Origin of the sequence: Streptomyces sp. NBC_01012 (genome assembly GCF_045162755.1) — a bacterium.
GTDB lineage: Bacteria > Actinomycetota > Actinomycetes > Streptomycetales > Streptomycetaceae > Streptomyces.
Map to the genome: position 1 here is coordinate 2517847 of NZ_CP108688.1, position 57671 is coordinate 2575517.

Sequence of the window (57671 nt, forward strand, 5' to 3'; positions counted from 1 at the left end):
GCATCCGGGTAACTTCCGGCTGCTGCCCCCGGTGGACGGCATGACCGCCGATGACCCGGACGGCCCCGACGACGAGACGCCCTGGCGTCTGGGGGTGCTGGACTTCGGCACGGTGGACCGGCTTCCCGGCGGTCTGCCGGGGATCATCGGTGACGCGCTGCGGATGACGCTCGACGGGGACGCCGAGGCCGTGTACGCGATGTTGCGCGAGGCGGGCTTCGTCAAGGAGTCCATCGAGCTCGATCCGGACGCCGTGCTCGGCTATCTGCTGCCCATCATCGAGCCGGCGCAGGTGGACGAGTTCACCTTCACCCGCTCCTGGCTGCGCAGCCAGGCGGCCCGGATCGCTGATCCGCGCTCCCCGGCGCATCAGATGGGGAAGCAGCTGAATCTGCCGCCGTCCTATCTGCTGATACACCGCGTGACGCTGAGCACGATCGGGGTGCTCTGCCAGCTGGGCGCGACCGTCCGTCTGCGTGACGAACTGGAGTCCTGGCTACCGGGTTTCCTCCTGGAGGAGGAGTGCGAACCGGCCGAGGACGGCGAGCGGGACGGTGCGCAGGACAGCGCGGAGGAGGCCGCGGCGGTCGAGGTGTAGGAGCGCCGCAGACCTACCGGTCACCACCAGCCTGCCGGTCACCACCAGGCGGAGTCGAGTCTGCTCTCGATCGCTCTGATGTGGGTGCGCGCGCAGTCCTCGCAGAAGTACTGGCGGCTGCCGTTCTCCACGGAGCAGAGCCACGTAGGAGGTGGCGGGTCCGATGTCGCGGTGGTGCCGCAGCGGGCACACACCAGACGATCGGCGACCGGTTTCGCGGGGTGATGAGTCTCCTCGTCCACCTCGCGACGATAACGCCGCCCGGAGCCCGGCGCGCGGCGCGCACGCACTGCGGGGCCGGCCTGCCCGGCCGGCCCCGCTGGTTGGGGAGGTCGGCTGCCCGATGGGCCGAGCGGTGGCCCGGCAGCCGTGGTGCTGCGTACTGACTACTGGTGCTGCGTACTGCGGGTGCTGCGGGTGCTGCGTACAGCGGGTGCCGTGCCTGGGCTGTCAGTGCATGACGGCCATGGCGAGCGCCCGGCGGGCGCGCATCGAGGCGCGCTCCGCACGGCGCTGCATCCGCCTGGCGGCCACCAGACGGCCGGCCTGACGAGCGTCGTCGGCCTCCCTCAGGCGGTCGTGCATATGAGCACGGGCCAAGGCTTCTGGGATGAGTTGCATCTCGCGGGTCCTGTTCTGACGCGAGTCGTTCGCGCCGATGATGGTGACGTCCGGGGTGGCGGAGCCGACAGGCTCCCTCGTGGTGGTGGTCATGGGTGCCTGATTCCGGGGGTCATGGGTCTGGGGACGGTCGATGGTTCCGATGCGCTTCGTTCGTGTGGGGGACATGACCCCCAGGGCGGCGGTCACGCCGCGACGACCGGGTGCTTACGGGGACGGCCACGCGGCCTCTTGCGGGCGACCACGACGCCCTGCACGAAGAGCTCGCCACCCCAGACGCCCCACGGCTCACGCCTCTCCTTCGCGCCGGCGAGGCAGGCCTCGATCAGCGGACAGGTCCGGCAGAGGGACTTGGCGTATTCGACGTCGGCCGGGGACTCGGCGAAGAAGACCTCCGGGTCGTAGGAACGGCACGGGACGGGTACGCCGAGGTTTTCGATGGCGTCGTCGAGCGCGGTGAGCGCGGTGAGGGGGATCAAGGTGGAGTCCTCCGTGAGGCCGGGCGGGGAGATCGTGTCGGAAGGCGGTACGGACGGGGCGTGCGTCTCGAGTTGCACGGTGGTGTTGTCCTCGTCTGGTCGTGCCGGCCTGTTGGCCGGTCGGCGGCTGGTACCAGGTCCTGCTGTCCCGAGGCTCCTTCGTCTCGTCTCATCCGTTCGGACAAAACAAAAGGGCCGCGGATCCCGAGTGGGGTTCCGCGGCCCTGAAGGCGCCGGCCTGATATGGATCAGGCTGGATCACTCCAGGGTTCAGGCCCACGGAAGGCCCACATCGTGTGGTGGTGCTGCGTCGTCTGCTTCTGGGCTCCGGCACCGGCTGCGGCTGCCGCAAAGGCATAGGCCGAGGCCCGTCCCTTCGCTACTGCTGCTGCTTCCGGCGCCTCGGTCGGTCGCTCATTGCGCTCTCGCACGGGCAGGCTCGCCGCAGACAGCGGGCTGATCGCGGAGATGCCGGACACACCGGTGCCAGGAAGCGAGAGCTCCGGGGAGCGGGTCAGGCCGAGCGAGCAGGTGGAGACGACCGACGGATCGGTCATTTTGATGGTGTTGATGATGCTGATCACGACAATCGCCTCCTCTCGGCGTCTCAAGGGACCGGCCGGGGCCGATCCTGCGGTATTCGGATAAGTACAGCACGGAGTCAGGGCTTCAGAGAAGTCGCTGTTCCCGTGGTTAAGAACCTATGGTGATGACTGCTGCGGGCGCAAACTATTTTTTCGACGAGTTTTTCTCACACCTCGCCGTCGCCGCCCTCCAGCTCCTCACCCACCGTCCGGCCTGCGCAGATGGCCAGCACATCGGCCCCGAACCTGGTCAGCTTCCGGTTGCCGACACCGGGGATGACGACCAGCTCACCCTCGCTGCCCGGCGCGGCCTCGGCGATCGCCATCAGGGTCTTGTCGGTGAAGACGCAGTACGCGGGCTGGCTGATCTCCTTCGCCCGGTCGGCGCGCCACTCCCGCAGCCGCTCGTACAGCCCCTCGTCCATGTCCGAGGGACAGTCCTCGCAGCGCATCAGCTTCATCTCGCCTGCCTCGGTGAGCGTCCTGCCGCAGACCCTGCACCGCACCGGGCCTCTACGGCCCGCCCTGACAGGCCTCTCCGCCCCCGCACCGCCCACGCCCGCACGGGAGCCCCGGTCGATGCCGCCGGCCCCTCCGGTACCGCCCCGCGTGCCGAGCGCGGCCGAACCGGGCCGCAGCCCGTTCAGGAAGCGGGTGGCCCGGCGGTTTCCACGGCCGCCCGGCGACCTGGACAGCGCCCAGGACAGCGAGAGATGAAAACGGGCCCGGGTGACACCGACGTAGAGCAGCCGGCGCTCCTCCTCGACCTGCTCGTCCGTCTTGGCGTAGGCGATCGGCATCATGCCCTCGGTCAGCCCCACGAGGAACGCGGCATCCCACTCCAGGCCCTTCGCCGAGTGCAGCGACGCCAGGGTGACGCCCTGGACCGTCGGCGCGTGCTGGGCGGCGGCCCGCTCGTCGAGCTCGGCCACGAGGGCCGAGAGCGTCGCGCCCGGCCTGGCCTGTTCGAAGTCCTCGGCCAGCCGCACCAGCGCGGCGAGCGACTCCCAGCGGTCCCGCACCGCCCCCGAGCCGGCCGGCGGCTTGGAGTTCCAGCCCTTCGTGGAGAGCACAGCCCGCACCTCGGAGGGCAGGTCGTCGGCGCCGTCGAGCAGTGGGTCGTTGCCCCCGGCGCGGGCGGCACCGCGCAGGGCGACGCCCGCCTCCCGCACCTCGGGCCGGTCGAAGAAGCGCTCCGCGCCACGCAGCTGGTAGGGCACGCCCGCGTCCGCGAGTGCCTGCTCATAGACCTCGGACTGGGAGTTGACGCGGTACAGCACGGCGATCTCACCGGCCGGGACTCCCGCGGCGATCAGGTCGCGGATCCGCCGTGCGGTGCCCTCGGCCTCCGCCGGCTCGTCCGGGTACTCCGTGTAGAGGGGTTCGGGGCCCTTGTCCCGCTGCGATACCAGCTCGAGCCGGTGTTCGGACGCCTTGCCCCTGGCCTGGCTCAGCAGGCCGTTGGCCAGATGGACGACCTGAGGTGTGGAGCGGTAGTCACGGACCAGCTTGACCACCGTCGCGTCGGGATGGCGGGTACGGAAATTCAGCAGATGGTCCGGGGTGGCACCGGTGAAGGAGTAGATCGTCTGACCGGCGTCGCCGACGACACAGAGATCGTCCCGGTCGCCCAGCCACAGATCGAGCAGCCGCTGCTGGAGCGGGCTGACGTCCTGGTACTCGTCGACGACGAAGTGCTGGTACTGGCCGCGCACATGCTCCGCGATGTCGCGGCGGTCCTGGAGGATGCCGACGGTCAGCAGCAGCACGTCCTCGAAGTCGATCACCGACCGGTCACGCTTCAGCTGCTCGTACATCGCGTAGATCTGGGAGAGCTCGGCCGGATCGCGCGGGACGTCCCGCTGGGTCTTGGCGACCGCGGCCGGGTAGTCGGCGGGCACGGTCTGGGTGACCTTGGCCCACTCGATCTCGCTGGTGGTGTCCCGCAGCTCGTTGCGGTCGAGCCGGATCCCGCAGCGGGCCGCGGCCTCGGCGACCAGCTGGACCTTGCGCTCCACCAGCCGCGGAAGCTCGCCCCCGACCGCTCTGGGCCAGAAGTACTGCAACTGGCGCAGGGCCGCCGAGTGGAAGGTCCTGGCCTGCACACCGGTCGCACCGAGCTGACGGAGCCTGCCCCGCATCTCCCCGGCCGCCCGGTTGGTGAAGGTGACGGCGAGCACGGTCGTCGGCTGGAGGATGCCGGCACGCACCCCGTAGGCGATGCGGTGCGTGATCGCCCGCGTCTTGCCCGTGCCCGCTCCGGCCAGCACGCACACGGGTCCGCCGAGGGCCAGCGCGACCTCGCGCTGCTCCGGGTCGAGCCCGTCCAGCACGGCGTCCGCGGAGTCGGGGACCTGTGGGAAGAGGGTGGAATGCGTTGCTGCTGTCACCCTGCCATGCTGCCAGGTCGCGAGGGGCCACCGAGGCGGTTGTCCACAGGGGGTGGCGTTCGTCGTACCGGTGAGGGGGCCGGGAATGGCGGTCAGGTCTCGTACGTTCCCTCCATGCGGGACGTGCGCGTGCGTGCGGCCCCGACAGTCAGCGAGACGGACAAGACATGAGGAGCGCCGACGACATGCCGGGCACTGTGACGATGTACAGCACCACGTGGTGCGGCTACTGCCGCCGGCTCAAGGGGCAGATGGACCGCGAGGGCATCGCGTACACCGAGGTCAACATCGAGCACGACGCGGACTCGGCGGCCTTCGTGGAGAAGGCGAACGGGGGGAACCAGACGGTGCCGACCGTGCTTTTCCCCGACGGTTCGACGCTGACCAACCCCTCGCTGGCCCAGGTCAAGCAGAAGATCGGCGCCTGACACCGAGGCACCGGACACCGAGGCGCCGGACACGCGGGCATACGCCGACGAGGCGGCGCCTGACACCAGGGCGGACGACAGCGGCCCCGGAGCAGAGAGTTGCTCCGGGGCCGTCGTGCGTGCGCACGGCGTCGTGCGCACGATGCCGCGGGCCCGTCAGCCGATGGTGCCGGGCTTCGGGAGCGGCTTGCCGTACCAGAGCTCGATCAGGCGTGCCGCGATCGAGACGCCGAACGGGGGCAGCACCTCACCCGAGTCGAAGGCCGCCGTGAGCTCCTCGCGGGAGAACCAGCGGGCCTCCTCGATCTCCTCACCGTCCACATTGATCTCGGACGACGTGGCACGCGCCATGAAGCCGAGCATCAGGCTGGAGGGGAACGGCCAGGGCTGGCTGGCGATGTACTCGACCTCGCCGATGACGACCCCGGCCTCCTCGAACACCTCGCGGGCCACGGACTGCTCGATCGACTCCCCCGGCTCGACGAAGCCGGCGAGGGTCGAGAAGCGGCCCTCGGGCCAGTGCACCTGGCGGCCGAGCAGGGCGCGGTCCTGATCGTCCGTGACCAGCATGATGACCGCGGGGTCGGTGCGGGGGTAGTGCTCGGCGCCGCAGGCCTGGCAGCGGCGGATGTGTCCGGCCGCCGCGATGACGGTGCGCTCGCCGCAGCGTGAGCAGAAGCGGTGCAGCCGCTGCCAGTTCTCCAGAGCCACCGCGTGGACCATCAGCCCGGCGTCGCGCGGGCCGAGCAGCATCCCGGCCTCACGCAGCCCGGCGGGCCGTGCGGACTGGTCCATGCGGCCGGGCAGCGAGTCCTTCTGGAGCGCGAAGTAGCGTACGCCGTCCTCGTCGGTGCCCAGGAAGTAGCGGTGGGTCTCGGTGACGGGCGCCTCGAAGGCGGGCGTCATGACGAGCTCGGTGCCGCCGTCGGGGGTGTCGTCGATGAGCGCCTGCCCCCCGGAGACGACGAAGACCCTGGTCGTCGGGTGGCTCCAGGCCGCGGCGAGCCAGGCCTCGTCGAGCCGGTGGTGCGCGGCGCGGTCGATGCCGCTGGGCGCGGTGAGACCGATCGGGCGGTCTGCGGTGGCGTTGTCGAAGGTGCTCACAGGTGCTTCCTACTCCCCCGGGGGTGGATCGGGCGTTCAGAGATTCAGCGATTCAGCGATTCGGTGCGGCGTCGGCCAGCTCGCCCCACAGATGGGCGGTGGTCTCCGCGCCTTTGACAAGGAGGTCGAGCTCGACCTTCTCGTCGGGACCGTGCCAGCCGTCGGACGGTACGGAGATGCCCAGGAAGAGGACGGGTGCGCCGAGCACGTCCCGCAGGTCGGCGGCGGGGCCCGAGCCCCCTTCGCGGGTGAAGAGGATCTTCGTCCCGAAGGCCGTTCCCATGGCGCGGGCCACCGCCTGGAGGGCGGGGTGGTCCAGCGGGGTCAGACAGGGGCTGGTGGCGGGCGCGAAGGTGATCCGGTGGCGGACACCGGCGGGGATCCTGGCCTCGGCCCAGGTGCGGACCGCTTCCTGGATCCGCTCGGGCTCCTGGCCGTCGACCAGCCGGAAGCTCAGCTTCACCAGGGCGGACGAGGGGATGACCGTCTTGCTGCCCGCGCCCTGGTAACCGCCGCCGATGCCGTTGACCTCGGCCGTGGGGCGGGCCCAGACCCGCTCCAGGGTGGAGTAGCCGGCCTCGCCCGATGCGGCGTGCGAGGCCGCCGTCCGCAGCCAGGTGTCCTCGTCGAAGGGCAGCTCGGCGAAGAGGGCGCGTTCGGCCGCGGTGAGTTCGGTGACTCCGTCGTAGAAGCCGGGGACCGCGACCCTGCCCTCCGTGTCGTGGAGAGCGGCGACGAGACGGGCGATGGCGGTCGCCGGGTTCGGCACCGCGCCACCGAAGGAGCCGGAGTGGATCTCCTGGTCGGGACCCCACAGCTCGATCTCGCACTCCGCGAGGCCGCGCATGCCGGTGCAGACGGTGGGGGTGTTCTCGTCCCACATGCCGGTGTCGGAGACGATCACGACATCTGCCGCGATGCGTGCGGCCCGCTCCTCGGCCAGCGCGCGGAAGTGCGGCGAACCGGACTCCTCCTCGCCCTCGATCAGGAGCTTGAGGTGTACGGCGGGGGTCGTGCGGCCGGTCACGGCGAGGTGGGCGCGGACACCGAGTGTGTGGAAGAGCACCTGGCCCTTGTCGTCGGCGGCGCCCCGTCCGTACATCCTGCCGTCGCGGATCACCGGGTCGAACGGGTCGGTGCTCCAGCCGTCCTCGACGGCCGCGGGCTGCACGTCGTGGTGGCCGTAGACCAGGACGACGGGCGCGTCGGGGTCGTCGGACGGCCATTCGGCGAAGACCGCCGGGGCGCCGGGTGTCTCCCAGATCTCGGTGACCGGGAATCCGGTCCCGGCAAGCTTGGCCGACAGCCACTCGGCGCTGCGCCGCACGTCCCCGTCGTGCTCCGGCTGCGCGGACACCGACGGGATGCGCAGCCACTCGGCGAGGTCGCCGAGGAAGGCCGCGCGGTGCTGCTCGGTGTACGTACGGACGGCGCTGTCCGGGGTGTCGCTCATGCTTATGAGCCTATCGGCCCCGAGGAGGTGGCTCGTCCAGCAGGAGCCTCTCCAGCTCCTCCCGGCCGGGCAGCCCGGTGGGGCGGGACGTCTCCCCGGTCCGTATGTAGAGGAAGGTCGCGATGACCGCCTCCGGCGGCAGGCCGTGGAGTTCCGCCCAGGCCAGGCGGTAGACGGCGAGCTGGAGCGGGTCGGCGGTGCCGTGCCGGCCGGTCTTCCAGTCGACGATCTCGTACGTGTCACCCGTGCGGTAGACCGCGTCGATCCGGCCGCGGATCACCCGGCCGCCGAGCGTGATCTGGAAGGGGGTCTCGACGCGGTACGGAGTGCGCCGGGCGTACGCCGTGCGTTCGAAGGCCTCCTTGAGCTCCGCGAGGTCACGCTCGTCGGCGATCTCCGCGTCGCTCCCGTGGCCCCCGGGGAGCTCGTCCGGGCCGAGCATGGGCAGCGGCAGCTCCTCGAAGCGGGACTCCACCCAGGCGTGGAAGCGGGTGCCCCGGCGCGCGGAGGGCTGCGGGGGGCGGGGCATGGGGCGCGCGAGCTCCCGCGCGAAGCCGTCGGGGTCGTCGGCCAGGTGCAGGAGCTGGGTCGCGGAGAGCGTCGCGGGTACGACGACGTCGCGCACGGCCGCACGGGCGCGGCGCAGCTCACCGGCCAGGGCGTCGAGATCACGGTCCCAGGAGGCGAGGGCGCGGGACTCCTCCGGCGTGAGACCGGCGTCCGCAGGGCCCCGGGCTGCGGGTACGTGCGCTGCGGGCACCTCCGGCGGTACGTCGCCGGGGCCCGGTCCGCCCTCGGGGAACGGGCCGGGGTCACCGCCGGGGAACGGGTCGTCGTAGGGGGCTTCCGCCTCGTCGTACGGCGCCTCCTCGTCGTACGGTGCCTCCTCGTCGCCGTACACCTCGTCGTACGGCGGCGCCTCGTCCGCGTACGCCACGTCGTACAGCGGCGCCTCCTCGTCGTGCGCATCGGGTACGGGTGTGGCCGCCAGCGTCTCCAGGTGTGCCAGCACCGTGTCCCGGGCGGCGCGGCGGCGGGCCATGGCGGTGTCGTCCAGCGGGAGCGGCCAGGCCTGGTCGGCGTCCTGTTCCTGGAGCTCCGGATTCTCCTCGTCCTCGCCGGGCTCGTCCGCCCAGACCTCGATCTCGCCGTACCCCTCCGCGCAGTGCTCGTACAGCGCGTCCAGGAAGGCGGACGGGCCGCGGGGCTTCTTCTGGGACGGGCCCCACCAGTGGCCGGAGCCGAGCAGCAGGGTGCGGGGGCGGGTGAAGGTGACGTAGCCGAGGCGGAGTTCCTCGGTGTGCTGATGCCCCTTCATCTCCTCCTTGAAGGCCTTCAGGCCCTTGGCGTCGAAGGACCCGAGCGCGGGCAGCGTGGCCGCGTCACCGCGCAGGGCGTGCGGGAGGACCTGGGACTGCGAGGTCCACGCCTCCCGGGAGCGGGTGCTGGGGAACTGGCCGCCGACGAGGCCGGGTACTGCGACGACGTCCCACTCCAGGCCCTTGGACTTGTGGGCGGTGAGGACCTTCACAGTGTTCTCGCCGCCCGGCAGGGCATTGTCCAGACCCTTCTCGTACTGCGCCGCGGTGCGCAGGAAGCCGAGGAAGGCAAGCAGGCTCGCCTCCCCGTCGACCGTGGCGAAGCCGGCAGCGACGTCCAGGAAGTTGGCGAGGGTCTCGCGGCGGCGTGCGGCCAGGGCGTGCGGCGATGCGGAGAGTTCCACTTCGAGGCCGGTCGTCGCGAGGACGCGGTGCAGTACGTCCATGAGGGGGTCGGCCAGCGAGCGGCGGAGCTCACGGAGTTCGGTGGCGAGGCGGGCGAAGCGGACGCGGGCCTCGGCGGAGAAGGGCAGCTGGTCGTCCTCGGCCCCGCCGGACTCCAGGAAGGTGTCGAGGGCGTCGGCGAGCGAGATCACCTCGGCCGGGTCGGTGCCCTCGACCGCGTCGGCCAGACGCTGGTCGGGGTCGGCGTCGTCGCCCGGGACGGAACGGTGGACGAGGAGGCGGGCGCGGCGTCCCAGGAGCGCGAGGTCCCTGGGCCCGATGCGCCAGCGCGGCCCGGTGAGCAGCCGGACCAGCGATGCGTTGGCCCCGGGGTCCTGGAGGACCTCGCAGACGGCGACGAGGTCGGCGACCTCGGGGAGGTGCAGCAGCCCGGACAGGCCGACGACCTCGACCGGGATGTCCCGGGCGACGAGGGCGGCCTGGATCCGGGGGAAGTCGCCGGTGGTGCGGCACAGGACGGCGATCTCGCCCGGCGGGGTCCCGGTCCGTACGAGGTGGGCCAGCGAGTCGCCGAGCCAGTCGATCTCCTCGGCATGGGTGCGCAGGAGGGCGCAGCGGACCGTGCCGTCCCGCTCGGCTCCTGGTGCGGGGCGCAGCGCCTCCACTCCCTCGTGCATGGCACGCAGCGGTTCGGCGAGGCCGTTGGCGAGGTGGAGGAGACGCCCGCCGCTGCGGCGGTTCTCGCTGAGGGAGTAGCGGGTGGCAGGGGTCCCGTCGGCCTGCGGGAAATGCTGCGGGAAGTCGTCGAGGTTGGCCACGGACGCACCGCGCCAGCCGTAGATCGCCTGGCAGGGGTCGCCCACGGCGGTGACGGCATGGCCCGCCGCGCCGTGGTCGCCTCCCCCGGCTCCCCCGCCTCCCTCGGCTCCCCCGCCTCCGCCTCCGCCTCCGCCTCCGAACAGTGCGGCCAGGAGCAGACGCTGGGCCACGGAGGTGTCCTGGTACTCGTCGAGCAGGACGACACGGAACTCGTCGCGGAGGATGGCGCCGACCTCGGGCCTGGTGAGGGCCAGCTCGGCGGAGAGTGCGATCTGGTCGCCGAAGTCGAGGAGGTCCCGGCTGCGCTTGGCCGCGCGGTAGCGCACGGTCAGTTCGAGGAGTTCGCGGCGGGCCTCGGACGTCTCGGGGATCTTGCGCAGCTCGGCGTTGGTGAGCCGGGCCGTCTCCAGGTCCTTCAGGAGAGCGGTGTCGTGCCCGGCGAGCTCCTCGGGGCGTACGAGGTGTTCGGCGAGCTCGGCGTCCAGGGCCAGCAGATCGCTGACGAGGGTGGGGAAGGACCGGGTCAGCGCGGGGTAGGGGCCGGGGGCCTCGCGCAGTACCCGGGCGGCGAGCTGGTAGCGGGTGGCGTCGGCGAGGAGCCGGGTGGTGGGTTCGAGGCCGATCCGCAGGCCGTGGTCGGTCAGGAGCCGGCCGGCGAACGCGTGGTAGGTCGAGATGCCGGGTTCGCCCGGGGGATTGTCGGGGTCGATGACGTCCGGGTCGGTGACCCCGGCTGCGATCAGGGCCCTGCGGACCCGCTCGGCGAGCTCACCGGCCGCCTTGTTCGTGAAGGTCAGGCCGAGGACCTGCTCCGGGGCGACCTGCCCGGTCCCGACCAGCCAGACGACCCGGGCGGCCATCACCGTGGTCTTCCCCGAGCCCGCTCCGGCCACGATCACCTGCGGGACGGGCGGCGCGGTGATGCAGGCCGTCTGCTCCGGGGTGAAGGGGATCCCCAGGAGCTCCTTGAGCTGCTCGGGGTCGGTGATACGGGGGGACACTCCACAGAGGCTAACCGGCCGCACCGACAACGCCGTCCCGCACGGAATCCACCAGGAAGATCATTCGATGATCTGCCGGCCCTCGGGCTGCGCGCTGCACGACGCCTTGAAGGCGCAGTGGGTGCAGTGCGCTCCGGTCGTGGGGGTGAAGCGTTCGTCCAGGACCCGGCCGGCCGCCGTGGCCAACAGGTCGGAGACCCACGCACCGGAAAGGGCTTCCTGCGCCTGCACCTTGGGGAGGGTGTCGCCGCCCTCCTGCTTCGGGGCGGGCTGCCGCAGCTGTACGAGCTCGGCTCCGCCGGCTTCGGGCCGGCGGCCGTCGAAGGCCTCGTCGACGGCGCCTTCCCTGACCGCCAGCTGGTAGACGGCGAGCTGGGGGTGGGAGGCCACCTCGGCCTTGGTCGGCGCTCCCTTGCCCGTCTTGAAGTCGACGACGTACGCCCGCCCCTCGGTGTCCTGCTCGACCCGGTCCATGGAGCCCCTGATGCGTACGGCGTACTCGCCCGCCTCAAGGGTGACGTCGAAGTCGTGTTCGGTGGCGGTGGGGGTGCGGCCCGCGCGGTCCATGACGTGCCAGCGCAGGAAGCGTTCCAGGGCGGCGCGCGCCTGGTCCTTCTCCTGCCGCGACTTCCAGGGGGCGTCGAAGACCAGACCGTCCCACACGGAGTCCAGGCGCTCCATCAGGACGTCCAGGTCGGCCGCGGTGCGTCCGGACGCGACCTCGTCGGCGAGCACGTGGACCACGTTGCCGAAGCCCTGGGCCGCCGTCGCCGGGGCGTCCGCCCTGACCTCGCGTCCCAGGAACCACTGGAGAGCGCAGGTGTTGGCGAGCTGGTCGAGCGCGCTCCCGGAGAGCGCGACGGGGTGGTCACGGTCGCGCAGCGGGATCTCGGAGCGGGTCGGTTCGTCGAGCCCCCACCAGCGGTACGGGTGGGCGGCCGGCACGAGCGGCCGGCCCTCCTCGTCGGTGAGCGCGGCGAGCCGGGCGAGCCGGTGCGCGGCGGCGTCGCGCAGGGCGTCCGACGCGGCCGGGTCGACGGTCGTGGCCCGGAGCTCGGCGACGAGCGAGGCCACCGCGAGCGGGCGGCGGGGGCGTCCGGTGACGTCCCTGGGTTCCCTCCCGAGCTCGGTGAGGAAGCGGGAGGGCTGGTCGCCGTCGTCGGCGGGCGCCTTGACGGCGGTGACGATCAGGCGTTCACGTGCCCGGGTCACGGCCACGTAGAACAGACGGCGTTCCTCGGCCAGGAGCGCCCCGGGGGTGAGCGGTTCGGCCAGACCGTCGCGCCCGATCCGGTCCGCCTCCAGGAGCGATCCCCGACGGCGCAGGTCGGGCCAGAGACCCTCCTGCACCTCGGCGACGACCACCAGGCGCCATTCCAGGCCCTTGGAGCGGTGCGCGGTCATCAGGCGTACGGCGTCGGGGCGTACGGCGCGGCGGGACAGGGTGTCGGCGGCGATGTCCTGGGCGTCGACCTCCTCCAGGAAGTTGAGCGCGCCCCGCCCTCCGGTGCGCTCCTCGGCGCGTGCCGCGGTGTCGAAGAGGGCGCATACGGCGTCGAGGTCCCGGTCGGCGTTGCGTCCGCCGGGACCGCCGCGCAGTGCCGCCCGCTCCAGACGGCCGGGCCAGGGGGTGCCGTTCCACAGGGTCCACAGGGCCTCCTCGGCGGTGCCTCCGCCCTCCAGGAGTTCACGGGCCGTGCGCAGGAGCGCGCCGAGCCGCTGCGCTCCGCGGGCGTACGCCGGGTCGTGGGTGGCCAGACGCTCGGGTTCGGCGAGCGCCTGGGCCAGCAGTTCCCCGGACGGCGGGGGCAGGCGGTTCCCCGCGGCCCGCTCGTCGTCGCGCAGGGCCCGGCCGAGACGGCGCAGATCGGCGGCGTCCATGGAGCCGAGGGGTGAGGAGAGGAGGGCGAGTGCGGTCTCGGTGTCGAGTCCGCCCGCCTCGAGCGCCGCGCCGGCGACGGTGCGCAGGGCGGTCAGGAGCGGGGCGACCGCCGGCTCGTGGCGCAGGGGGAGATCGTCGCCGTCCACCTCAAGGGGTACTCCGGCTGAGGTGAGCGCCCGGCGCACGGCGGGGATCGAGCGTCCGCCGGCGCGCACGAGGACCGCCATGTCCCGCCAGGGCACGCCCTCTTCGAGATGTGCGCGCCGGAGCAGGTCGGCGATGTTCTCCAGCTCGGTGGAGGGCGTCGGGTAGGTGTACGCCTCGACACGGCCGCCCTCGCGCACGGCGGACAGCTCGCGGTGGGCGCGGACCTTGGCCGAGGGCAGCCGGGGGAGCGGCATCCGCCGGGTGAGCAGCCGGGTGGCCGCGAGCAGCCGCGCGCCTGAGCGGCGTGAGGTGGTGAGGACCCCGACGGGGGCGGGCGCGCCGTCGGCACGGCGGAAGGTGTCCGGGAAGTCGAGGATGCCGTTCACATCGGCACCACGGAAGGCGTAGATGGACTGGTCGGGGTCGCCGAAGGCGATCAGCGTCCGGCCGCCCCCCGCACCGGAGGCCACGCCCGCGCCGACGCCAGGACTCCCGCCCGCGCCGGCGCCAGGGCCCCCGCCCGTGCCAGGGCCCCCGCTGGTGCCAGGACCCCCACCCATGCCAGGGCCCGCGCCCCGGTTCCCGGCCAGCGCGTGCAGCAGCCGCACCTGGGCGGGGTCCGTGTCCTGGTATTCGTCGACGAGCACCACGTCGTAGCTCCCGGCCAGCGACGCCGCCACCTCGGGGCGCTCGGCGAGCAGGACCGCCCGGTGGACGAGCTCGGCGTAGTCGAGGACCCCCTGTGCGTCGAGCACGTCCAGGTACTCGGCGAGGAACTGGGCGGCGGCGCTCCAGTCGGGGCGTCCTGTGCGGCGGGCGAAGGCGGCCAGCGCGTCCGGGCCGAGGCCCAGCTCACGGCTGCGGGCCAGCACCGCGCGCACCTCGTCGGCGAAGCCCCTGGTCGTCAGGCACGCCCGCAGCTCGTCCGGCCAGCGGACATGGGCGAGACCGTCCCGTTCGAGGCCGAGCTGACCGGCGAGGAGTTCCCGGACGGTGACGTCCTGCTCGGGCCCGGAGAGCAGACGCAGCGGATCGGCGAAGAGGTCGGCGTCCTGGTGGGCGCGGACCAGGGCGTAGCAGTACGAGTGGAAGGTGGTGGCCTGCGGGCCCCGGAGGCCACCGAGCCGCGCCGCCATCCGGTCACGCAGTTCGACCGCCGCCTTGCGGCTGAAGGTGAGGACGAGGATGCGGGCGGGATCGGTGCCGCGCGCCACCCGCCGGGCGACCGTCTCGACCAGCGTCGTGGTCTTGCCCGTGCCGGGTCCGGCCAGGACCAGCAGCGGGCCGTCACCGTGGTCAACCACCGCGCGCTGCGGTGCGTCCAGGAGAGGGGGGTCCACGGAACCGGGTGGCGTGCGCACCAGGCGGTACGCGCCCGGGGCCCGCCGCCGTGCCTGACGGTGCGGGCTGTTCCGGGTGGTGGAGGAGGAGCTCACGTGGATCGCCGGTCCTGGGGGGTGTACTCGGTCTGCGCCGGTCGTGACGGAAACGGATGAGGGAGCGGAGCGTGCCGCGTGTGGACGACGCTACGCCAGCGGCGGGGCGTACATCCGGCTGTCGGCCGCGTCGCTCGTCACACGGTGCCGGCGGCCCTGCGGTGCGCCCCCGCACCTGCCGGGCGGCCGTCCCGGCCGGGCGCGACGGCGGAAGGTGTCAAAGGTGCCGAAGGTGTCAGCTGTGAGCTTCGTCGCCCTGGCCACCGGTCGTGCCGTCCCATCTGGCGCGCTTCATGTCGAGACGCGGGACGTGCCCCTCCGCCTCGCGTGGGGCCGCTCTCAGCGGTGTGCCCTCCTCGCGGTAGTGGCCGAGAGCCCGCAGCTCATGGCCGGGCAGCAGCGTCCCGTCGGCGCGCACGACACGCCACCAGGGCACCGCGGAGCCGTACAGCGCCATCGCCCGGCCGACCTGTCTCGGCCCGCCGTCACCGAGCCACTCCGCGACATCGCCGTACGTCATGACGCGGCCGGGCGGGATCAGGTCCGCCACATCAAGGACCCGCTCGGCGTAGAGGGGCAGCTCGGCGGTCACGGGGCCGTCCCCGGTCCCGCCACCGCTCGTCCGGTCTTCGCTCATCCGCCCCATCCTGCCGTACGCCACCGACAACAGGGCCCGCGCGCCGTCCTCCCGGTCACACAACGTGCACACGGGAACGAAGCGGGAATGTTGCGCATCGCGCCCCCGCAATGCACCCTGATGCCCCCCTCTGTCTGCAGGCCGTGCCACCATCATGCGGGCGGTGACCGGTGATACGAGAAGACGAAGATTCGTCTGAGGCTAAGGAGCAGGGCGTGCAGCCACCGAAGGCGGCGGGCTCCTCCGACGCCGAGCCGCGCCCGGACGCGCCAGGTCCCGATGAGGCATCAGGGCCTCCGGACGAGCACCTGGCGGGCTCGACACTCGCGTCGGCCGACACCGCCCTGACGGACCGGGTGTCCGGCGACGAGCCCCTGCTGCCCGCCCGGGTCCACCGCCCGTCGGATCTGCTGCGGCTCCTCATCGGGGTCCTCGCGATCGTTCTGCTGTTCTCCATCGCCGCGTTCGCCCAGGGGACCACCACGGGCCTCGAGGACGACATCTCCAAGGGCACCGACCAGGCGCCCGACCTGCTGATCAAGCTCGCGGGTCTGGTGTCCAGCATCGCCGTGCTCCTCGTGCCGGTCGCCTTCGCGATCGAGCGTCTGGTGAAGCGCGACGGGCTGCGGATCGCGGACGGGGTGCTCGCCGCCGTGCTGGCGCACGGGGTGACGCTGGCCGCCGACCTCTGGGTCGCCAAGTCCGCGTCCGGGACGATCCGGGACGCCCTGACACAGCCCCAGCCCGGGGACGCGCTCACCGACCCCGTGCACGGATATCTCGCTCCCGTCATCGCCTACATGACGGCGGTCGGGATGGCCCGCAGACCCCGCTGGCGGGTCGTCCTGTGGGTGGTGCTGCTCCTGGACGCCTTCGCGATGCTGGTCGGCGGCTACACCACCCCGTTCTCGATCGTCCTCACCGTGCTGATCGGCTGGACGGTGGCGTACGGCACGCTGTACGCGGTCGGATCGCCCAACGTCCGCCCGACGGGCCAGCACCTGATGGCCGGTCTGCGGCACGTCGGCTTCCGCCCGGTCGCCGCGATGCGCACCGAGGACGCTCCCGACAACATCGACCAGAACGACCGGGGCCGGCGCTATCTGGTCACCCTGGAGGACGGGCCACCGCTGGACGTCACGGTCGTCGACAGGGAGCAGCAGGCCCAGGGGTTCTTCTACCGGGTGTGGCGCAGGCTCACCCTGCGCAGCATCACCCAGCGCCGCTCCATCCTCTCCCTGCGCCAGGCCCTGGAGCAGGAGGCGCTCCTCGCGTACGCCGCGATCGCCGCCGGGGCCAACGCGCCCAAGCTGATCGCCACGTCCGAGCTCGGCCCCGACGCCGTGATGCTCGTGTACGAGCACATCGGCGGGCGCTCTCTGGACGCGATGGAGGACGAGGAGATCACCGACGACCTGGTGCAGGGCGCCTGGCGTCAGGTGCAGGCGCTCCAGTCGCGGCGGATCGCGCACCGCAGGCTCACCGGGGACGCCATCCTGGTGGACGGCCGGGGCACGGTGTTCGTCACCGATCTGCGGGGCGGCGAGATCGCCGCCGGTGACCTGATCCTGCGTATGGACGTCGCCCAGCTGCTCACCACCACCGGTCTGCGGGTGGGCGCCGAGCGCGCCGTCGCCGGGGCGCTCGCGGTGCTCGGGCCCGACGCGGTCGCCGACTGTCTGCCGCTGCTCCAGCCGATCGCGCTGAGCCGCTCCACCCGGGCGACGCTGCGCAGGCTCGCCCGGGAGCGTTCGCAGCGCGAGCGTGAGGCGGTGCTGGAGGCGACCCACGCGTCGAAGCAGAGCAAGGCGGAGGCGCAGGGCTCGACGACCGGCGACCGCAAGGCCGTCCGCAAGTCGCTGCGCACGGAGAAGCAGGCCGAGAAGCGGGCGATGGACGATGCCCTGGAAGAGGCCCGCGAGGAGGACATGCTGGCCCAGATCCGCCGCCAGGTGCTGCTGATCAGGCCGCAGGCGCCGGTGGAACCGGTCCGTCTCGAGCGCATCAAGCCGCGTACGCTCCTCAGCTTCATCGCGGGTTCGATCGCCGCCTACTTCGTGATCTCGCAGATCACCCAGGCCGACTTCGGCACGGTCGTGGAGGAGGCCGAGTGGGGCTGGGTGGCGGCGGCGCTGGGCTTCTCGGCCCTGAGCTACGTCGCCGCCGCGATGAGCCTGCTCGGCTTCGTGCCCGAGCGGGTGTCCTTCGGGAAGACCGTGCTGGCGCAGGTCGCCGGGTCGTTCGTGAAGATCGTGGCACCGGCCGCGGTCGGCGGTGTGGCCCTGAACACGCGCTTCCTGCAACGCGCCGGAGTGCGCCCCGGGCTCGCCGTCGCGAGTGTGGGCGCCTCCCAGCTGTTCGGCCTCGGCGCCCACATCCTGCTGCTCGCCCTCTTCGGATACCTGACCGGCACGGAGAAGACCCCGGACTCGCTCACCCCGTCGAGGACGGTCATCGCGGGCCTGCTCACGGTCGCCGTGCTGGTGCTGGTGGTGACGGCGATCCCGTTCCTGCGGAAGTTCGTCGTCACCAGGGTCAGGTCGCTGTTCGCCGGTGTCGTCCCCCGCATGCTGGACGTGGTGCAGCGCCCGCAGAAGCTGGTCACCGGCATCGGCGGCATGCTGCTGCTGACCGGCCTCTTCGTGCTGTGCCTCGACGCGTCGATCCGCGCGTTCAGCGGCCCCGATGTCCCCCAGCTCTCCTACGCCAGCATCGCGGTGGTCTTCCTCGCGGGTAACGCCCTCGGGTCCGCGGCCCCCACCCCCGGCGGCATGGGCGCGGTCGAGGGCGCGCTGACGCTGGGTCTGATCGCGGTGGGTCTGCCGAAGGAGGTCGCGGCACCGGCCGTGCTGCTCTACCGCGTGATGACCCTGTGGCTGCCGGTGCTCCCCGGCTGGATCTGCTTCAACCAGCTGACCCGTAAGGGTGAGCTCTAGAAACACGCACGCGCGGGGGCGCGCCACTCGCATGGACCGCGCCCCGCGCGATCCCCCGTGCCCCGCCGCACGATGGGTTCATGAGGACCTCCCCCGCTCTGCGTGCCGCTGCCCTCGTCGCCACCGCCACCGTGCTGCTGCCCCTGGCCGCCTGTTCGGATGACGGTGACGACGGAGGTACGGAGAAGGCGAGGCCGTCGACCGCGTCGACGGCGTCCCCCACGGCGACGGCCGAAGAGCTGTCATCGCAGAAGCTCGACTGGAAACCCTGTCCGGCGCCGAGCCGCGCGCAGGGCAGCGGCACGTCCCCGTCCCCGCTGCCGGGCGGGACGAAGTGGGAGTGCTCCTTCATGGACGTCCCCCTCGACTACGGGGACCCGGAGGGCGACACCATCGAGCTGGCCCTCATCCGCGCCGCGGCCAAGGACAAGGACCGGCGCATCGGTTCGCTGATTTTCAACTTCGGTGGTCCCGGCGGCTCGGGTGTCGCCGCGCTGCCGTCCTTCGGCCCCGACTACGACGGGCTCCGCACGCGCTACGACCTGGTCAGCTTCGACCCGCGCGGGGTCGGCCGCAGCGAGGGCGTCGAGTGCTCGGACGACAGCACGCTGGACAAGCGTTACGAGCTGGACGGCACCCCGGACGACGCGGAGGAGGAGAAGGCGTTCGTCGATGACCAGAAGTCCTACATCGCGGACTGCGAGAAGAACTCCGGGGACGAACTGGCCTACGTCGGCACGACGAACGCGGCCCGGGACATGGACCTGCTGCGCAAGGTGCTCGGTGACGACAAGCTCCACTACTTCGGGATCTCGTACGGCACCGAACTGGGCGGTGTCTACGCGCATCTGTTCCCGAAGACCGTCGGCCGTGCCGTCCTGGACGCGGTCGTCGACCCGACGCAGAACTCCCTGGAGTCCGCGCTCGGCCAGGCCGAGGGCTTCCAGCACGCCCTGGACAACTTCACCGCCGACTGTGCCGAGCGCGACGACTGCAAGCTCCCCGGGGCCACATCGAAGGAGGTGCAGGACTGGATCACCGCGCTCCTGGCCAAGCTGGAGAAGAAGCCGGTCCCCGGGCTCGGTGACCGGGAATTGACCGAGACCCAGGCCACCACGGGTATCGCGTCGGCCCTCTACTCCAAGGAGACCTGGCCGCTGCTCGAACAGGGTCTTGACGAGGCCGACGGCAAGAAGGGCGGACTGCTCCTCGCGCTCGCCGACTCGCTGAACGGCCGCTCCGAGGACGGGCATTACGACAATTCGAATGCCGCGAACACCGCCATCAGCTGCGCGGACTCCAAGCAGCGGTTCACCCTGGAGCAGACCAGGAAGGCGCTTCCCCGATTCCGCAAGGCCTCCCCGGTGTTCGGCGACTACCTGGGCTGGGGGCTGATGTCCTGCACCGGCTGGCCCGTCGCGGGCGCCTGGGACACCCCGGACGTCAGCGCGCCGGGCTCCGCGCCGATCCTGGTCATCGGCAACACCGGAGACCCGGCGACGCCGTACGCCGGCGCGAAGGCGATGGCCACCGAGCTCGGCAAGGGCGTCGGGGTCGAGCTCACGTACAAGGGTGAGGGCCACGGGGCGTACAACGGCGGCAGCACCTGTGTGCAGAAGGCCGTGGACGGCTATCTGCTGGAGGGCAAGGTCCCCTCGGACGGGCGCACCTGCTCCTGACATCCGGGCACGCGGAAGGGCCGGTCCCCGCGGGGACCGGCCCTTCCGTAGGTCGTGCGCCAGGACCGTGTCCCGCGCCCTGAGGCGTGTCTCGCGCCCTAGTAGACCGGCTTCTCGGGCTCGATCTGGTTGACCCAGCCGATGACGCCGCCACCGACATGCACCGCGTCGGCGAAGCCCGCCGACTTGAGGACCGCGAGGACCTCGGCGCTGCGGACGCCGGTCTTGCAGTTCAGGACGATGCGCCTGTCCTGCGGAAGATCCTGGAGGGCGTTGCCCATCAGGAACTCGTTCTTCGGGACCAGCCGGGAGCCCGGGATCGCGACGATCTCGTACTCGTTGGGCTCGCGGACGTCGATGATCTCGATCTTCTCGTCGCCGTCGATCCACTCCTTGAGCTGCTTGGGAGTGATCGTGGAACCGGCCGCCGCCTCCTGGGCCTCCTCGGACACGACGCCGCAGAAGGCCTCGTAGTCGATGAGCTCGGTGACGGTGGGGTTCTCGCCGCAGACCGCGCAGTCGGGGTCCTTGCGGACCTTGACCTGGCGGTACTGCATCTCCAGCGCGTCGTAGATCATCAGACGGCCGACCAGCGGGTCACCGATACCGGCGAGCAGCTTGATGGCCTCGTTGACCTGGATGGAGCCGATGGACGCGCAGAGCACGCCCAGGACACCGCCCTCGGCGCAGGAGGGAACCATGCCGGGGGGCGGCGGCTCCGGGTAGAGGCAGCGGTAGCAGGGGCCGTGCTCGGACCAGAACACGGATGCCTGGCCGTCGAAGCGGTAGATCGAGCCCCAGACGTACGGCTTGTTCAGCAGGACCGCGGCGTCGTTGACGAGATAGCGGGTGGCGAAGTTGTCCGTGCCGTCCACGATCAGGTCGTACTGGGCGAAGATGTCCATCACGTTGTCGGCTTCGAGCCGCTCCTCGTGAAGGACCACGTTCACCAGGGGGTTGATCCCCTGGACGGTCTCCTTGGCCGACAGCGCCTTGGACTTGCCGATGTCGGCCTGGCTGTGGATGACCTGGCGCTGCAGGTTCGACTCGTCGACCTCGTCGAACTCCACGATGCCGAGCGTGCCGACACCGGCCGCGGCCATGTACATCAGACCCGGAGAGCCGAGGCCCCCGGCTCCCACACAGAGCACCTTCGCGTTCTTCAGCCGCTTCTGTCCGTCCATCCCGACATCCGGGATGATCAGGTGGCGGGAGTACCTGCGGACCTCATCGACGGTGAGCTCGGCAGCCGGCTCGACCAGGGGTGGCAGCGACACAGGAACCTCAACAATGCAGGTGGTCGGTTTCTACGTACTTCATCTACGTACGGTTGTTCTTCCGTAACACTGCCACGCCGCCCCTCATTCCGAGATACCAGGTCCGATCCGCGAGACGAATTCGTCCCAGTAGCTGGGCAGTGCCGCGAATGGGTCGGTTTGCCCTTTGACGCCGTCCCGGTCCGTGCCGTCGCGGCTCGTGCCGTCCCGGTCCGTGAAGAAGATCGTGCCCGCGCCCTGCCAACGGGCGATGCGCATGGCCTCCTCCAGGTGGGTGCGCGGGACGCCGTGCACGAAGTGCGCGAAGCGGCCCGGCTCGTAGGCCGCCGTCCACTCGGCGACCTGGGACCAGCGGTAGTCGGCCCAGGGCCCCCGGAAGGTGACCAGCTGGTCGGCGGCCTCGGCGTAACCGGGGTGCGGGTGGGTGTCATGGCCCAGGACCAGTCGCCCGCCCTCCTCGTCCGCGCTGTCGCTGTCGGCCAGGAGGGCGGAGAGGGTGCTGGTCAGCCTGCGGACCGACGGGAGCGCGTCACGCCCGACCGGGCAGCGGTCCAGATAGAAGCCTCCGACGCGGTACCAGCCGAGGTAGGACCGGGCGTCGGCGATCAGCTCGCCGAAGGAGCGGCTGCCGAAGGCCAGGTCGAGGTGGCCCAGCAGTCTGCCGCCCGAGGCACGGACGGAGTCCTCGGGCGCCTCTCCGCGCAGGGCCCGCTCGCGGGCGTTGCGCAGCCGGCCGGCCGCTTCGAGACAGTGCGGGTCGGGCCGGGCGCCCGGCCCGTTGTCGATGTTGAGGACGGCCCAGTGCAGCGGCGTGCCCGGCCGGCTGAGTCCGGCCCATTCGGCGGGCGCGAGCAGCGGGTGGGCGTATCCGGGCACACCGACGCCGACCTGTTCCGCGCCGCCGGTCCGCAGGGTGGAGCCCGTACGGGTCAGATACGGCATGCCGCCTCCATCCAGATATCGGCGAGTGACTCCTCCAGATTGATCCGGGGACGCCAGCCGAGCCGGTCCCTGGCGGTGCGCACATCGGCCTGCTGCCAGGCGCCGCAACCGTCGGGGTAGGGGGACGGGGTCGCCGCGAGGTGCTCCACCACGGACTCCGCGGAGGCGCGGGGGGCGCCGATGGGGAGCCTGCCGGGCGGGGTGTCGAGCTCATGGAGCGCCCCGGAGTAGCCCGCGACCCTGGCGAGGACCGCGGCGGCGTCACGCAGCCGTACGGCCCGGCCGGTTCCGATGTTGACGACGCCCTGCGCGGCGGAGAGCGAGGCGGCGTGCACGGCGCGCGCCACGTCCCGCACGTCGACGAAGTCCCGCTGCACCCCGAGGCCGCTGAGCTTGAGCTCGGGGTCGCCGGTCTGCATGGCGCGGCGCACGGTCTCGGCGAGCCGGCCGAGCGGGGAGCCGGCCGGGGTGCCGGGTCCCACCGGCGAGAAGACCCGCAGGACGACCGCGTCGAGACCGGAGCCGAGGACCAGCTCGGTGGCGGCGAGCTTGCTGACGCCGTACGGGCCTCCCGGCCGGGGCACCGCGTCCTCGGCCGTGGACGAGCCGGGCTGCGAGGGCCCGTACTCGGATGCGCAGCCGACCTGGACGAGCCGGGGGCTGCACCCGCTGCGGCGCATGGCCTCGCAGACGGTGGCCACGGCGACGGTGTTGTGGCGGGTCAGGTCCCGGGCACCGCCACGGGTGGCACCCGCGCAGTTGACGACGACCCCGGGGTGGACGGCGTCCAGGAAGCGGGTGAGCGCTCCTGGGCTGCCGCCCGCGAGGTCGAAGCGCACGTCGGCGTCGTCGCCACGGCCGAGCGCCGTGAGGTGCACGGCGGGGTCGGCGAGCAGACGGTCGGCGACGAAGCGTCCGAGGAATCCGTTCGCTCCGAGCAGCAGAACCCTCATCGCGCGCCCCCTCGGTGCCGACGGCGTGCTGCCGGTGCGGGGAATTGGGGGGTCATGTCCGGTGTCTCCTTGGGGAAGGTGGTGTGCGGTACGGGAGACCCGCGGCGTCGGCTCCGCGGGGGTGGGGCGAACGTCACCCCGGACTTGGGCCGTGGCAGGCCTAGGCCGTGGCGTGGGCGGATGCCCGGGTGAGGGTGACCGAGGCGTGGACCAGCAGTCCGAACGCGGCGACACCGCAGGCGAGGATCGGTACGCCGCCGGGTCCTGCGGCGGCGTAGAGGGCGTCGACCGGCCGGGCCACGAGACCGAGGCCGGGCAGCCGTCCGGCGAGTACGAGGAAGGGTGCCGCCACTTCGACGGCGCAGGCGGCGGCGAGTCCGGTGGCGGCGGGTTCGGGGAAGCCGTGGACGGCCAGCAGACGGGCCAGGAAGAGCAGCGCTCCGAGGGCGGCGGGGGCCACCAGGCCGGCGCCGTCCACGCCGGGGTGTCCGAGAGCGCCGGGTTGTCCGGAAGCGCCCGGGTGTCCGAGGGAGTTCGGGTGTCCGAGTGCGGCGAGGAACAGCAGCGCGGTGAGCGCGCACAGGAAGAGCGCGACCACACCGTAGAGCAGGGGGCGCACGCCGGCGCCGAAGTCCGAGAGGCCATGGGATCCGGCGAGCCGGCGGCGCGCGTGCACGGAGAACAGCCGGGCGCACCAGGCCGCGGGGGCCAGGGCGAGCGCCAGCCCGAGGAGCGGGGCGGGTGCCGCGGTCCAGCGGCCGTCGGGCCCGCCGCTGATGACCTGGGTGAGCAGGTCGTCGCCGTACACGGTGTAGCCGAGGAGCCAGCAGACGTAGAGGGTGACGCCGCCGACGGCCTCCGGGGCGCGCAGCGGGCCCGAGCGCAGGGCGAGCCGGAGCCCGAGCACGACGAGCAGCGCCCCGACCGCGGTCACCGCGAACCTGGCCTCGCCGCCGAGCACCCCTTCGGTGACCCTGAGGGCGCCGGCGGTCGCGAGACAGGCAGCGCCGGGCAGCAGCGCGGGGAGCGCCCAGCCGGTCGCCTCCTTGCCCGGGTCGGGGTCGGGGGCGGGGGCGCGGGGTACGGGCCTGCTCGTGCCGGGGACGCGGGCGTAGAGCTCCTCCGCGAGGGAGAAGACGTCGCGGTGCCGGTAGCGCGCGGCGGTCCGGTCGGTCAGCCCGTGCGCCTCCAGGCCGGCGGCGATCTCCAGCGGGTCGACGGCGCGCTCGCAGAGGTCACGGTGCCGGTGCATCAGCACCTTCACGGGATCGGCCGGACCGCGCCTGGCCACGGACCGGCGGGCGGGGTGATAGGCGATCTCCGGCGCCCTGACGGCGGAGCGGACCGCTCCGCCACCCTCGTCCGCCGCTCCGCCACCCTCGTCCGCCTGCTCACCGCCGATGCCGTCCGGGGCGGGGGTGTCATCCAGGGCAGGGGCACCATCCGGGGCCGGGGCGCCGTTCGGTCCGCCCATCTGAACTCCTCCGTGGTCATGTGCGTGGTCGTGGCCGCTGATGTCGTCGTCATGCATCGCCGTCCCCCGCCCCGCGTGCGCCCGCGCACACTCCCTCCGCGCCGACCGCCCAGGTCGGCACCCGGGAGGCACCGACGGCGGGCCCGGACGCCGCTCCCGCGGGCAGCACCGCCGCGATCCGCTCGGGAGGCAGGGCACCCAGCACATGGGCCTCCGGGGGTGTGGCGAAGGGGCGGGGGCGGCCTGCCTGATCCTCGGGGCCGGGCGGCGTCGCCCAGCGGGACGGGGCGTGGCCGACCAGGTCCAGGTAAATGCCGCGAAATGCCGTGAGGTTCTGCTCGACGGTGAAGAGTTCGAGCGCCCTGGCGCGCGCCGCCGCGCCCAGGCGCGCACGGCGCTCCGGGTCGCACAGGAGCGCGACACAGGCGTCGGCGAGCGCCCGCGGATTGCGCGGGGGCACCACCAGGCCTGTACCGCCGACGACTTCGACCACGGCGCCCACATCCGTCGAGACGGTCGCCCGGCCGCAGAACATCGCTTCGACCAGGCTGATGGGAAAGCCCTCGACGACGCTGGAGAGCACGACCACGCCGCCGGCGGCGTAGGCCTCCGCGAGGTCGGGTACCTCGGGTCCGCCGATCTCCTCGAAGGTGACCGGGTTGTCGCCGACCGCGTGCGCGTCGGCGGCCTCGTCGGGGAAGAGCTGGGCTGCCAGCGCCTTGCAGTGGGCGAGATAGGCCTCGCCCTCGGCCCCCTGGACCGGCGCGCCGAAGATCCGCAGCCGGGCGTCCGGCTCGGCCCTGAGCACCTCGGCGAAGGCGTGGAGCAGGGCGATCAGGTCCTTGGCGGGCTCGATGCGCCCGATCCACACCAGCGTGCCGGGGCCCCCGTCGTCGTCGCACTCCCCCACGGCTGCGAACCGCTCCGCCTCCATGCCGGGGTAGACCGTGCGCACCTTGCTCCGGTCTGCGCCGAAGCGCTCCTGCCAGCGGCGGACATGGGTGTTGCCCGGGGTGATCAGCGAGGCCTGCCGGTAGATCTCGGAGGCGAGCAGCCCGTGGAAGTTGGCCAGCAGGGCGCGCACCGGCGCACCGAGCGGCGCCTCGGGCGCCGCCAGGTAGTGGGACCGCAACGGCACACCGTGCTCCGTCACCAGAAGCGGTACACCGAAGAAGCGTTTGGCCAGGAGCCCCGGCAGAGCGGCCGCACCGCCGGACGCCGCATGGCAGAGGTCGACCGCGCCGAGTCCGTCCTCGTCGTACCAGTCGAGGGAGAGGGGGCGCAGGGTGCGCTCCAGCTCGGCCACGAAGGAGAGGTAATCGGGGACGGTGGCGCTGTGGACGGTCCGTCCGGTGCCGGGCGCGCGGCAGGCGGCCTCCACGATGCGTACGGTCGTCTCGGAGCGCAGGGCGCTGTGCAGTCCCCCGCGCTCCCGGGCCAGTTCGGCGAGGCCGTAGAGGCCGTCGGTGAAGAGCCCGGTCGCCGCTCCGGCCTCGGTGCCGTCGGCCTCGGCTGCGGACTCGGGGCCGGCGCAGACCGCGCCGACGAGCGCCGTCATGTGCGCCGTGAAGCGCCGTCGGTCCCGCCGTCCGTACGCGCGCCCCAGGCCGGTCGCGATGCGGCCCGTCAGACCTCTGGTCCTGGCGCCGGTGTGCCGGACGTCCTCGTCGTGGGTCCACAGCGGCGCGGTCCGCACCCGCTCGACCCGGTCGGGGAGTCTGACCCAGCCCTGCTGTTCCTGGTCGGCGGAGCGGCTGAGCGCGAAGAGGTCGAACTCGTGCTGGGGAAGACCGCGCACCAGACGGTCGCACCAGAGTCTGGACTCACCGTTCGCATACGGGTAACCACCGTCCGTGAGGAGTCCGATCCGCACGAGCACACCCCCGATCTCCCTTGTCGACACCCGCCGTTGATCAGCGGGTCACAGCGGGACGACCGTATGCGGACACACCGGTGGTGCGACGGACGGTTGTCCGTCGCACCACCGAAAGGGGTGAACCGGCGTAACTTTCCCACTCGGGTCGCGTTCTGTTGCGATAAGCGAGCGTTCGGTGACACAGAGTCAGGCTGCGGCCAGCTCCGAGCGGGCCGCACGGCGTGCCGCGGCCTGTGCGGGGTCGAGGGCGGGGACCGCCGCCAGGAGCTGCTTCGTGTACGGGTCCTGGGGGGATCCGTACACCTCGTCGACGGTGCCCTGTTCGACGATCCGGCCGTGCCGCATCACCGCCACCCGGTCGCTGACCTGCCGTACGACCGCGAGGTCGTGGGCGATGAAGACGAGTCCGATGCCGAGCTCGCTCTGGAGCTCGGCGAGGAGCGCGATCACCTGGGCCTGGGTCGTGACGTCGAGCGCGGAGACCGGCTCGTCGCACACGATCAGCTTCGGCTCGGCCGCCAGCGCACGCGCGATGCCGATCCGCTGCCGCTGACCACCGCTGAACTCGTGCGGATAGCGCGCGTACCGGCCTGCGTCGAGCCCGACCCTCTCCAGCAGTTCGCGCACCCGGTCCTGGATCCGCCCCTCGTCGTTCTCTCCCGCGGCACGGAGCGGATCGGCCACGGACTCACCGATCGAGCGGCGCGGGTTGAGCGAGGCGACGGGGTCCTGGAAGACCATCTGGAGCTCGCGGCGGAAGGGACGCAGGTCCCTCTCCGACAGCGAGCCGATCTCCTTGCCCGCGTACCGCAGCCGTCCTGACGTCGGATCGGTCAGCCGCACGAGCATCCGCCCGAGCGTCGTCTTGCCGCTGCCGCTCTCCCCCACGATGCCGAGGGTGTCTCCGGCGTGGACGGTGAGGGACACCCCGTCCACCGCGGTGACACGGCCGGCGCCACGGCCGAACTCACGCCGCAGCCCCTCGGCCTCGATGAGCGGTCCGGTGTCCGGGGTCACGGTCCTCGGACCGGGCACCGCGGCCCGCTTCCCGTCGATCCTGGGGACCGACGCCAGGAGCTCCCTGGTGTACGGCTGCCGGGGAGCGCCCAGCACATCGGCGACCGGGCCGCGCTCCACCGCGCGGCCGTGCCGCATCACCAGGATGTCGTCCACGCTCTCCGCCGCGACGCCCACGTCATGGGTGACCAGCAGCAGCCCCATGCCCGTCTCACTGCGCAGGTCGTGCAGCAGGTCCAGGATCTGCGCCTGCACGGTGACGTCGAGTGCGGTGGTCGGCTCGTCCGCGACGATCAGCCGGGGTTCGCAGGCCAGGGCCATGGCGATGAGCGCCCGCTGGCGCATCCCGCCGGAGAACTCGTGCGGCCTCGACCTGGCGCGGCGGGCCGCGTCGGGGATGCCCACCCGGTCGAGGACCTCGACGGCCCGGGCCCGAGCGGCCCGCCGGGAGCCGGAGTTGTGCACCCGGTACACCTCGGCGATCTGGTCGCCGACCGTGTAGTAAGGGTCGAGCGAGGAGAGCGGGTCCTGGAAGACCATCGCGGCCTTCGCGCCCCGCAGGGCCCGCAGTTCCGCGTCGTCCGCCGCGCCCACGTCCGTGCCGGCGACACGGACGGTCCCGGTGACCCGGGCACCGGTGTCCCGGTGCAGCCCGAGCAGCGCGGACGCGGAGGCGCTCTTGCCCGAGCCCGACTCGCCGACGACGCCGAGGGCGGCACCCGCCTCCAGGGTGAAGGAGAGCCCGTCCACCGCACGGACGGTTCCGAAGTCGACGACGAGGTCCTCGACCTGGACCAGCGGAGTTGTCATGACAGAACCACCCGTCGATCGGCCAGCGCGTACAGCATGTCGGCGACGGCATTGGCGAGCACCACGAAGAATCCGGTGACGAGCACCATGCCGACCACCACGGGCAGGTCGACGACCTTGACCGCGTGGACGAGTTCGCGCCCGATGCCCGGGATCCCGAAGAGCGACTCGGTCAGCACGGCGCCGCCGAACATGGAGCCGAAGTCCAGTGCGCTCAGCGCGATCACGGGGGCGAGCGCACCGCGCAGGGCGTGCCGCCCCATGATGGCGGGCTCACCGACGCCGTACGCGCGAAAGGTGCGCACATGGTCATCGGCGAGTGTCTCCAGCATGGAGCTCCTGGTCAGTCGGGCGTACTTGGCGGACTCGATGAGCGCCAGGGACACCCAGGGCAGCAGGAGTCCCCAGGCCCACTGCTCGGGATTCTCGGTGAACGGCACATAGGTGGGCGAGGGCAGCCACCGGAGCGTGGAGCAGAAAATAATGATGAGCAGCAGCCCGATGACGAAGACCGGCGTGGCCGTGCCGGCCAGGGTCAGCCAGGTGAGGACCCGCTCGGTGATCCGGCCCCGGCGCCAGGCGGACAGCACTCCCGTGCCGACGCCGAGCAGGATCCACAGGACGAACGCGCCGATGACGAGCGAGCCGGTCACCGGCAGCTTGGTCAGGATCAGCTTCATGACCTGCTGGTCGCTCTGGTAGGAGACCCCGAGGCAGGGCGCCGAGCAGTGCTCCGTGGCCGTGCCGGTGGAGAAGTCCCGTCCCGCGACGATGCCCTGGAGGAAGTGCCAGTACTGCGTGTACACGGGGTCGTCGAGCCTGAGCTGCTCGGTCACCTGGGCGACCTGGGCGGGTGAGCAGCGCGGTCCGCAGGCGATCTGGGCGACGTCGCCGGGGGCGACGTAGAAGACCGCGTACAGGATGACGGTCAGGGAGAGGAGCACGAAGACGGCGCCGCCGAGGCGCCGCAGCAGGAATCCGGTCATGCCGCCTGCTCCTTCGTACGTTCCCTGCGCGCCTTGCGTCCGGTGCCGACCCGCAGCCGGGAGGCCGCCCGTGGGTCGAGTGCCGTACGGACGCCCTCACCGAGGACGGTCAGGGCGAGCACCGTGACGAAGAGCAGCCCGGCGGGCAGCAGGAGGTAGGTGGGGGCCGACTGGTACCAGGTGTCGGCCTCGGTGAGCATCTGTCCCCAGGACGGAGTGGGCGGCTTGATGCCGACGCCGAGGAAGGACAGGGCCGCCTCCACGGTGATGTTCACGGGGAAGAGCAGCGCGGCGTAGGTGATGACGGGCGCGGCGAGTGAGGGCAGCAGTTCGCGGCGGGCGATGCTCCACCGTCCTCGGCCCGCCAGCCTGGCGGCCTCGACGAAGTCGAGGGACTTCAGTGCGAGCGCCTGGGCACGCACGATCTTCGATGTGCCGGCCCAGTTGATGCCGCCGATGACCAGCGCGATCAGGACGGGCCTGGGGAAGGAGGCCGGCACGATCGCCAGCAGCGCGAGTGCGATGACCATGAGCGGCAGGGCGACGTTGATGTCGGTGATCCGGCTGAGGATCTGGTCGACCCAGCGCCTGCCGAGCGCTGCGGCGAGTCCCACGGCGACGCCGATGGCCACTTGGAGGACGGTGGCCGCGACGGCCACGCCGAGCGACACCCTGGCCCCGTAGACGATGCGGGCGAAGAGGTCGCGGCCGGTCTGCGGTTCGACGCCGAGCCAGTGGTCGGCGCCGATCCCGCCGAAGGAGCCGATGGGGACCCCGCCGGCCGCCGAGTCGACGAGGTCGGGGTGGTAGGTGTCCGGGTCCTGTCCCGCGAGCGCGGCGAGCAGGGGCGCGCCGAGCGCGGCCAGGAAGAGCAGGAGGACCACGGCGGCCGCGACGGCGGCCGCGCGCTGTGCGCGCAGCCGCTGCCAGAACTGCCGGGCCCCCGAGGCGGGAGCGGCGGCGGTCGCCGCTCCCGCCTCCTGGACCAGAAGTGCTTCCGACATGCTGGACCGTCCTACTTGACCGCGATCTGGGAGACGTCGAGAACGCCGGTCCAGTCACTGATGACCACGTTCTTGACGTCCTGGCCGACGAGCCGCTTGTAGACCGGGTGGAAGAGCGGCACCGTCAGCGCCTGCTCGCCGATCTTCTGGTCGAGAGCGCCCCAGCGCTCGGCCGCGGCGTCCAGGTCGGTGAGCTTGTTGATCGCGTCGATCTCCTTGTTGACCGACGGGTCGTCCAGGAAGCCGGTGTTGAAGTTCGCACCGCCCTTGACGATCTGGCGGCCGTCGAAGATCGGCGCGAGGAAGGGGCCTCCGGAGGGCCAGTCGGCGCCCCAGTGCGCGAGGAAGAAGCCCGGCTCCTTGGTCGCGCTGTGGATGGTGTCGGCGTAGTCGTTGTGCTCGAGTCCCTTGAGCTCGACGGTGATGCCCGCCTTCTTGAGGGCGGCCTGGAGCGCCGTGGCGATCTCCGGGCTGGTCTCGAAGTCCTTGTCGTTGGAGTGCGTGAGGGTGATCTTCAGGCCGTTGGGGTGGCCGGCCTCCTTCAGCAGCTCCTTGGCCTTCGCGGCGTTGCCCGTCTCGCCCGCGGGGAAGTGGTCGTAGTCCTTGTAGCCGAAGGACTTCTGGTTCGGCAGGTAGGTGGTGGCCGGCTCGGCGAGCGAGGAGCCGCCTGCCGCGTTGACCACGGACGAGCGGTCGACGGCGTAGGCGATGGCCTGGCGCACCTTCGGGTCGTCGAAGGGCTTCACCTTCGGGTTGAAGGCGATGTAGTTCGTGTAGCCGAAGTGCCCGGTGCCGACGCGGGCCGCGAGCTTCTTGTCGCCGGAGACCTTGGCGAGTTCGGCCGGGCCGAGGTTGGTGTCGGTCGTGACGGCGGCGGCGTCGACGCCCTGCGACGCGGAGAGCCGCTGGTTGATGACGGCGGAGTCCAGACCGGAGCGTACGTCGATCTTGTCCGGGTAGGCCTTCCGCTCCTCGTCGGTCTTCGCCGACCAGTGCGGGTTGCGCTCCAGGACGAGCCGCTCGCCGTCGTTCTCGTTCGAGACGACCTTGTAGGGGCCTGAGGAGACGGGGTGCTCTTCGTACTTGGTGCCGGTGTCCTTGGCCTTCGGGACCGGGGTGGTCTGGGTCTGGGTGGCGAGGTAGGGGAATTCGCCCTCGGGCTTGTTCAGATGGAAGACGATGGTCTTCTCGTCCGGCACCTCGATGGAGGCGAGGCCCTTCTTGTCCTTGTACGGGCCCTGGTAGTCGGCCCCGCCGATCAGCCAGTCACGCAGATAGGGCGCGCCGCCTGAGAGTTCGGGGGCGAAGGACCGCTCGATGCCGTACTTGATGTCCGCGCTGGTGATCGCGGAGCCGTCCTCGTACTTCAGCCCGTCCTTGAGCGTGTACGTCCAGACGGTGGCGTCCTTGCTGGGCGTGCCCAGGTCGGTGGCCAGGTCGGGGACGACCTCGGCGCCCGCCTCGCCGTTCTCACGGTTGCGGGTGGTGAGCGTACGGAAGACCAGGGAGGGGACGTTGCCGCCGCCGGAGGTGTAGAGCCGTCCGGGGTCGAAGTCCTCCTGCGGGGTGCTGTTGAGGACCGTGAGGGTGCCGCCCTTCCGCGGCTTCGCCGAGGCGTCGGAGCCGCCGCCGTCTCCCCCGTTGTCCTGGGGTCCCGCGCAGGCCGCGAGGCCGGCGACCAGGGCGAGACTGACAGCGGCGGTGGTTGCCACGCGGCGCGATATGACGGACGGCTGACTCATCGGAAGATGACCTCTCGGTGTGCTGCGGCGGGGGAGGGGACGGGTCCGCCCGGGGCGCTGCGGGTCCCGCCCGTGGACGGGGAGGGGACCGGATACCGAGGTGCCGCGCCTGCGGACGGAGAACGCCCGGGCGCGGCGGGAAGACGGGCCGAGGAGCCGGGAAAGGGCTCCTCAGGGGCCGACGCGCACGCGGGCAGGCGTCAGCGACAGAGAACGTCGGCTACGCAGTGCCCGGTCACACCGAAGAGGGCCAGCTCAAGGGCGGCGCGCTCGGAGAATGCGGGGCTGCGTGACATGCGGAGAAATATGGCCGCCCCACTCCCCCGATGTCAACGCGCCCTGAGACGGCCGTCCCGCGATGCGGACAGAACGACCCCGGAGCCGGTTCGGCTCCGGTTCAATTTCCGGGATACACCCATGGATTGGGGCGGCACTTGATGCCGTCCAGGTCGAGGGTCTTGGTCTGTTGCTGCATCACGGGCGCCAGCGCACCGGGAGTGCGGCAGCTCACATGGTTGTGCCCCAGCCGGTGGCCGACCTCGTGGTTGATCAGCATCTGACGGTAGATCAGCATCTTGTCGGGACCGAAGGTCGAGGCACCCTGCGCCCAGCGGTAGGCGTTGATCATCACGCGGTCGGTGGCGGCGGAGTCGCAGGACACGTTGTCCTCGGTGGTGTCCAGGCCGGACTTCTCGCACCAGACGGCCGTGGTGCCGGGACTCGCGAGGGTGATCACGAAGTCGGGCTGACCCGAGGAGATCCGCTCGAAGGTCATGGCGCCGTTGTGCGCCCAGCTGCGGTCGTCGTTCAGGGTCTTCTGCACGGCCTCGGCGAACAGCGCGGTCTCGAGGCCGAGTCCCTTCTCGACATCGATGCGGTACCGGTACTTGTGCCCCTTGCCCGGCGCCTTGGCCAGCCCCCGCACCGCCTCGAACTTCCCCGCCCCCTTCAGGTCCGGTGCCAGCGGATAGGCCGTGGCCATCTTCTGCGCGTACGACGGGGGTTCGGCCACCTGCTCCTTCGTCGGCACCGGAGCCGGTCTGCCCGCGGAGCGTGAGGCGTCGTCGCCGTCCTGCCGGTCGACCCCGACACTCCCCGAACCGTCCGCCGCGCTCCCGGAGTCCCGCGCCACCTGGCCGGCCACCACGACCGCGAGGACCGTGGTCACCGCGGCGGCCGCGATCCCGGTGAAGGCACGGCCCTTGCCGCCCTTGGGCCGGGCGGCCTCCCCGTCCGGGGCGCTCTCCAGGGGTCCGTCGGGTTCGCCGGGCTCCTGGGAGGTCGGGCCCGTGTCCTGGGGCGGAACCGGGGGTGCGGGACGCGAGGGCTCGGTGTCGAACGCCTCCAGGAACTCCCTGCGCGGGCCCGGTATCAGGGGGGGGCTGCCGGTCTGCGGCCCGGCCGTACGCCGCTCGGCCATCGCCTGCTGCGCCGCCTGCTGCCGCGCCATGGCGGCAGCCTGCCTGGCGCGGAAGAGCTCCTGGGCGCCAGGACCTGCCGGGTCCCGCCCGGCGTCGTAGCGCGGTTGCGGCCCTGTACCCCAGCCACCGCCCGGCTCACGCTGCTCGGGGTGCCCGCCGCGGACCTGCGGGGCGCCGCCGAAGGGGCCCTGGCCGTCGCGCGGCGGTGGTGGTGCGGCGGGGTCCCGGCCACGCCGGCCGGTGCCGCGCTCCGTACCGGTGCCGGTCGCTGTGCCGGTGTCGCGCCGGGTGGGCCCCGGGCCCTTTCGGCTGTGTCGTCCCACGCCCCGGATCAGCTCCCGCCGCGTTCGTCGAGCAGTTCCCGGAACGCCTGGGCGACCGCCTCCGGGTACTCCATCATCGCCACGTGCCCGGCGTCGGGCAGTGTCAGCAGGCGCGAGTCGCGGAAGGCCGCGGACGCCCTGCGTGCCATCCGGTACGAGACGAGCCTGTCCCGTCCGCCGTACACCAGCTGGGTCGGCGCGAGCACCCGCTCGGCCTGGCGCCACAGCCCGTGCTGTCCCCCCAGCGTGTAGGCATCCACGATGCCCCGTGCCGAGCGCGTCATGGCGTCCCAGAAGTACGGCAGTTCAAGCCGGCGCTCCATCTCGGCCACCGCGTGACGGAAGGCTTCGTCGGAGATACGTGCCGGATCGCCGTAACAGAGTGCCATGGCGCCACGGGTGCGCTGTTCCGCGGTCCACTCATGGGTGAGACGGGCGAACAGCGATGCGACGCCCGGCAGTGCGAGCAGGGCGGTCGGTACGGCGGACCGCTGCACCCGGATCTCGGGCAGGGCAGGGGAGATCAGCGTCAGCGTGCGCACCAGATCGGGCCTGGCGGCCGCGACCCGGGTGACAACGGCGCCGCCCAGGGAGTTCCCGAAAAGGTGAACGGGACCGCGCCCGCCCGCGTCCAGCAGCCGGATCACCGCCCTGGCGTGCCCGGAGACGGAGTAGTTGCCGTCGTCCGGCGGCGGGGAGTCCCCGAAGCCGGGCAGATCGACCGCCTCGCTGTCGAGCGTGTCCGCCAGCAGCGGCATCAGGGCCGACCAGTTCTGGGAGGAGCCGCCCAGGCCGTGCACGAAGAGCGCGGGGGCGGGCGCCGCCGTCTCCGCCGGACGGGAACGGACGGTCAGGGTGAGGCCAGGCAGCGCGACGGAGCGCAGCGTCTCCCCCTCCGCGACCCGGACGGCACTGACCGTGGGTGCCACAGCGGCAGCGGCGGCGGGGATACCGGGCAGCTCGGTCGAAGACATGCGGCAATGTTACGAGACGATCACGCGGTGGTTCATGTGTTCGCCGTCACAGACCGCGTAGCGTCCTCGGGGGGTTGCTCCTAGGCTTCAAGAGACAGGGAAGGGAGTCACCATGACGGTCGACCCGACCGACCCGGAGACCTTCGAGGACCCGCAGCCGGACGAACCGGACCCCGAAGCCCCCGAAGCCGACACCGCCGAACAGAAGGCCGCCGTCCGGCCGGAACGCGACGAACCCCTCACCGACGTCGACCGCGAGGCCGCGAACGAGGCGGATGCGGCGGAACAAGCCCGCGTTGTCACACAGGATGAGGACGATTACCGGTAAAACGCACCGCTTTGCGGCATGGGCCTACGTATCTGTGGCTACCGCAGCCGTCCGGTCCGTGAAATTCTGCGTTCGCGCCGCGCACACGCGGGTTACCCAAAAGTACGATGGACCCACGGCGCAGCGTGCACGGTACGACTGTGTTCGAACACGAATTTGGGAGGCGGCGTGACAGCCATCGAGCAGACAGAGGCGGCGCGCCCGCGGGGCACCCGGCTGCCCCGCCGTGCCCGACGCAATCAGCTGCTGGGCGCCGCGCAGGAGGTCTTCGTCGCCCAGGGCTACCACTCCGCGGCGATGGACGACATCGCCGAGCGGGCCGGCGTCAGCAAGCCGGTGCTCTACCAGCACTTCCCCGGCAAGCTGGAGCTCTACCTCGCGCTGCTCGACCAGCACTGCGAGTCACTGCTCCAGGCCGTCCGCACGGCGCTCGCGTCGACCACGGACAACAAGCTGCGCGTCGAGGCGACGATGGACGCCTACTTCGCGTACGTGGAGGACGAGGGCGGCGCCTTCCGTCTGGTCTTCGAGTCCGACCTGACCAACGAGCCCGCGGTGCGCGAGCGCGTCGACCGGGTCTCGTTGCAGTGCGCCGAGGCCATCTCCGACGTCATCGCCGGTGACACGGGCCTGTCCAAGGACGAGTCGATGCTGCTGGCGGTCGGCCTGGGCGGAGTCTCCCAGGTCGTGGCGCGCTACTGGCTCTCCAGCCCGTCCGGCATTCCGCGCGACTCCGCCGTGCAGCTGCTGACGTCGCTGGCCTGGCGGGGCATCGCCGGATTCCCGCTGCACGGTGCCGATCAGCACTGAGCCCGGTGTGAACCGTGGCCGGTGTTCGCTGCGGGCGTTGCCGGTCCACCCGTGGTCCGTCCCTTCACCGGGCTAATGTGTGCTGCGTACGGCGCGGTTCACCGCGCAGAGACGGACCGTCGGAGGGACATAGCCGTGGAGGTCAAGATCGGGGTGCAGCACACGCCCCGCGAGATCGTTCTGGAGAGCGGACTTTCCGCCGAAGAAGTCGAGAGCGCGGTCGGCGAGGCGCTCAACGGCAAGGCGCAGCTGCTCAGCCTCACGGACGACAAGGGCCGCAAGGTCCTGGTGCCGGCCGATCGGATCGCCTATGTGGAGATCGGCGAGCCCAACACCCGGCGGGTGGGATTCGGCGCGCTGTAGCCCGCGCGACACGGCAGCAGAGGCGGAGGCCCGGCGGATGATTCCGCCGGGCCTCCATCTTTTCTCCGCCGGATCCACTGAGGACCTGCTCCGGATCGGCTCAGGGCCCTTCCCTCGGTGGGGTTCACAACGGCCGTGGAGGGTTGTATCCCGGTGGCCAGGGGTAGGACGGCCTACGACCGACCGACCTCCGCGCCATCAAGCGAGGTGACCCCTCAGTGCTCTGGGAATCCATCAGCTCCGTCGTGCTCGGACTCGCCCTGTCCTGGGTCGTGCTCCGCTTCCTGCCCGGCCGGCTCCCGTCCTCCCGCGTGGTGTTCGTCACGGGTGGCCTCGGTGCCCTCTTCGGCGCGTATCTGACGCATTCGACGCTGGGCTCGGGCCATGTCCTGGCCACGCCCACCGGTGCCCTGCTGGTCGGAGCGGTGACCCTGTCGCTGCTGATCCGCCCGCGCGGCAGCCGCCCGGTGCGATCAGCGGCGGCCCAGTAGGAGCACCCGGCCGAGGCGGATCAGGCCGCGAGACCGAGCGTGGCCATCCGCTTGGTGTGCGCCTCGGTGATCCGGGAGAACATCCTGCCGACCTCGGCCAGGTCGAAGCCGTCCGCCACGCCGCCCACGAGCATCGTGGACAGCGCGTCGCGGTCCGCGACCACCCGCTGCGCCTGCGAGAGCGCCTCGCCCATCAGCCTGCGCGCCCACAGGGCGAGCCGGCCGCCGAGGCGGGGGTCGGCCTCGATCGCGGCCCTGACCTTCTCGACCGCGAAGTTCCCGTGCCCCGTGTCGTCGAGCACGGACAGGACGAGGGAGCGGGTGTCGGTGTCGAGGCGGGCGGCGATCTCCCGGTAGAAGTCACTGGCGATCGAGTCGCCGACGTACGCCTTGACCAGGCCTTCCAGCCAGTCCGACGGGGCCGTCTGGCGGTGGAAGTCGTCCAGCGCCTTGGCGAACGGCTCCATGGCGACGGTCGGATCCTCGTCGACGGAGGTGAGCCGGTCGGTCAGCTGCTCGAAATGGTGGAATTCGGCGGACGCCATCTTCGCCAGTGCCGCTTTGTCGCCGAGTGTCGGCGCGAGTTTCGCGTCCTCGGCGAGCCGCTCGAAGGCCGCCAGTTCCCCGTAGGCGAGCGCGCCGAGCAGATCCACGACAGCGGCGCGGTACTGCGGTTCGACGGACGCGGTGGCCCAGTCCTGAGCGGCGATTCCGGTCGGTGCGGGCGCTTCGTCGGATACTTCAGTGGCGTTGTCAGGCGTCTCCATGAAGCGCAGAATAGCCCGCCCGGAACGGTACGGAAGGGCCCGGTCAGCGGGAGACATCACACCGTTCCGATGAATTCGCCCAACACGCATGCGCAAATCCGGGGTACAGTGGTATTGCGCTTACTGAGCATTTTGCTGTGCCAGGAGCGCGACCTTGAATGAGGATGCCCGGTCGGAGGCCCGATCGGCTCCGACCCGACAGCCCTCCGGTCGGCCGTACACCACGTACGACCGCAGATGAGGGGCCCCCTCAGCGGCACGAGCGCTCGAGCGACGGCAGTGGTCCCGCGCCACCCGGCCCACCCAGCCGGATGACCAACCCCGGCACGGTACGACCCCCAGCGTTCGCCTCGGGCCGCGTCTCACAGAAGAGGCAGCACCCTGACTACGTTCCGCGAACTCGGAATCCTCACCGAGACGGCCGAAGCCCTTGAGGCGGTCGGCATCACGTCCCCCTTCCCCATCCAGGAGATGACGCTCCCCGTGGCGCTCTCCGGCTCCGATGTCATCGGCCAGGCCAAGACCGGCACGGGCAAGACGCTCGGCTTCGGTCTTCCGCTCCTGGAGCGTGTGACCGTCCCCGCCGACGTCGAGTCCGGCCGCGCCGCGCCCGAGAAGCTGACGGACGCACCGCAGGCCCTGATCGTCGTGCCCACCCGTGAGCTCTGCCAGCAGGTCACCAACGACCTGCTGACCGCCGGCAAGGTGCGTAACGTCCGCGTTCTCGCCATCTACGGCGGCCGGGCCTACGAGCCCCAGGTCGAGGCCCTCAAGAAGGGCGTCGACGTGGTCGTCGGCACCCCCGGCCGGCTGCTCGACCTGGCGGGCCAGCGCAAGCTGGACCTCTCGCACATCCGTGTCCTCGTCCTCGACGAGGCCGACGAGATGCTCGACCTGGGCTTCCTGCCCGACGTCGAGCGCATCATCACCATGCTGCCGGCGAAGCGCCAGACGATGCTGTTCTCGGCCACCATGCCCGGTGCCGTCATCAGCCTCGCGCGCCGCTACATGTCCCAGCCGACGCACATCAACGCCACCTCGCCCGACGACGAGGGCACGACCGTCAAGAACACCGCGCAGCACGTCTACCGCGCGCACAACATGGACAAGCCGGAGATGGTCTCCCGCATCCTGCAGGCCGAGGGCCGCGGACTGGCGATGATCTTCTGCCGTACGAAGCGGACGGCCGCCGACATCGCCGACCAGCTGGAGAAGCGCGGCTTCGCGTCCGGCGCGGTCCACGGCGACCTCGGCCAGGGAGCGCGTGAGCAGGCGCTGCGCGCCTTCCGCAACGGCAAGGTGGACGTCCTCGTCTGCACCGATGTCGCCGCGCGCGGCATCGACGTCGAGGGTGTGACCCATGTCATCAACTACCAGTCGCCGGAGGACGAGAAGACCTACCTCCACCGCATCGGGCGTACCGGGCGCGCGGGTGCCAAGGGCATCGCGATCACGCTGGTCGACTGGGACGACATCCCGCGCTGGCAGCTGATCAACAAGGCTCTGGACCTGGACTTCCCGGACCCGCCGGAGACGTACTCCACGTCCCCCCACCTGTACGAGGAGCTCCGCATCCCGGCCGGCACCAAGGGTGTCCTGCCGCGCACCGAGCGGACCCGTGCGGGCCTGCGCGCGGAGGAGGTCGAGGATCTCGGCGAGACCGGTGGCCGTGGCCGCAAGTCCGCCGCCTCCGCCCCGGCTCCCCGCGAGGAGCGCGCGCCGCGCACCCCGCGTCAGCGTCGGCGCACCCGGAGCGGCAGCGTCCTCGACGAGTCCGCCGCCACCACGGTGCCCGCGCCCGCAGGTGAGGCGGCCGGTGAGGACGCGGCCGAGCCGCGCACCCCGCGCCGTCGGCGCCGTACGCGTGCCCTCGCCCCCGAGGCCGTGACGGAGGCGGCGGTGGCCGTGGCCGGGACCCAGGCCGCCGGGCAGGCGCCGGTCGTCGAGGCCGCACCGGTGGCCGAGGCCGAGCCGGCCGCGGACCCGAAGCCGCGCCGTCGCCGTGCGCGTACCACGAGCACGCAGCCCACCACGCAGCCGGTCGCCGCGCAGTCCGCTGCCGCCGCCGCGCCCGTGGTGGACTTCCAGACGGTGGCCGTCACCGCGCCCGTGACGGAGCCCGTGGCCACCAGGCCGCGCCGCCGCACCCGGGTCGTGAAGCCGGCCGACGAGGTCGACTTCCAGATCGCTCCGGCCTCCGAGCCGGTGTCCGAGACCAAGCCGCGCCGCCGTACGCGCGCCGCCGCCAAGCCGAAGTCCGAGACGGTGGCCGTCACGGCGACCGCCGAGGACGCGGCGGAGACCAAGCCGCGCCGTCGTCGGTCGCGCGCCACGGTCGCGGACAAGGCGGAGAGCGCCGTGGTGAGCGGGACCGCGACGGACGGCGATGCGGCACCGGCGAAGCCGCGCAGGCGCCGTTCCCGCGCGTCGGTGTCCGCCGAGGGGACGACGACCGAGGGCTGATCCCGGCCGCGGTCACTGCCGTACGGCCCCGGTTCCCGCGCTGCGGGGGCCGGGGCCGTACGGCGCTCCGGGACCGCTGTACGGCTGTCCGGGCGTGTCCGGGACAGCGGCGATAGTCTCGGGCCCATGAGCAGGCCGCCCACCTTCACCCCGCCCCCCTGTGCCCGTGCCCGCGTACTGCGTACCGAGCGCGGGGACTTCGCCGTACTGGACGCCGCACCGCCGGCCGGCGCACACTCCACCGCCCTTCTGCTGCCCGGGTACACCGGCAGCAAGGAGGACTTCATCGCGCTGCTCGAACCCCTCACCGGGGCCAGCTTCCGGGTGCTGTCCGTGGACGGCAGAGGGCAGTACGAGACCGGGGCCGGGGAACATCCCGGGGGGCACGAAACCCCTTACGCACAGGTCGAGTTGGCCCGTGATGTACTGGCCCAGGCAGCCGCCGCCGATGGCGTGCCGCCCGGCGGCGTCCATCTGCTGGGGCACTCCCTGGGCGGCCAGATCGCCCGTGCGGCGGTGCTGCTGGACCCGGCGCCCTTCCGCTCGCTGACCCTGATGTCCTCCGGCCCCGCCGAGATCGACCCCGCCCAGCAGCAGAAGGCACGGCTGCTCAGCGACGCGCTGGGCCGCTGGAGCATGGACGAGGTCTGGCGGCTGATGCGCGCGATGGACCCGCCCGAGGACGCGGACACCGGCGGCGGCGAGGACATGCGCCGGCGCTGGCTGCGCCACGACCCGGCCCAGCTGATCGCCACCGGCGCGCAGCTCTCGTCGGAGCCGGACCGGGTCGACGAGCTGGCCGCGCTGTCCCTGCCCGTGCATGTGATCTCGGGCGAGCGCGACGACGTCTGGCCCGTGCCGCTGTTCGACGACATGGCCAGGCGCCTCGGCGCCCGGCGCACCGTGATCGAGGGTGCCGAGCACTCACCCAACACGGCGAGGCCCAAGGAGACCGCGGCGGCCCTCGTCGCGTTCTGGAACGAGATCCGAAACCGCGCCTGACGCGCGCCGGCCTCCGGATCCACGCCTGCCTCCGCGTCCCGGTCCGTCAGTACTGCGCCTGGAGGTGCTGCCAGAAGCCGTCGCGCAGCGCCCGGCGCAGATGGGCATGGCCGCGCAGCGAGTGCTGGAGGAGGCGCTCGGCCTCGACGAGCAGGTCCTGGTCGACGGAACCCGGCAGATAGGGGTGACCCGGCAGCAGATCGGCGAGGGCGTCACGGCCGCGTGACGAGAGCCATCCCGCGGCGATCTGCGCACCGACGAAGCGGACGTCGTCGCGCGCCGGCGTCGGGCTGTCGTCCTCGTACATCGTGACGGAACGCCGTGTCACGTACGGGCGGCAGAAGTCGAGGTCGAAGGTGCGCTGGCTGTCGACCTCCCAGAGCAGCGGCTCGGCCTGGTTGCGGCCCTCGCCCGCCTCGATGCCCCAGAGGTGGACACGGGCGCCGTAGCCCTGGGCGGCCTCGACGGCCGACACGAGGTCCTCGTCACCGCCGACGAGTGCCGCGTCGCTGATGGCACGGTGCCTGGCGAGCGACTCCAGGTCGGTGCGGATGAGTGAGTCGACGCCCTTCTGCTGGTTGTTGGCGTTGAGGTTCCCCAGCCTGACCTTGACGTCGGGGAGTTCGGCGATGGACTGCTGCTCGACGGTGTGGATCCGGCGCCTCGCCCCGTCGTACCAGTACACGCGCAGCAGCCTGCTGTCCGCGAAGATCGTGCGGGCCTTGTCGATGAAGGCCTCGATCATCCCTTCCGCGTCCAGGTCGAAGGACCGGCGGTCCTCGGTGCCGGTGACGAGCAGCCCGGCCGCCGCGTAGACGTACCCCGCGTCCACGAAGATCGCGTGGGTGGAGGGGGTCTTCGACACCTCGGCGAGCACACGCGTGAGCAGCTCGTTGGTGCGGTCCAGCTGCTCCCGGATGCCCGGCGCCTCGTCCGTCCATGTGTCCGGACTCATACGGACCTCATTGTCCGCGCATAGCTGATTACCGACGGGTACTTAGACATCCAAAAAATTTCCTTAGCGTAGGGAATGTTTGTGCAGGGCAAGCCGTTGAAACCCTCTGAGGAGCGCGAGACAGGCAGATGCCTTGTGCTCCCCATCCTTGCGGACGGCAAGCCCGTCCTCCCAGTAGTTCTCCAGCAGGAGGATCAGACGAAGGGAAGCCCTATGCGCTTCGAGATCATGCGACTCGACGATGTCGACGGTACCGCCGTGGACAGCACCGTCGTGGACGCCGCCTCCGTCAACCGGATCGTGCAGCAGGCCGCGGCAATGGGCCAGCGCATCTACATCCGGCCGGCCGACACGTCGGCTTCGTAACACCTTGCATTGCTTGGCGTCGCTGGTTTCGAGCGGATGACGAGCTGAAGAGATGAAGCGCCCCCGCACGGAAGGCCCGTGCGGGGGCGCTGTGCGGTCCGGGCCGCGTCCGGGGCCTCGACGGCCTCAGGAGTTCTGGATGACCTGGGTGACGCCGTTGATGATCTGCTGCACGGCGATGGCCGAGAGCATCATTCCGGCGAGCCGGGTCACCAGGACCACGCCGCCCTCCTTGATCACCCGGATGATCAGCAGCGAGTACCGCATGGTCAGCCAGAGCACGATGTGCATGGCGAGGATCGCCGACCAGACGGAGAGCCGGCCGCTCACACCGTCGGCGTGCTGCACCGCGAGGATCACCGAGACGATCGCTCCCGGCCCCGCGAGCAGCGGCATGCCGAGCGGCACGAGGGCCACGTTGACGTCCTTGGTCTGCGTCGGCTCGTCCGTCTTGCCGGTGAGCAGGTCCAGCGCGATGAGCAGCAGGAGGAGTCCGCCCGCGATCATCAGCGCGGGTACGGAGACATGCAGGTAGTCGAGGATCTGCCGGCCGAGCAGTCCGAAGACGGCGATCACGCCGAACGCCACGGTGACGGCCTGCAAGGCCATCCTGCGCTGCGTCTTGGCGGGGCGGCCCGCAGTGAGGGCCAGGAAGATCGGGGTGATTCCGGGCGGATCCATAATCACAAAAAGGGTGAGAAAAAGGGATCCGAAGACAGCGATGTCGAACACGGTGAGCCTTGCGGGAGAAGAGTGGGCCGAACAGGAGGAGGTGCGCGCCGGCCCGTCAGCGGGACGGCCGGGCGCGCAGGGGTGAAGAGGAGGGGGCGGACGAAGGCCCGTTACGCGGGAGCGGGTCCGCCGGCGCCCGGCACGGGGAAGGCTCCCGTGGCGCGCCGGGTGATCTCGCCGTAGATCTCGGGGTCGGTGGTGTACTCCCCGAGCCGGACGGTCTTGCGCGAGCCGTGGTAGTCGCTCGACCCGGTGGGCAGCAGCCCCAGCTCGGCGGCGAGCCCCCGCAGCCTGGCCCTGGTGGGCTCGTCGTGGTCCATGTGGTCGACCTCGACGCCGTCGAGCCCGGCGGCGGCCAGCCGCGCGATCACGGACTCCGGGACGACCTCGCCGCGCTTGACGGCGAGCGGGTGGGCGAAGACGGTGACGCCGCCCGCGGCCTTGACCAGCCGGATCGCGTCGAAGGGGTCGAGCTCGTGCTTGTCCGCGTAGGCGCGTCCGCCGTCGCCCAGCCAGGCCGGGGTGAAGGCGTCGGAGACCGATCCGACGACGCCGAGCTCCACGAGCGCGGTCGCGACATGCGGGCGGCCGACCGAGCCGTCGCCCGCGATGCGTGCGACCTGCTCCCAGCTGACCGGGACGCCCAGCTCCTGGAGCTTGCCGACCATGGCCTGCGCCCGGGGCACCCGGTCGTCACGGACGAGCTCACGCTCACGGGCGAAATCGGGCTCGGCGGGATCGAAGAGGTAGGCCAGCATGTGCAGGCCGATGCCGTCGACGCGACAGGAGAGCTCGGCGCCCGTGACGAGCGTCAGGCCCTCGGGGAGGGCGGCTGTCGCCTCCGCGTGGCCCCGCACCGTGTCGTGGTCGGTCAGGGCGACGACGTCGAGGCCCGCAGCCGCGGCGTTGGCCACCAGCTCGGCGGGGGTGTCCGTGCCGTCCGAAGCGGTGGAGTGGGTGTGCAGATCGATGCGCACGACGTACTCCGGGGCTCGCGGGCGGACAGGGGACGCTCAAGGATAACCGCCGGACATCACCCCTCAGGACGCCTGCCGCCCGGCCCGGATCAGGGCGGTGTGAGCAGCCGGGGGGTGAGCGCCCCGCAGGGCAGCAGGTCCACTTCGCCGCCCGCCTCGCGCAGGTCGGTCAGCACCAGCTCGTCGTACATCAGGAGCCCGGACTGCTCGGGCCAGACGATCGCCCAGAGCCACAGGCCGCGTGCCTCACCGGCGAAGACCGCCCGGTCGGCGGGGGCGTTCCTGACGTGCCAGAGAGCCGTGGGGTGCCCCGCCGCGATCACCTTGGCGTCCGGGGCCGTGTCGATGCTCAGGCCGGATCCGGGGTCGGGACCGTCGATGCCGGCGTAGCGCGCGCCGAGCCCGACGCCGAGCTCCTCGGCGACGAGCAGCAGCTCCCCCATGCCTCCGAGCGGCCCGGGACCCGAGCACGCGACAACGGTGGCACGGCCGCCGCTGCGGTCGTCGCCCGCGTACGCCGCGCCCGTGAACAGCCAGCCCACCGGGAGCGGCCAGGGCATCCACACCGGCACCTCGGAGCGGTGCACCACCACTCCGAGCGCCTCGACGCTGGGTGGGACCACCGGCTGCATCGGGTGCACCTGGCCGTGCGCCGAGCACTGCCAGGCATCGGCGAAAAGGCCGGGCGCCCTGACCCGGCCACCGCACTTCGGGCAACTGGGTTCGCCCCTCATACCGTCCAACGGTCCTCTCCGGCCGTCGCCGCGTCAAGGACGATCACCCGTCCGCAGCGCGGCTCCCACCGGAGGAGATAGATGCTAGTTGCACTTATTAGCGTGGCTAACTTATTCTGTGCATAACACAACGATCTAGTGGAGAGCGAGAGAACCATGCAGGGAGAGGATCCGTTCGACGAGGGAGCGACGAGCCTCCTGCGTCAGCCGAAGGCCGTCTGGGCCACGGCGGGCGCCTCGGTCGTGGCCTTCATGGGGATCGGTCTTGTGGACCCGATCCTGCCGTCCATCGCCAAGGGGCTCGACGCCACACCCAGCCAGGTGTCCCTGCTCTTCACCTCGTACTTCCTGATCACCGCCGTCGCGATGCTCGTGACCGGCTTCGTCTCCAGCCGCATCGGCGGACGCAGGACGCTGCTGGCCGGCCTGGCGCTGGTCGTCGTCTTCGCCGCGCTCTCCGGCACGTCGTCGTCCGTCGCCGAGCTGGTCGGCTTCCGGGCGGGCTGGGGCCTGGGCAACGCCCTGTTCGTCTCCACCGCCCTCGCGGTGATCGTCGGCGCGGCCGCCGGAGGCAGCGCGGCGGCGATCCTGCTGTACGAGTCGGCGCTCGGCCTCGGCATGGCCTGCGGGCCTCTGGTCGGCGCCCTGCTCGGTGACGCCAGCTGGCGCTATCCGTTCTTCGGCACCGCCGCCCTGATGGCGATCGGCTTCCTCTGCATCACCGCGTTCCTCAAGGAGCAGCCCAAGCCGGCCAGGAAGACCTCACTGCTCGACCCGGTCAGGGCGCTCGGCCACGGCGGTCTCGCCTCGGTCGCGACGTCGGCGTTCTTCTACAACTACGCGTTCTTCACGATCCTGGCCTTCACGCCCTTCGTGCTCGACATGTCGCCGTACCGCTCGGGCGCGGTGTTCTTCGCCTGGGGCCTGCTGCTCGCCGTCTTCTCGGTGCTCGTCGCCCCGCGCCTCCAGCGGCGCTTCGGCTCGCTGAAGGTGGTCGGCGGCTCCCTGGTGCTGCTCGCCGCCGACCTGCTGGTCCTGGGGTACGGCAACCACACGACGGCCATCGTCTGCACCATCGTCTCGGGTGCCTTCATCGGCATGAACAACACCGTCTACACCGAACTGGCCCTCGGCGTCTCGGACGCGCCGCGCCCGGTGGCGAGCGCCGGTTACAACTTCGTCCGCTGGTTCGCCGCGGCTGCCGCTCCCTATCTCGCCCCGAAGATCGAGGAGTGGAGCGACATCCACATGCCGTTCGTCGTCGCCGCCGTCGCGGCCCTGGTCGGCGCCGCGGTTGTCCGGGTCCGGCGCGCCGCGCTGACCCACGAGGCACAGGAGCTGGAACCGCGTCACGCCACGGAGGACGGCGTCACCGTCTTCGCCGACTGACGGCCGGCCCGGAAGCGGTCAGCGGCGCGCCGTCAGTCGAGCGCCACGGACGCACGCAGGGGATCGCGCAGGTCGGTGCCCTGCGTGAGCCAGCGCTCCTGCAGCTCCTGCGCCCCCCTGACCCGCTTCCAGGCCGCCTCGTTGTGCGTCATCGGCAGCAGCGGCAGAAAACGTACCGGCTCCATCGGGGCGTCCAGCTCCAGGTCCTCGACCAGGCCGCCCGGCTCGGCGACCAGGACCGAGCTGAAGGGCGCCCCCGTCCACAGCGGCTGCCCGAGGTCCAGTGACGCCCCCGGGGCCACGATCAGCCCCTCGACCTGCGGGGAGGCCGCCAGGACCGCGAGGGGCCGCAGCACCTGGTCGGTGTCGGCGAGCCCGGCCCGCACGGACAGGACCAGCTCGGCGCGCGGTCCCTTCACCGGGTCGGCGAGCGGCGAGGTCGGATCGGCCATCGGCTGCGCCGACATGCCGAGCGTGGCGTAGCGCACCACGTCTCCGTCGATGAAGCGGAGCACCTCGATACGGTCCGTGCCGAGGAACGTCACATCGGCACGTGCGTCCGGCTCGCCCAGCGCCGTACGCAGCCGGGCCTCGGCCAGATCAAGAATTTCTCCCATGCCGCGAGCATAGAACGCGCCCCGAACGGGCAAAGGAAGGGATTGGCCCCTCACCTGGCTGGTAGCCTGAGGCGTCGGCCGGGACAGCACGCAGAAGCGTCGCTCTCAGTCCTGGCAACACGTGATCCCCCACGGGGGACCGGCCGGAGGAGGTGGGGCTGCGGTGGATCCAAGTCGACCGTGCAGTACCAACCGCCCTTCCGTGGGATGCCTTCCTTCTGTGCTCTGACGCCCTTCCCGGCTGTCACCACGGCAGTTCGCGCACCGGAAGAGCTCCGCGTTTTTGCCTGTCTGTAGCGAACGCCGTCACCGTGCCCGTGCGGTGCCGCCCGCTTTGCGGACGTGAGCACACGTCCCCATTCCGGGCTGTTCCACGCGCCCACCGACGGCCCTCCGTGAAGAGGAGCCAGCCATGTCGATGATCCGTGACCTGCGCGCCGCCGTGCGCCCGTCCCAGCGCAAGAGCAACACCCCGTACAACAGCTACGACGCCACGCGTGACCCGTCCGCCTCCAGCGCCGTCGTCGACTGCGCCGTCTACCGGGACGGGCGCAGGCTCACCGAGGCCACCGGCCTGACCCCGCGCGAGGCGATCCTGCGCGTGCGTGAGGAGGGCGGCTTCGCCTGGATCGGTCTGCACGAGCCGACCGAGGAGGAGTTCGCCGGTATCGCCCGGGAGTTCGGCCTCCACCCGCTGGCCGTCGAGGACGCGGTCCACGCCCATCAGCGGCCCAAGCTGGAGCGGTACGACGACACGCTGTTCACCGTCTTCAAGACGATCCACTACGTCGAGCACGCCGAACTGACCGCGACCAGCGAGGTCGTCGAGACCGGTGAGGTGATGTGCTTCACCGGCCGGGACTTCGTGATCACCGTCCGGCACGGCGGACAGGGCTCGCTGCGCGCCCTGCGCCACCGGCTCCAGGAGGACCCCGAACTGCTCGCCAAGGGTCCCTCCGCGGTGCTGCACTCGATCGCCGACCATGTCGTCGACGGCTACATCGCGGTGGCGGCCTCGGTGCAGGACGACATCGACGAGGTGGAGATCGATGTGTTCTCCACCCCGTCGAAGGGCGGCTCGCGCGGGTCCGACGCGGGCCGGATCTACCAGCTGAAGCGCGAGGTGCTGGAGTTCAAGCGCGCCGTGTCGCCGCTGCTGCGGCCGATGCAGCTGCTGAGCGAGCGCCCCATGCGGCTGATCGACCCCGACATCCAGAAGTACTTCCGCGATGTGGCCGACCACCTGGCCCGGGTGCACGAAGAGGTCATCGGCTTCGACGAGCTGCTCAACTCGATCCTCCAGGCCAATCTGGCGCAGGCGACCGTCACGCAGAACGAGGACATGCGCAAGATCACGTCCTGGGCGGCGATCATCGCCGTACCGACGATGATCTGCGGGGTGTACGGCATGAACTTCAAGCACATGCCCGAACTCAAGTGGACGTACGGCTATCCGATGGTGCTGGCGCTCATCGGCGCCGTCTGCTTCTCCATCCACCGCACGCTCAAGCGCAACGGCTGGCTCTAATACAGTTCAGCCCATGACTGCTGCTGACGTGTTGCTGTCCCGGGCTCTCGTCGAGGAGGCCACCAAGAAGTCCGGCCTGATCTGGGTGCGGGGCACCGGCCCCTCCCGGGCGCTGTGGCACGTGTGGCACGAGGGTGCGGCCGTGCTCGTCGGGGACGGCCCCGGGGAGCAGCCGCTGCCCCCCGGTGTCGACGCCGGTGCGGTCGCCGAGGTGACCGTGCGCAGCAAGGACAAGGGCGGCAGGCTCGTGGTCTGGTCCGCCGCCGTCGAGGTGCTCGATCCGCACTCCGAGGCCTGGGAGGCGGCGGTCGGCGAGCTCAGGGGCAAGCGGCTGAACGCCCCGGACGCCGACCTGATGACGGAGCGCTGGGCGCGTGAATGCCGGATCGTACGGCTGACACCCGGTGAATCCCGTACGGATCTGCCGGGGACCTCGCAGGCCGCGCCGCCGCTGCCCACCGGGGCGACCACCCGGCAGACGGCACCGCCCGCGCTCCCCCGGCTGCTGCTGAAGCGCCGCGGGAGGCGTTGACCGGCTGCGTCAGCCGGAGGACCTGGGCAGCTCGCCGCCGTAGTCGACGGTGGCCTTCTCGGCCGGCGCCTCCAGCGGGAAGGTCTTGCCCCAGTCGGCCAGGGTGACGGTCCCGCCACCGCCACCGCGTGCCACCCGCAGGGGGTACGGGGTGCCCTTGAGGGAGACGTCCAGTGCGCCCCCCTCACCCTTTCCGCCCAGGATCTGCACGGTGCGCACCCCGCCGATCGTGTCCCGGTCGCCCTTGTCGACCTTCCCGTGCAGCGTCAGCATGCCGTCGAGCAGCGTCTTCTTCTCCGTGAAACCGCGCAGCTGCTTGTAGGCGGGGTCGTCCTCGGGGACCTTCACGTACTTGCCGTCGAGCTTGTCGGCGGCCTGGTCGCTCCTGTCGTCGGCCTTCTCGGCCTTCCAGAAGCCCGCGTCGGCCTTGAGGAAGAGCTCGTCACCGACCCTCAGCAGCGCGAACGTGTTCTTCTTCGAGGTGACCGAGCCCATGCCGCCCTTGCTGCTGAGCTGCATGTCCAGGGCGTACGTCCCGCCCTTGCTGACCAGCTTGCCGGTGAGCCGCACGGCGTCCGCGCCATCGGCGGCGGCCCGCGTCCTCTTCTCGATCTGTGCTGCCGTCAGCTTGCCCACGCCGTTGGTGCCCTCGTCCGGGTCGTCGCCCGCGCAGGCCGTGAGTGCGACGGTCAGCCCCGCGCAGAGCACCACGGCGAAAGCGGTCCGGCGGCGGGCCCGGACGGCCGGGGCGGAAGAGGTCACGGCGCACTGCCTCTCGTCTGTGTGTCGGGGGTTGGCAGACGGCAGCGTACCCGTGCCGCGTACGCCGTTCGGCAGAGCTCCGTACGGACGGCCCATGAGAGCGTCACGGACCGGTACGGGCTAGCCTGATCATGGCAAAGGAGGATGTGAGGGACAGAGGGAGGCGCACAGGATGGCGGCAGTCACGCCCCGGGTCTTCGTCTCGCACCTCACCGGCGTACCGGTGTTCGACCCGAACGGTGACCAGGTCGGCCGGGTCCGCGACCTGGTGGCGATGCTCCGGGTCGGCGGGAGGCCGCCACGGCTGCTCGGCATGGTCGTCGAGGTCGTGAGCCGGCGGCGCATCTTCCTGCCGATGACCCGGGTGACGGGCGTCGAGTCGGGCCAGGTCATCACCACGGGCGTGGTCAACATGCGGCGCTTCGAGCAGCGCCCGACCGAGCGACTGGTCCTCGGCGAGTTCCTCGACCGGCGGGTCCGCCTCAAGGAGACGGACGAGGAGGTGACCGTGCTCGACGTCGCCATCCAGCAGCTCCCGGCCCGCCGCGACTGGGAGATCGACAAGTTCTTCGTACGCAAGGGGCGCGGCGGGGCCCTGCGCCGCAAGGGCGAGACTCTGACCGTGGAGTGGTCGGCGATCAGCGGCTTCTCGCTGGAGGAGCAGGGGCAGGGCGCCGAGAACCTGGTGGCGACCTTCGAACGGCTGCGCCCCACCGATGTCGCCAACGCCATGCACCATCTGACGCCGAAGCGCCGCGCCGAGGTCGCCGCCGCCCTGGACGACGACCGGCTCGCCGACGTCCTGGAGGAGCTCCCTGGTGACGACCAGGTGGAGATCATCGGCGAGCTGGAGGAGGACCGCGCCGCGGACGTCCTGGAGGCGATGGACCCGGACGACGCTGCCGACCTGCTCGCGGAGCTGCCCGAGGCGGACAAGGAACGGCTGCTGGCCCTGATGCGGCCGGACGACGCGGCCGATGTGCGGCGTCTGCTCTCGTACGAGGAGCGGACCGCCGGCGGGCTGATGACGACCGAGCCGATCATCCTGCGGCCCGACGCGACCGTCGCTGACGCGCTGGCCAGGGTCCGCCAGCAGGACCTCTCCCCCGCGCTGGCCGCCCAGGTGTACGTGTGCCGGTCGCCGGACGAGACCCCCACCGGGAAGTATCTGGGCACCGTGCACTTCCAGCGGCTGCTGCGGGATCCACCGTTCACCCTGGTCAGCTCGATCGTCGACAGTGATCTGGTTCCCCTGCCGCCGGACACCGAGCTGCCCGCCGTGACCAGCTATCTGGCGGCGTACAACCTGGTCTCGGCACCGGTGGTGGACGAGAGCGGCTCGCTGCTGGGTGCGGTGACGGTCGACGACGTACTGGACCACCTGCTGCCGGACGACTGGCGCGAGACCGACTTCCAGGGCGAGGAGGAGATCACCGGTGCCGGCTGACGACCGCGCGAGGGCGGTGGCGACGGGTGCGTCGGGCATCGTGCGCCCGCCGCGGTCCCGGCTCGACCAGCCACGGGCTCCACGGCGCCGGCTGCTGCCCGAGTACGACCCCGAGGCGTTCGGCCGGTTCTCCGAGCGCATCGCCCGCTTCCTGGGCACCGGGCGGTTCATCGTCTGGATGACCCTGATCATCATCCTGTGGGTGGCGTGGAACATCATCGCGCCGAAGGAAGTCCGGTTCGACGAGTACCCGTTCATCTTCCTGACCCTGGCCCTGTCCCTCCAGGCCTCGTACGCGGCCCCGCTGATCCTCCTCGCGCAGAACCGCCAGGACGACCGCGACCGGGTCACCCACGAGCAGGACCGCAAGCAGAACGAGCGCTCGATCGCGGACACGGAATACCTCAGCCGGGAGATCGCCGCGCTCCGGATGGGCCTCGGGGAGGTCGCCACGCGTGACTGGATCCGCTCGGAGCTGGAGGCCATGGTGAAGGACATGGAGGAGCGCCGGATCCTCGGGCGGCCCGAGAGTGACGAAGGAGACCGCTAGGGGGCTACCCGCGCGTAGCCCGCAGCGCCGTATCCTCGTCGGTATGGCTACGGAAGACGCGGTGCGCGAAGCACTGGCGACAGTGAACGACCCGGAGATCCACCGCCCGATCACCGAGCTGGGCATGGTGAAGTCGGTCGAGATCGATCCTGACGGTGTAGTCGCTGTCACCGTGTATCTCACGGTTTCCGGCTGCCCGATGCGCGAGACGATCACCAAGAACGTCACCGACGCGGTGGCCCGCGTCGAAGGTGTGTCACGGGTCGAGGTCACGCTCGACGTGATGAGCGACGAGCAGCGCAAGGAGCTCGCCTCCTCGCTGCGCGGCGGCACGGCGGAGCGGGAGGTGCCGTTCGCCAAGCCCGGCTCGCTGACCCGCGTCTACGCGGTCGCGTCCGGCAAGGGCGGCGTCGGCAAGTCCTCGGTGACGGTGAACCTCGCGGCGGCGATGGCGGCGGACGGCCTCAAGGTCGGCGTGGTCGACGCGGACATCTACGGGCACAGCGTGCCCCGGATGCTCGGCACGGACGCCAAGCCCACCCAGGTCGAGAACATGATCATGCCGCCGTCCTCGCACGGCGTGAAGGTGATCTCCATCGGCATGTTCACCCCGGGGAACGCCCCGGTGGTGTGGCGCGGTCCCATGCTGCACCGCGCCTTGCAGCAGTTCCTCGCCGATGTGTACTGGGGCGACCTGGACGTCCTGCTGCTCGACCTGCCGCCCGGCACGGGTGACATCGCGATCTCCGTGGCGCAGCTCGTCCCGAACGCCGAGATCCTGGTCGTCACGACCCCGCAGCAGGCCGCCGCCGAGGTGGCCGAGCGGGCCGGGTCCATCGCCGTGCAGACCCACCAGAAGATCGTCGGTGTCGTCGAGAACATGTCGGGCATGCCGTGCCCGCACTGCGACGAGATCGTCGACGTGTTCGGTTCGGGCGGCGGGCAGAGGGTCGCCGACGGGCTGACGCAGACGGTCGGCGCCGAGGTGCCGGTCCTGGGCTCCGTCCCGATCGACGTACGGCTGCGTGAGGGCGGCGACGAGGGCAAGCCCATCGTCCTGTCCGACCCGGACTCCCCCGCCGGCTCCGCGCTGCGTTCCGTCGCCGAGAAGCTGAGCGGCCGTCAGCGCGGTCTGTCGGGCATGTCGCTGGGGCTCACCCCGCGCAACAAGTTCTGAAGCACGCACAAGGGTGGAGCGGCCTCCGGAGGGGCCGCCCCACCCTTGTGCGTGGAGCCCGGGCGTGGTGCCCGGGCCCCTCGCTCAGTGCTCGTACGAGGCGATGTCGCCGATCACCGCGAATCCCAGGCCGTAGGCGCTCATCCCGCGCCCGTACGCGCCGATGTGCACCCCCTCGGGGGCCGAGCCCGCGAGCACCCAGCCGAACTCGGACTCGCGGTAGTGGAAGTCCACCGGCACGCCGTCCACCGGGAGGGACAGCGTCGACCAGGGCTCCTGGTCGAGATCGTCCGCCAGCTCGAACGCGATTTCGGTCTGCTGGTTCAGCCATTCGCCGCGCAGGGTGTGGTCCATCTGCGGGGGCCAGGTGGATTCCAGCAGGCCCGAGCCCGCCAGCCAGGCCGCCGACGAGACCGTGGTGGCGTCCAGCACCCCCGTACCGTCGTCGCTGTCCCGCACGGGGCTGCTGCCCACGGTCACGACGACCGCGAAACGCGCCCTCTCCGCACCCGCGTCGGCCCGTACGACGGGCTCCTCGCCGTGCCCGGTGGAACCGTGGTGCACCGTGTCGTCCGCGGCTGCGGTGACGTGCATCAGCCAGCGCTGCCCCGTGAAGGCCTCGTCCAGCCCGTACCAGGGGAACGGCGCCTTGAGATAGCCGTCGACAGAACGCCGGGGCGCCTGCACCCCTTCTGCGGTGACTGCGTTGGGCGCATCGTCCGCCCCCTCCCGACTCGTCGTCTCCATCTGCCCGGCCGCCTCCTCGATCTGTCACTGATCCGGAGCGGCCCTCCCCCCGTGGGCATGGGCAACTCGCAACCGGACAGATGGAGAATAGCCATACCCTCCGGACGAGTCGGGATTGACGGGTCTCAGGTGGCGTCTGCGTCGAAGGGCGGGCGCTCGTCCTTGACCGGCTGCGCGGGCTTCTTGAGAAGGTCCGGCTTGGCCGCGGGGGCCCCCTCCACGGCGGCGGGGGCGACATCCGCCGCCGCGACGGCCGAGGCGCTCTCGCGGCCGTTCACCGCGTCGGTGACCTCGGCCATCTCCTTGCGCAGGTCGAAGCTCTCGCGGATCTCCTTGAGCCCCAGGTCGTCGTTGCCGTCCATCAGCTGCTTACGGACGAACGTCTTGGGGTTGAGGTCCTCGAACTCGAAGTCCTTGAACTGGGGTCCGAGCTCCGAGCGGATGTCTTCCTTGGCACTGTCCGAGAACTCACGGATCTTACGGATGGTGCGCGTGACGTCCTGGATGACCTTCGGCAGCTTCTCCGGGCCGAATACGAGCACGGCGAGAACCACGAGCGTCAGCAGCTCGAGTGCGCCTATGTCATTGAACACCTTGCTGCTCCTCGTGTTCTCTGCGTGGTCTCCGTGAGTTTCCGCCGCCAGGTCATCAGGGGCCCGGACCGGCTCCACGGTACCCGGCGGAGCTGTCCGCGCGGTACCTGCCGGTGGCCGTCAGGTGCCGCTTGCCGAACCCAGCGTCAAAGTCATGGACAGGTCTTTACCACCGCGGGTCAGGACGAGCCCGAGCCGGTCACCCGGCCGGTGGGCGCGGATCTTGATGATCAGTTCCTCGCCGCTGTGTACACGCTGGCCCTCCACCTCGGTGATGATGTCGCCCGACCTGATGCCGGCCTTGTCGGCCGGGCCGCCCTTGGTCACCGCCGCCGCGCCGCCGGCTCCCTCGCCGCCGACCTTGGCCCCGTCGCCGGTGAACTCCATGTCCAGCGTGACGCCGATCACGGGGTGGGTGGCCTTGCCCGTGTTGATCAGTTCCTCGGCGACCCGCTTGCCCTGGTTGATCGGTATCGCGAAGCCGAGGCCGATGGAGCCGGACTGGCTGCCGTCGAGAGCGGATCCGCTGTCGGCGGCGCGGATGGCGCTGTTGATGCCGATGGCGCGGGCCTCGGAGTCGACCAGGGGGCCGCCGGAATTGCCCGGATTGATCGGCGCGTCGGTCTGGAGGGCGTCGACGTAGCTGACGTCGCTGCCGTCGCCCTTCTCGCCGCCCGCGGTGATGGGCCGCTGCTTGGCGCTGATGATGCCGGAGGTGACCGTGTTGGACAGGTCGAAGGGTGCGCCGATGGCCACCACCGGGTCGCCCACCTGCACGTTGTCGGAGTTCCCCAGGGGCAGCGGCTTGAGCCCCGAGACGCCGTTGACCTTGACGACGGCCAGGTCGTATCCGCTGTCCTTGCCGACGAGCTCGGCGGGCACGCTCTCCCCGCTGCTGAAGGTGACGGTGATCTCGCCGGTGGAGCCCGCGGGGGCGACCACATGGTTGTTGGTGAGGATGTGGCCCTTGTCGTCGAGCACGAAGCCGGTGCCCGTACCGGATTCGGCGGTGCCGTTCACGCGCAGGGTGACCACGCCGGGCAGGGCGCTGGCGGCGATCCCGGCGACGCTGTCGGGTGCCCGGCCGCCGCTGTCCCGGCCGGCCTGGGGCAGTTCGACCGTGGTCAGACCGCCGTTGCGCTCGATGTACGAACCGATTCCGCCACCGATCCCGCCGGCCACGAGTGCGAGCAGCACCGCCCCGAGGAACAACGACCCTCGGCGGCCTCCGCGCGCCCCGGCTTCGGTCCCCTGGCCGGGGCCCGGGTGGCTCAACGGCTGCTGGGGCGTACCCCAGGGGTCGTACCGCAGCCATTGGGAGGGCTGCTGGGGCCCTGGGGCCGTCTGCGTGGGCGGGGGCGGCGGTGTGGGCTGTTGCGGCACGGTGTGCGGGGGCGGCGGCGGGGCTGCCGCGAGGCCGTGCCCACTGGTCCCGGAGTACGGCGGCGGTACGGGAGTCCCCTGGGCCGGGGTCGGCACCGGGCGCTGCACGGGCGGCGCGGGCGCCCATGGCCCGGGACCGCCGTAGGGCGGGGTGCTGTACTCGTCGGGCGCGTGCAGCGGCTGCGTACGGTGCGCCGGCGGCTCGGCGGCGGGGGCGGGGTCAGGGGGTGCGGGCGTGTAGTCGCCGTCCGTCGTCCCGGCGACCGGGTCGGACGCGGTCACGGGTGCGGGCGGCTCTCCGGCTGCCGTGGGTACGGCGTCCTCCGGTCCGGCCGGGTGGCTCCGCTCCGTCGAGGGACGGCTCCACCACTTCGTCTTCGGCCCGCTGGGCTTCCCGTCGTCCATGCTCTCCCCGCAACTGGCCCTTGCACGCCCCACAGAGGCGTTCCTCCCGGAATTCAACCAGGTTTGCGAATCCGCGCGCAGGCTCCCGGCCCGGTGCGGTGTCCTCGTGGTGTCAGCGCAGGGGCGTGAGCGGCATCGCGCGGTCGTGCGGCGACGGCGTGGAGGCCGCGGCCGAGGCCGAAGCGGAGGGCTCCGGGTCCGCGCCGAAGGCGGTGGAGTACAGCGGGCCCGCGTCGGTCGGGCGTATCAGTGGCGGCACGGCCACATTCAGCACGGGGAAGGCGAACGTGCCCCCGGTGAGCGCCGAGTTGCTCAGCAGCGAGGGCGCAGAGGCCGGCTGGGCGGAGGAGAACGGCGCGGCGCTCGGCCTGACGTCCTGGCCCACTCCGGCGGCGAGGGCACCGCCACCGCTGCGGCTGGCCGCCGCACTGGCGCTGCCGGTCCGCTCGTCGGCGTCGAGCGGGGTCGTGCTGGTGCCCGCGCCTTCGGCGCTGAGCGGTGCCTCGGTGGTGTGGTCGAGCGGGAGCGAACCTCCGAGCGCGATGGCCGCGAGCGAGACCGCGCTGGCCGCGACGAACGCGAAGCGCCGGGCACGCCAGGGGGAACGCTCGGCTTCCCGGCTCACGTCATGGATGCGGAAACCCGTGCCGGACGATCCGCCGGGCAGTACGGCGGTCGAGCCGTGGGCCGTGGGGAGATAGCCGAAACCGCCCAGGGGTGAGCGCGCGGAGTCCGCGGGCCCGCCGGGCTGAAGCACGGGGAAGACTCCGTCACCGAAGCGCCGATGACCGTTGACGCCGTCGTCCGGGCCGTCGTCCCCACTGCTGGGGCCCCCGGGGAGACCCTGGAGGCGGGCGAGGAACCCCTCGGACGGCGAAGGTGCGGCGGAGGTCGCGAAAGCGCTCTTCAGCCGCCGCTGGGCGTCGGCCTCGGCCTTGCATCTGGCACATGTCGCCAGATGGGCGAGCACCCGCTCCCGGGCGTCGTGTTTGAGCTCACCGTCGACAAGCGCGGCGAGCCGGTCCCCCAGATGCTGCTCCGCGGGGGTGGGGCCTGTGCCACTCACGCCGCGCCGCCCTCCCCTGCCAGGACCGCGTCCGCCAGGAGACGCTGCTCGGCTCGGGCCTCGGGCGAACGGTGCTTGAGCGCCTTGCGCAGGTGGGAGCGGCCACGGTGGATGCGGCTGCGCACCGTCCCGAGCTTGACGCCGAGGGTGGCGGCGATCTCCTCGTAGGAGAGGCCTTCGATGTCGCACAGGACGACCGCGGCACGGAACTCGGGCGCGAGGGTGTCCAGCGCCTGCTGCACGTCCGCGTCGAAGTGTGTGTCGTTGAAGACCTGCTGCGGGGACGGCTCACGGCTCGGCAGCCGCTCCGCCGCGTCGTCCCCGAGGGAGTCGAAACGGATCCGCTGCTTGCGGCGGACCATGTCCAGGAAGAGATTCGTCGTGATCCTGTGCAGCCAGCCCTCGAAAGTGCCGGGCGTGTAGGTCGACAGCGACCTGAAGACGCGGACGAAGACTTCCTGGGTGAGGTCCTCGGCGTCGTGCTGGTTTCCCGTCAGCCGGTAGGCGAGGCGGTACACACGGGCGCTGTGCGTGCTGACGATCTCTTCCCATGAGGGCGGGGTCCACGCCTGGGATTCCGCATCTGAGGCGAAGGTCGCGGTCGGTGCGGAATCGTTGGAAGAACGGTCAGCAATGTTGGTCACGGATTTCGGCTCACCCGCCGACCTGAGGAAGCGCCGCAGCGCACCCCTCCGATCCACAGGCGCAGCCGCACCTCCCCTATCGGCTCTGGTGGTGTCCAGTGGAGCCCCTACCATAGCCACCTCGCC

At 71.6% G+C, this 57671-nt stretch carries 51 protein-coding genes (1 of these 51 running past the window's edge); 17 read left to right on the plus strand and 34 right to left on the minus strand.

The window, feature by feature from the left end:
• Window positions 1-598: the end of an ABC1 kinase family protein gene (locus OG623_RS10980; protein WP_406146065.1), read on the plus strand. It extends 845 nt beyond the left edge of the window; only the last 598 of its 1443 coding nucleotides appear in the window; its start codon lies off the left edge, out of view; its stop codon occupies window positions 596-598.
• Window positions 599-636: 38 nt separating this feature from the next.
• Here the strand turns inward: OG623_RS10980 and OG623_RS10985 are convergent, their stop codons facing one another.
• The 5 genes from OG623_RS10985 to OG623_RS11005 form a co-directional block, all read right to left on the minus strand.
• Window positions 637-840: a hypothetical protein gene (locus tag OG623_RS10985; protein ID WP_406146066.1), complete on the minus strand. Its 204-nt coding sequence runs from the start codon at window positions 838-840 to the stop codon at window positions 637-639.
• A 208-nt stretch (window positions 841-1048) separates the two neighbouring features.
• The gene (locus OG623_RS10990; RefSeq protein WP_406146067.1) at window positions 1049-1408 is read right to left on the minus strand and encodes a hypothetical protein; all 360 of its coding nucleotides are present in this window, start codon (window positions 1406-1408) and stop codon (window positions 1049-1051) included.
• Window positions 1405-1776 (minus strand): WhiB family transcriptional regulator, encoded by a 372-nt coding sequence (locus OG623_RS10995; RefSeq protein ID WP_362892008.1) that lies wholly within the window; start codon window positions 1774-1776, stop codon window positions 1405-1407. Before OG623_RS10995 ends, OG623_RS10990 begins: the two co-directional genes overlap by 4 nt.
• Before the next feature lie 170 nt (window positions 1777-1946).
• Window positions 1947-2282, minus strand: coding sequence for a hypothetical protein (locus OG623_RS11000; RefSeq protein WP_406146068.1), 336 nt, complete (start codon window positions 2280-2282; stop codon window positions 1947-1949).
• A gap of 167 nt (window positions 2283-2449) precedes the next feature.
• The gene (locus tag OG623_RS11005; RefSeq protein ID WP_406146069.1) at window positions 2450-4672 is read right to left on the minus strand and encodes an ATP-dependent DNA helicase UvrD2; all 2223 of its coding nucleotides are present in this window, start codon (window positions 4670-4672) and stop codon (window positions 2450-2452) included.
• 185 nt (window positions 4673-4857) lie between these two features.
• Between OG623_RS11005 and OG623_RS11010 the strand changes: the two genes are divergently transcribed.
• A complete protein-coding gene (locus OG623_RS11010; protein WP_362892002.1) occupies window positions 4858-5100 on the plus strand; it encodes a mycoredoxin in 243 nt (80 codons plus the stop codon).
• A gap of 156 nt (window positions 5101-5256) precedes the next feature.
• On the opposite strand, the gene nudC is transcribed toward OG623_RS11010, so the two are convergent.
• From nudC to OG623_RS11035, 5 genes are all read right to left on the minus strand, one after another.
• Window positions 5257-6204, minus strand: a complete 948-nt coding sequence (gene nudC / locus OG623_RS11015; RefSeq protein WP_406146070.1) for an NAD(+) diphosphatase — start codon at window positions 6202-6204, stop codon at window positions 5257-5259.
• A gap of 52 nt (window positions 6205-6256) precedes the next feature.
• A complete protein-coding gene (locus OG623_RS11020) occupies window positions 6257-7657 on the minus strand; it encodes a dipeptidase (protein ID WP_406146071.1) in 1401 nt (466 codons plus the stop codon).
• Window positions 7658-7667: 10 nt separating this feature from the next.
• The gene (locus OG623_RS11025) at window positions 7668-11201 is read right to left on the minus strand and encodes a UvrD-helicase domain-containing protein (RefSeq protein ID WP_406146072.1); all 3534 of its coding nucleotides are present in this window, start codon (window positions 11199-11201) and stop codon (window positions 7668-7670) included.
• A gap of 60 nt (window positions 11202-11261) precedes the next feature.
• Entirely contained in the window at window positions 11262-14666 is a 3405-nt protein-coding gene (locus OG623_RS11030; protein WP_406146073.1) for an ATP-dependent helicase, read from the minus strand.
• A 235-nt stretch (window positions 14667-14901) separates the two neighbouring features.
• Entirely contained in the window at window positions 14902-15303 is a 402-nt protein-coding gene (locus tag OG623_RS11035; protein WP_406146074.1) for an MGMT family protein, read from the minus strand.
• A gap of 215 nt (window positions 15304-15518) precedes the next feature.
• Between OG623_RS11035 and OG623_RS11040 the strand changes: the two genes are divergently transcribed.
• Window positions 15519-18239 carry a lysylphosphatidylglycerol synthase domain-containing protein gene (locus OG623_RS11040; RefSeq protein ID WP_406146075.1) on the plus strand — a complete coding sequence of 907 codons (2721 nt, stop codon included), beginning with the start codon at window positions 15519-15521 and terminating at the stop codon, window positions 18237-18239.
• A gap of 80 nt (window positions 18240-18319) precedes the next feature.
• Entirely contained in the window at window positions 18320-19918 is a 1599-nt protein-coding gene (locus tag OG623_RS11045) for an alpha/beta fold hydrolase (RefSeq protein ID WP_406146076.1), read from the plus strand.
• 98 nt (window positions 19919-20016) lie between these two features.
• Here the strand turns inward: OG623_RS11045 and moeZ are convergent, their stop codons facing one another.
• The 12 genes from moeZ to OG623_RS11105 all read right to left on the minus strand — a co-directional run bounded on the left by moeZ (window position 20017) and on the right by OG623_RS11105 (window position 34717).
• Window positions 20017-21195: an adenylyltransferase/sulfurtransferase MoeZ gene (moeZ, locus tag OG623_RS11050; RefSeq protein WP_406146077.1), complete on the minus strand. Its 1179-nt coding sequence runs from the start codon at window positions 21193-21195 to the stop codon at window positions 20017-20019.
• Between the two features lie 84 nt (window positions 21196-21279).
• The gene (locus OG623_RS11055; RefSeq protein ID WP_406146078.1) at window positions 21280-22137 is read right to left on the minus strand and encodes a spherulation-specific family 4 protein; all 858 of its coding nucleotides are present in this window, start codon (window positions 22135-22137) and stop codon (window positions 21280-21282) included.
• The gene (locus OG623_RS11060) at window positions 22125-23090 is read right to left on the minus strand and encodes an NAD-dependent epimerase/dehydratase family protein (RefSeq protein WP_406146079.1); all 966 of its coding nucleotides are present in this window, start codon (window positions 23088-23090) and stop codon (window positions 22125-22127) included. The genes OG623_RS11055 and OG623_RS11060 overlap by 13 nt, the downstream gene beginning before the upstream one ends.
• A gap of 160 nt (window positions 23091-23250) precedes the next feature.
• Entirely contained in the window at window positions 23251-24564 is a 1314-nt protein-coding gene (locus OG623_RS11065) for a hypothetical protein (protein ID WP_406146080.1), read from the minus strand.
• Between the two features lie 49 nt (window positions 24565-24613).
• Window positions 24614-26437, minus strand: a complete 1824-nt coding sequence (locus OG623_RS11070) for a DUF3492 domain-containing protein (protein WP_406151781.1) — start codon at window positions 26435-26437, stop codon at window positions 24614-24616.
• Window positions 26438-26626: 189 nt separating this feature from the next.
• Window positions 26627-28267, minus strand: a complete 1641-nt coding sequence (locus OG623_RS11075) for a dipeptide ABC transporter ATP-binding protein (RefSeq protein WP_406146081.1) — start codon at window positions 28265-28267, stop codon at window positions 26627-26629.
• Window positions 28264-29253, minus strand: a complete 990-nt coding sequence (locus tag OG623_RS11080) for an ABC transporter permease (protein ID WP_406146082.1) — start codon at window positions 29251-29253, stop codon at window positions 28264-28266. The genes OG623_RS11075 and OG623_RS11080 overlap by 4 nt, the downstream gene beginning before the upstream one ends.
• A complete protein-coding gene (locus tag OG623_RS11085; protein ID WP_406146083.1) occupies window positions 29250-30257 on the minus strand; it encodes an ABC transporter permease in 1008 nt (335 codons plus the stop codon). Before OG623_RS11085 ends, OG623_RS11080 begins: the two co-directional genes overlap by 4 nt.
• A gap of 11 nt (window positions 30258-30268) precedes the next feature.
• Window positions 30269-31999 (minus strand): ABC transporter substrate-binding protein, encoded by a 1731-nt coding sequence (locus OG623_RS11090; RefSeq protein WP_406146084.1) that lies wholly within the window; start codon window positions 31997-31999, stop codon window positions 30269-30271.
• A 200-nt stretch (window positions 32000-32199) separates the two neighbouring features.
• A complete protein-coding gene (locus tag OG623_RS11095) occupies window positions 32200-32295 on the minus strand; it encodes an Ms4533A family Cys-rich leader peptide (RefSeq protein WP_406146085.1) in 96 nt (31 codons plus the stop codon).
• Window positions 32296-32396: 101 nt separating this feature from the next.
• Entirely contained in the window at window positions 32397-33743 is a 1347-nt protein-coding gene (locus tag OG623_RS11100) for a DUF3152 domain-containing protein (protein ID WP_406146086.1), read from the minus strand.
• A gap of 8 nt (window positions 33744-33751) precedes the next feature.
• Window positions 33752-34717 carry an alpha/beta fold hydrolase gene (locus tag OG623_RS11105; RefSeq protein WP_406146087.1) on the minus strand — a complete coding sequence of 322 codons (966 nt, stop codon included), beginning with the start codon at window positions 34715-34717 and terminating at the stop codon, window positions 33752-33754.
• 112 nt (window positions 34718-34829) lie between these two features.
• Here OG623_RS11105 and OG623_RS11110 point away from each other — a divergent pair, with 112 nt between their 5' ends.
• From OG623_RS11110 to OG623_RS11125, 4 genes are all read left to right on the plus strand, one after another.
• Window positions 34830-35045 carry a hypothetical protein gene (locus OG623_RS11110; RefSeq protein WP_406146088.1) on the plus strand — a complete coding sequence of 72 codons (216 nt, stop codon included), beginning with the start codon at window positions 34830-34832 and terminating at the stop codon, window positions 35043-35045.
• 168 nt (window positions 35046-35213) lie between these two features.
• Window positions 35214-35855 (plus strand): TetR/AcrR family transcriptional regulator, encoded by a 642-nt coding sequence (locus OG623_RS11115; RefSeq protein ID WP_406146089.1) that lies wholly within the window; start codon window positions 35214-35216, stop codon window positions 35853-35855.
• Between the two features lie 135 nt (window positions 35856-35990).
• The gene (locus OG623_RS11120; RefSeq protein ID WP_406146090.1) at window positions 35991-36218 is read left to right on the plus strand and encodes a DUF3107 domain-containing protein; all 228 of its coding nucleotides are present in this window, start codon (window positions 35991-35993) and stop codon (window positions 36216-36218) included.
• A gap of 218 nt (window positions 36219-36436) precedes the next feature.
• Window positions 36437-36709: a hypothetical protein gene (locus tag OG623_RS11125; RefSeq protein WP_406146091.1), complete on the plus strand. Its 273-nt coding sequence runs from the start codon at window positions 36437-36439 to the stop codon at window positions 36707-36709.
• Between the two features lie 20 nt (window positions 36710-36729).
• Here the strand turns inward: OG623_RS11125 and OG623_RS11130 are convergent, their stop codons facing one another.
• Entirely contained in the window at window positions 36730-37476 is a 747-nt protein-coding gene (locus OG623_RS11130; protein ID WP_406146092.1) for a ferritin-like fold-containing protein, read from the minus strand.
• Between the two features lie 471 nt (window positions 37477-37947).
• On the opposite strand from OG623_RS11130, the gene OG623_RS11135 reads away from it, so the two are divergent.
• Together OG623_RS11135 and OG623_RS11140 are read left to right on the plus strand one after the other, a co-directional pair.
• Window positions 37948-39939, plus strand: coding sequence for a DEAD/DEAH box helicase (locus OG623_RS11135; RefSeq protein WP_406146093.1), 1992 nt, complete (start codon window positions 37948-37950; stop codon window positions 39937-39939).
• Window positions 39940-40065: 126 nt separating this feature from the next.
• Window positions 40066-40941: an alpha/beta fold hydrolase gene (locus OG623_RS11140; protein ID WP_406146094.1), complete on the plus strand. Its 876-nt coding sequence runs from the start codon at window positions 40066-40068 to the stop codon at window positions 40939-40941.
• 46 nt (window positions 40942-40987) lie between these two features.
• On the opposite strand, the gene OG623_RS11145 is transcribed toward OG623_RS11140, so the two are convergent.
• Complete coding sequence (locus OG623_RS11145) at window positions 40988-41896, minus strand: NYN domain-containing protein (RefSeq protein ID WP_406146095.1); 909 nt, start codon at window positions 41894-41896, stop codon at window positions 40988-40990.
• A gap of 213 nt (window positions 41897-42109) precedes the next feature.
• Between OG623_RS11145 and OG623_RS11150 the strand changes: the two genes are divergently transcribed.
• Window positions 42110-42262, plus strand: a complete 153-nt coding sequence (locus OG623_RS11150; protein WP_014154223.1) for a hypothetical protein — start codon at window positions 42110-42112, stop codon at window positions 42260-42262.
• Window positions 42263-42388: 126 nt separating this feature from the next.
• Here the strand turns inward: OG623_RS11150 and OG623_RS11155 are convergent, their stop codons facing one another.
• The 3 genes from OG623_RS11155 to OG623_RS11165 form a co-directional block, all read right to left on the minus strand.
• Window positions 42389-42994 (minus strand): MarC family protein, encoded by a 606-nt coding sequence (locus OG623_RS11155; protein WP_406146096.1) that lies wholly within the window; start codon window positions 42992-42994, stop codon window positions 42389-42391.
• 110 nt (window positions 42995-43104) lie between these two features.
• A complete protein-coding gene (locus OG623_RS11160; protein WP_406146097.1) occupies window positions 43105-43971 on the minus strand; it encodes a PHP domain-containing protein in 867 nt (288 codons plus the stop codon).
• Window positions 43972-44060: 89 nt separating this feature from the next.
• Window positions 44061-44705, minus strand: a complete 645-nt coding sequence (locus tag OG623_RS11165) for a DUF6758 family protein (RefSeq protein WP_406146098.1) — start codon at window positions 44703-44705, stop codon at window positions 44061-44063.
• A gap of 156 nt (window positions 44706-44861) precedes the next feature.
• Here OG623_RS11165 and OG623_RS11170 point away from each other — a divergent pair, with 156 nt between their 5' ends.
• Window positions 44862-46094, plus strand: a complete 1233-nt coding sequence (locus tag OG623_RS11170) for an MFS transporter (RefSeq protein ID WP_406146099.1) — start codon at window positions 44862-44864, stop codon at window positions 46092-46094.
• Window positions 46095-46126: 32 nt separating this feature from the next.
• On the opposite strand, the gene OG623_RS11175 is transcribed toward OG623_RS11170, so the two are convergent.
• On the minus strand, window positions 46127-46711 hold the full coding sequence (locus OG623_RS11175) for a suppressor of fused domain protein (protein ID WP_362891945.1): 585 nt from the start codon (window positions 46709-46711) through the stop codon (window positions 46127-46129).
• 412 nt (window positions 46712-47123) lie between these two features.
• On the opposite strand from OG623_RS11175, the gene OG623_RS11180 reads away from it, so the two are divergent.
• Window positions 47124-48239 (plus strand): magnesium and cobalt transport protein CorA, encoded by a 1116-nt coding sequence (locus OG623_RS11180; protein WP_406146100.1) that lies wholly within the window; start codon window positions 47124-47126, stop codon window positions 48237-48239.
• A gap of 13 nt (window positions 48240-48252) precedes the next feature.
• A complete protein-coding gene (locus OG623_RS11185; protein WP_406146101.1) occupies window positions 48253-48771 on the plus strand; it encodes a hypothetical protein in 519 nt (172 codons plus the stop codon).
• A 9-nt stretch (window positions 48772-48780) separates the two neighbouring features.
• Here OG623_RS11185 and OG623_RS11190 read toward each other — a convergent pair whose 3' ends face one another.
• Window positions 48781-49533 (minus strand): hypothetical protein, encoded by a 753-nt coding sequence (locus tag OG623_RS11190; RefSeq protein WP_406146102.1) that lies wholly within the window; start codon window positions 49531-49533, stop codon window positions 48781-48783.
• A 172-nt stretch (window positions 49534-49705) separates the two neighbouring features.
• Between OG623_RS11190 and OG623_RS11195 the strand changes: the two genes are divergently transcribed.
• The 3 genes from OG623_RS11195 to OG623_RS11205 are packed head-to-tail and all read left to right on the plus strand — an operon-like array spanning window position 49706 to window position 52707.
• Complete coding sequence (locus OG623_RS11195; protein ID WP_406146103.1) at window positions 49706-50980, plus strand: magnesium transporter MgtE N-terminal domain-containing protein; 1275 nt, start codon at window positions 49706-49708, stop codon at window positions 50978-50980.
• Window positions 50970-51530 (plus strand): DUF1003 domain-containing protein, encoded by a 561-nt coding sequence (locus tag OG623_RS11200; RefSeq protein ID WP_406146104.1) that lies wholly within the window; start codon window positions 50970-50972, stop codon window positions 51528-51530. The genes OG623_RS11195 and OG623_RS11200 overlap by 11 nt, the downstream gene beginning before the upstream one ends.
• Before the next feature lie 43 nt (window positions 51531-51573).
• Window positions 51574-52707: an Mrp/NBP35 family ATP-binding protein gene (locus tag OG623_RS11205; RefSeq protein ID WP_406146105.1), complete on the plus strand. Its 1134-nt coding sequence runs from the start codon at window positions 51574-51576 to the stop codon at window positions 52705-52707.
• A gap of 84 nt (window positions 52708-52791) precedes the next feature.
• Here the strand turns inward: OG623_RS11205 and OG623_RS11210 are convergent, their stop codons facing one another.
• From OG623_RS11210 to sigE, 5 genes are all read right to left on the minus strand, one after another.
• The gene (locus tag OG623_RS11210; protein WP_406146106.1) at window positions 52792-53454 is read right to left on the minus strand and encodes a hypothetical protein; all 663 of its coding nucleotides are present in this window, start codon (window positions 53452-53454) and stop codon (window positions 52792-52794) included.
• 125 nt (window positions 53455-53579) lie between these two features.
• Entirely contained in the window at window positions 53580-54047 is a 468-nt protein-coding gene (locus tag OG623_RS11215) for a sec-independent translocase (protein WP_406146107.1), read from the minus strand.
• 120 nt (window positions 54048-54167) lie between these two features.
• Window positions 54168-55835 (minus strand): S1C family serine protease, encoded by a 1668-nt coding sequence (locus OG623_RS11220; protein WP_406146108.1) that lies wholly within the window; start codon window positions 55833-55835, stop codon window positions 54168-54170.
• A 112-nt stretch (window positions 55836-55947) separates the two neighbouring features.
• On the minus strand, window positions 55948-56901 hold the full coding sequence (locus OG623_RS11225) for an anti-sigma factor family protein (RefSeq protein WP_406146109.1): 954 nt from the start codon (window positions 56899-56901) through the stop codon (window positions 55948-55950).
• A complete protein-coding gene (gene sigE / locus OG623_RS11230) occupies window positions 56898-57659 on the minus strand; it encodes an RNA polymerase sigma factor SigE (RefSeq protein ID WP_406146110.1) in 762 nt (253 codons plus the stop codon). The genes OG623_RS11225 and sigE overlap by 4 nt, the downstream gene beginning before the upstream one ends.
• Window positions 57660-57671: the final 12 nt, after the last annotated feature.

Excerpts from the sequence above, each read along its gene's own strand:
- OG623_RS11140 (WP_406146094.1), top strand. The coding sequence starts at position 40,066 with ATGAGCAGGCCGCCCACCTTCACCCCGCCCCCCTGTGCCCGTGCCCGC.
- OG623_RS11095 (WP_406146085.1), bottom strand. The coding sequence starts at position 32,295 with ATGTCACGCAGCCCCGCATTCTCCGAGCGCGCCGCCCTTGAGCTGGCC.
- OG623_RS11145 (WP_406146095.1), bottom strand. The coding sequence starts at position 41,896 with ATGAGTCCGGACACATGGACGGACGAGGCGCCGGGCATCCGGGAGCAG.
- OG623_RS11165 (WP_406146098.1), bottom strand. The coding sequence starts at position 44,705 with ATGAGGGGCGAACCCAGTTGCCCGAAGTGCGGTGGCCGGGTCAGGGCG.
- OG623_RS11170 (WP_406146099.1), top strand. The coding sequence starts at position 44,862 with ATGCAGGGAGAGGATCCGTTCGACGAGGGAGCGACGAGCCTCCTGCGT.
- OG623_RS11020 (WP_406146071.1), bottom strand. The coding sequence starts at position 7,657 with ATGAGCGACACCCCGGACAGCGCCGTCCGTACGTACACCGAGCAGCAC.
- OG623_RS11150 (WP_014154223.1), top strand. The coding sequence starts at position 42,110 with ATGCGCTTCGAGATCATGCGACTCGACGATGTCGACGGTACCGCCGTG.
- OG623_RS11220 (WP_406146108.1), bottom strand. The coding sequence starts at position 55,835 with ATGGACGACGGGAAGCCCAGCGGGCCGAAGACGAAGTGGTGGAGCCGT.
- OG623_RS11090 (WP_406146084.1), bottom strand. The coding sequence starts at position 31,999 with ATGAGTCAGCCGTCCGTCATATCGCGCCGCGTGGCAACCACCGCCGCT.
- OG623_RS11075 (WP_406146081.1), bottom strand. The coding sequence starts at position 28,267 with ATGACAACTCCGCTGGTCCAGGTCGAGGACCTCGTCGTCGACTTCGGA.
- OG623_RS11065 (WP_406146080.1), bottom strand. The coding sequence starts at position 24,564 with ATGGGCGGACCGAACGGCGCCCCGGCCCCGGATGGTGCCCCTGCCCTG.
- OG623_RS11195 (WP_406146103.1), top strand. The coding sequence starts at position 49,706 with ATGGCGGCAGTCACGCCCCGGGTCTTCGTCTCGCACCTCACCGGCGTA.
- OG623_RS11105 (WP_406146087.1), bottom strand. The coding sequence starts at position 34,717 with ATGTCTTCGACCGAGCTGCCCGGTATCCCCGCCGCCGCTGCCGCTGTG.
- OG623_RS11010 (WP_362892002.1), top strand. The coding sequence starts at position 4,858 with ATGCCGGGCACTGTGACGATGTACAGCACCACGTGGTGCGGCTACTGC.
- OG623_RS11175 (WP_362891945.1), bottom strand. The coding sequence starts at position 46,711 with ATGGGAGAAATTCTTGATCTGGCCGAGGCCCGGCTGCGTACGGCGCTG.
- OG623_RS11055 (WP_406146078.1), bottom strand. The coding sequence starts at position 22,137 with ATGCCGTATCTGACCCGTACGGGCTCCACCCTGCGGACCGGCGGCGCG.
- OG623_RS11185 (WP_406146101.1), top strand. The coding sequence starts at position 48,253 with ATGACTGCTGCTGACGTGTTGCTGTCCCGGGCTCTCGTCGAGGAGGCC.
- OG623_RS11110 (WP_406146088.1), top strand. The coding sequence starts at position 34,830 with ATGACGGTCGACCCGACCGACCCGGAGACCTTCGAGGACCCGCAGCCG.
- OG623_RS11205 (WP_406146105.1), top strand. The coding sequence starts at position 51,574 with ATGGCTACGGAAGACGCGGTGCGCGAAGCACTGGCGACAGTGAACGAC.
- OG623_RS11060 (WP_406146079.1), bottom strand. The coding sequence starts at position 23,090 with ATGAGGGTTCTGCTGCTCGGAGCGAACGGATTCCTCGGACGCTTCGTC.
- sigE (WP_406146110.1), bottom strand. The coding sequence starts at position 57,659 with ATGGTAGGGGCTCCACTGGACACCACCAGAGCCGATAGGGGAGGTGCG.
- OG623_RS11085 (WP_406146083.1), bottom strand. The coding sequence starts at position 30,257 with ATGTCGGAAGCACTTCTGGTCCAGGAGGCGGGAGCGGCGACCGCCGCC.
- OG623_RS11210 (WP_406146106.1), bottom strand. The coding sequence starts at position 53,454 with ATGGAGACGACGAGTCGGGAGGGGGCGGACGATGCGCCCAACGCAGTC.
- OG623_RS11080 (WP_406146082.1), bottom strand. The coding sequence starts at position 29,253 with ATGACCGGATTCCTGCTGCGGCGCCTCGGCGGCGCCGTCTTCGTGCTC.
- OG623_RS11135 (WP_406146093.1), top strand. The coding sequence starts at position 37,948 with ATGACGCTCCCCGTGGCGCTCTCCGGCTCCGATGTCATCGGCCAGGCC.
- OG623_RS11035 (WP_406146074.1), bottom strand. The coding sequence starts at position 15,303 with ATGAGCGAAGACCGGACGAGCGGTGGCGGGACCGGGGACGGCCCCGTG.
- OG623_RS11180 (WP_406146100.1), top strand. The coding sequence starts at position 47,124 with ATGTCGATGATCCGTGACCTGCGCGCCGCCGTGCGCCCGTCCCAGCGC.
- OG623_RS11045 (WP_406146076.1), top strand. The coding sequence starts at position 18,320 with ATGAGGACCTCCCCCGCTCTGCGTGCCGCTGCCCTCGTCGCCACCGCC.
- OG623_RS11130 (WP_406146092.1), bottom strand. The coding sequence starts at position 37,476 with ATGGAGACGCCTGACAACGCCACTGAAGTATCCGACGAAGCGCCCGCA.